Consider the following 57671-nt stretch of genomic DNA (forward strand, 5'->3'; position numbering starts at 1 on the left):
GCGAACATGCCGACCCCGAACAGCACCAGCAGCCACGGCACCGTGCTGGTGGCGAAGCCGCTGACCTCGGTCAGCGTGAAGGCGATGTAGGTGAACGCGCCGAACATGCCGCCGTAGGACAGCACGGTGATCGCCGCCGAGACCCAGACCTGGGGACGGCGGAACACCCCGAGCTCACCACGGACGCTGGTCCGGGCGACGGCCTCCGGCTGCGGCACCAGGACCCAGATGCCGATCATGGTGATGACACCGATGACCGTGATCGCCCAGAACGTCGAACGCCAGCCGAGCTGCTGGCCGAGCAGGGTGCCGAGCGGCACGCCGAGCACGTTGGCCACGGTCAGGCCACCGAACATCAGCGCGATGGCGCTGGCCTTCTTGTTTTCCGCGACCATCTCCGCGGCGACCACCGCGCCGACGCTGAAGAACGCGCCGTGGCACAGCGCCGCGATGATCCGGCCGAGCAGCATCACCGAATAGACCGGCGCGACGGCCGAGATCAGGTTGCCCGCGATGAACAGCACCATCAGCCCGAGCAGCACTTTCTTGCGGTCGAACCTGGTGATCGCCAGGGTGAGCGCGATGGCGCCGACCGCGACACTGAGCGCGTAACCCGAGACCAGGTATCCGGCCACCGGTTCGGTGACCCCGAAATCCGCCGCCACCTGGGGCAACAGACCCACGATCCCGAATTCGGTCAGCCCGATGCCGAAGCCTCCCAGCGCCAAGGCGAGAAGCCCGATAGGCATGACTCTACCCTCCATCCCATTTGCTCACTGCACAAACCTCGTGGGTGAATGACCTCATCAACAATCACCGTCCAGCGTAGGCGCACTGCCGAAACGGGCGCCGCCATCGTAGGTGGAATCATCACTACGACCTTCGTGACATCGCGAAAACCTTGGTGACACGCCCGGCCTGCCTCATCGGCTTCTCCGGCACCGAATCGCTTGAGCGCGGTGCCCGGCGCTCATACCGTCGATATCGAACACACATCACGTGCGCCATCGAACAGACATCGCCTGCGACGTCGTCACGCGCGACGCCGGGCCGGCGAGATACGGGGCAAACAGTCAGAGTTCCCCGTTTCCGCCATGGACAAACCCGGGAGACACCATGAGGTTGGTTCGTTCCTGTTCACGCTCGACCCCGGACCCGCGCGGAAACCACCCGCGGCCCGGGGTTCCGGGGCGCGTCGCGGGCGTCTTCCCCGGTCTCGGCAGCCGCGCCGCGTACCGGGATCTCGGCCGTCACCTGCTGGACTCCGGGAGCCCTGAGGTGCTCGGGATCTACCGGCAGGCCGCGCGGGCACTGGGTTTTCCCGACCGGCCGGACAAGCTCCTGCCGATTCCGGAGAACCTGCCGGCGGGAAAGCTGGCCCAGCAGGCCTTCATCGGAAGCGCGATCCTGGTGCACAGCCTGGCCCTGGAAGCCCACCTGCGGAACACGGCGGCCCGGAACGGGATCCACCTCGATTTCGTGGCTTACACCGGGGAAAGCTTCGGGATCATCACCTCCGCCGTGGCGAGCGGGGCGCTGTCCGTCGGTGACGGCGTCCAGATCGCGCGGGCTTTCACGCCGCTGATGCTGGTGGCCGCCGAGGGCGAGGTGCCCGACGAGCCGGTCGCCCGCGAAGTCGCCGTCCACCTCCCCGATTCGCTGCGCGGCCGCGGGCTGGTCCCCGAGCCGTTCCACGTCATCGCCCTGAACGGGGCCACCGAAGACCTCGTCGACGCGCTCGACGAGCTCGGCAGAAAGTTCCCGAAAGCGGATGTCGAGATCCACAAGCACTATTCGGACCGGCAGGCGAACGTCTACGTGCGGTCCGGCGTCAAGGCGGATTTCGACGCGTTCACCGCGGGACGGCCGGGAATCCGGTCGGAAGAGCTGAAGAAACCGACGAAATTCCTCGCCCACTCCGAGCGGATGAGCGGCGTGCGCGAGGCGCTCGACGGTTTCATGGCCGCGAACGGCATCGTGTTCGCCGACCCCGGCGTCCCGGTGGTCTCGAACCACGGTCCCGGCCTGCTCGGCACCGCCGAGGAGGTCCGGAACGGCATCCTCGCGATCACCGACGAGGTCATGGCGTCGCGGGAGACCGTGGCCACGCTCGGCGGCCTCCGGCCGGACCTGGTGGTCGAGCTGGGGCCGGGTGACAAGTCCGTGCGGCTGCTGCACGACAACGGCACCGCGGACCCCGTGACCGCCTACACCGGGACCGCGGGTGCGGCCGACCCGGTGCTCCGCGTGCTGAAGCTGGTGGACGACCTGCTGGCCGAGCTGGGCCGGCTGCGCGGCTCGGGGGACCGCCTGGCCGACCGGCAGCTCGGCACGCTGCGTGAGCTCTTCCGGCTGGCCTCGGCGGACTCCTTCGGCGAGCGGTACCTCCTGCGGGTCATGCGGCGCGTCATCACCGACGAGATGCTCCGCCCCGAGCGGGCCGCCGCACCGGCGTTCTACGAGCTCCTGGAGGTCTTCCAGCACACCTACCGGCATCGCGGCGACGTCGACACCGGCCGTGGCGAGCTGGTCCTGCGGGCGCGGCAGAAGAAGCAGCTCACCGGCGACCACCCGGGCCGGGTCCGCACCGAGCTCAGGATCGTCGACCGGACGGGTGACGTCGTCGACCGGGATGCCGGCACGGCCGGGCAGCCCGAGGTCGTGGTCGTCCACTTCGACGGGGGCACGGACCACGACCAGGCGGCCGTCGAGCGACGGCACACCCTGTTCCGGGCGCTCCGGCACGACCGGCCGGCGCTGTTCCGCCAGAACGACTGCTACCTCGAAGGCAGCGACCTCGCCGGCTGGCTGGCGGCGCTGGCGGCCGCCGGCGCGGCGCCGGTGGCCGACGTCGTGGCCCTCCACGAGCTGGCGCTGAGCGCGGACCCCGGGCTGGAAGCCGCGCTGGACGGGCTGGTCTCCTCGCTCGACCGCCCCGAGCTGCCCCTCGTCTCGCCGGAGGGCGTCCCGCTGTGGTCGGCGAAGGACCTCGCCGCTGCCACGCGTGCCGTCGTCCTCGACGGCGCTCTCGACGCCGGAGTCCGGCGGATCCGCCTCGACGGGAACTGCCTGATCCTCTCGCTCGGGTCCGCGCTCGACCCCGCCGGCTTGGACCTGGGGCCGCACCGCGCCGATGTCATCGGTGTGTCCTCGCCGTCCGGCAGCCCGGCGCTCGACGAGTTCGAGGACCAGTGCGTCCTGTCCATGACCGTGGAGAACGAGAAGGTGCTGCGCTACGCCCAGGGCCGCCGGGTGCTGACCGGCACGGTCAACGCCTACGTCGGCATCGGGGAACGCGTCCTGGGCTTCGGTGCCGGCGGCAGCGAGTCCATGACGATCTTCCTGCGGAAGGACGGCGAGGACCGGACCACCGTCCGCAAGATCCTGAGCGAGGCGCTGACCACGGTCGGCTGGAACCCGGACGGCCAGGGCGTGATGCTGCCGCCGTTCACCAAGGCGAAGAAGCAGGCGGAGTACCTGCAGGCCCTGCCCGAGCCGGTGCGCCGGTACTTCCCCGAGGTGTACGACATCGCCGAGCGGGTGATCCCGGCTCCGCGGGGGGACGGCACGGCCACCTGCAAGGAAGTCGTCTACGAGATGAGCTACGTCCCGGGCGTGGAGATCAGCCGGTTCGTCGAACGGAACTCGCCGCCCCCGGCCGTGGTCGCCCGCCTCTACGAGCAGGTCTTCCGGGTGCTGAACCGGAACGTGCACACCGTGAACCGCGTCCCCGCCCCGGGCGAGACCCTGGACATCTCCTACTTCCGCAAGATCGAGGACCGCCTGGCACTCTGCCGTCGCACGGCACCGCGCACCTTCTCCCCGGAGCTGCTCGACACCGAACGGATCGTCATCGACGGCGTCACCTACCTCAACGTGCCGGCGCTCCTGGCCCGGTTCCGGGCGCACCCGGAGTACCTCCGGATCCTGGAACCGCGGTTCCACTCCCTGGTGATGGGCGACACGAACACCGAGAACATCAAGATCGAGGACCCCGCGCCGCTGCTGCACGCCCAGCGGCTGATCGAAACGGGCGCCCCGCGCCGGGAGATCGACGCGGCGCTGGCGGCGATCACGGCGGAGTCGGTCGGGATCAAGTTCCTGGACCCGCGGGCCATCGGCTTCAAGAGCGACGGCGGCGACACCCGTGACGACGCCATGTACGACAACAAGCCCTGGCACAACTCCCTCGGCCACTACGACGAAATCCACTACGAGCAGTTCGCCCTGCGGGTCCGGACCGGCCCCGGACGGACGCCCCGGGTCGACATCGACTTCGCGGCGGAGAACCCGTACCGGAAGTCCTACCGGGTCCGGGACGTCGTGGCCAAGGGCGAAGCGGTCGACCCGGCGCAGCCGCGCGGGCTGGAGGACTACTTCGACTCCGTGATGACGGCCGTGCAGCGGGACGACCCGGAGTCCCAGCACCTCAAGGACCCCCACTGGGTCATCCGGCTCGTCTTCGTGATGGGCACCCATTTCGCGGCCATGCCGCCGTTCCACTTCCAGGCCGAGCTGGACGGGACGCTGACCGACACCCACCAGGTGCAGCGCCGGCCGGTGGCCATCTACTGCGAGGGCGTCAAGTGGCTGAACTGGGCGCTGGAAATGCTCACCGGGGACCGGACGGAGTTCCTCGGGGCGGCGGTGCCGGCGCCGGCCCACCTGGACCACACCCGGCGGCACCCGGGGCAGACCCCGCACCGCCGCGCGGTTCCCGGCCACCACACCCCGCGCACCCCGCAGCCGAGCACGCGGCCGGCGGCGGGTCCTCGGCACACCACCCGGCTGTCGCACACCCGAGAAAAGGAGAGCTGACCCATGGACAGTGCATCGCCGGTGCTGCCGGTGACCGGACTGGACGAGCTGACCACCGAGTCACGCATGATCGCGACGCCGTGGAGCCGCATGGTGCGCGGCATCGGGCTCGGCCAGTACCCCATCGACCACGACCCCGTCGCCGCCGAGCGGATCCGGCGCACGTTCGACCTGCTGGCGGTGAAGGTGCCGCCGACGCATTCGTACACGCGGTTCTCGCGGCTGCTGGCGGACCTGATCCTGAACGTGACGGACCCGGCCGTCGACTTCACCCGCGTCGACGTCGGTTCGGCGGCCGGCGACGTCGTGGACGCCGTGCGGTCGGAGGGGAACGCCTACTACCGCGTCACAGCGGGCTGCATCCTCATGGCCGCGTTCGCGAAACTCGGCCTGGACCGCAAGCTGCTGGTCAACGAGTGGCTGGACTTCCCCGCGGAGATCCTCGCCGCGACCGACCGGATCCGGCCGGACGGGATCAAGGACGAGAACAGCGGCCGGCACGGCGACTACGAGCGGCTTTCCGCCTACACCGCGGTGTTCCTCGCCTTCGGCCAGCTGGGCCTGGCGGACCGGCTGGTCACCGGCGAGCGCAACCACGTCCGCGAAGCGCTGGACCTCCTGGAGCGGATCCCCGCGCCCTTCTTCCGCGGGCGTGGCGGGTCCATGCTGCTCTCGGCGGTTTCGCTGCTGGGCTTCGACCAACACGTCTTCGATGGGCCGCGGGACTACCTGAAGGAGACGCTGGACCACCTCGACCGCGCCGACGAACTGGCCGTCCCGCCCGCCTTCCCGCAGCCGATGACCGCGGACTTCGGGAAGATCTACCCGCTGGTGACGATGCTGAACGCCATCGCGATGGCCGGCCGCCCCGAGTACCTGACCTACCGGAAGGACCGGCTGGCCGAGGCGAAGGACCTGCTGGGCCGGATCGACCCGGTGGAGCGGACCCACATGGCGCTGTACTACCTCGTGGCCCTGCACAACCTCGGCCGGCTGTCCGGCGAGGTGCCGGACCTGGACGCCTTCGTGGAAGACGTGCTGGGACAGTGGGACGAAGCCGATCCCGGCGCGAACTTCTTCCGCAACGGGATCGCCTACCCGTACATGATCGAAACGGCCATGCTGGCCGGGCGGCCCGACCTGATCACCGGCGAGGGCCTGGACCGGCTGGTGGGCTCCTACCCCGACCTGGACCGGACCGAACTGGACCGGGTCAACCGCCCCTACCCGTTCAGCTACGCGCTGAACATGCTGGGCGAGATCGGCGAAGCGGGACGGCTCTACGCGCCGTCGGCCCGGTACGGCGGCCGATCGGCCGTGGCCTGGGTCACGAGCCGGCTGTCCGAGGGTGGCCGCGCGGAAGGGAACCGGCTGTACATGCTGGACCACGCGCTGGTCAGCTACGCCCTCCGCCTGCGCGGCCGCCACAGCCCCGAGCCGGAGGTCTTCCGCAACTTCCGGTTCCGGCTCTCGAAGTGAGACACCGGAAGAGAATCCCCGGCCTCCTGTGGTGGCCGGGGATTCCGCGTACCTGGAGCGTCGGTCACCGGTGTATACCGGCGAAGGCGACTGAGTGCGCCAGTGGTGCGGGCGCCCGCTCGCACTCGGGGCGCCAGGTGCCCACGTGCACCCACTGCCGCCGCCACTGCAGCGTGGCCAGCACCGTCGACCGCGAACACCGCGGGCACGGCTGGGGCGTCGAATCGACCCACATCTCCGCCACGGGAAACCTCCAGTGCTATCGCTGGTTCTCGATACCTGGAGGATTCCGGCCCGGCGCTACGCCGCGGTTACGTGTCCGTCCTCAATGGACTTCCCGGTCAGTGGTCGATGGCTTCGATGAAGCCGGCCTGGACCGCCTTGTTGATCGCGTCGACCCGGGAGGCCGCGCCCAGCTTCCCGTAGATGTTGGTGAGGTGCCGTTTCACGGTGCCCTCGCTGATGAACAGGCGCGAGGCGACCTGGGCGTTGCTCATCGCCGCGGCGACCAGCCGGAGGACCTCCAGCTCCCGTTCGGACAACAGCGTTCGCTGCGCCTGCCGGCGCTCCAGCGACTCCATCGTCGCGCGCGGAACCGACAGCAGCACGTTGTCCTTGGAGCGGCTCACCGACCGGATCGCGGAGATGAGCTCGTCGCGGGCGATGCTCTTCACCAGGTACGCCGCCGCGCCGCTGTCCAGGAGGTCACGCACGACCGCGGGTGCGTCGTGCATGGTCAGGATGACCACGGCGGTGTCCGGGGACATCCGCCCGACCCGCTCGATCACCACCTTCGCGCTCGGGCCGGGCATTTCGACGTCGAGCAGCAGGATGTTCGGGCGGTGCCGCTGCACCAGCGTGACGGCCTCGTCCCCGTCGGCCGCCTCGCCGGTCACGGCGAACTCCGGGTCCGTGGTCAGCAGTTCGCACAGCCCCTGGCGGAACAGGGTGTGGTCGTCGGCGACGATGATGGTGACCTTCGGTTCGCGCGCCACGGTCATCGCCCGGCTCCGAGGTGCGCGACGGCGATGGAGATCGTGGTCCCGGTGTCCGGTGACGCGGTGATCGTGAACGTCCCGCCGAGGAGCTCGAGGCGCTCGCGCATGGAGGAGAGCCCGACACCCGACCGGGCGACCAGCGCGGCGGCGAGGTCGAACCCCTGCCCGTCGTCCCGCACCGAAGCGTGCACTTCCGCGTCGGTCACCGTCACGGTCACCTCCAGCGTGCGCGCGCTCGAATGCAGGACGGCGTTCCGGATGGCCTCGCGGAGCACGAGGTACAGCTCCTCGCACGCGTCGTCCGGCAGTTGCTCGTCACCGGTCACCGACACGGTCGTGTGAATGCTCGACGGGACCCGGGCGGCGACGTAGTCGTCGAGCGCCTTCGCGAGACCGCCGACCTCCACCGCGGATTCCCGCAGTTCCGTGGCGAGCCCCCGGATCAGGTCGAGGGCTTCGCGCAACGCGGTGCGGGCGGTGACGATCCGCGTCATCGCGCGCGCCGGGTCCGTGGCGGCATAGACCTCGTACAGGTCGAGGTCCTGCAGCACCACGCCGACCGAATGCGCCGCGCGGTCGTGCAGTTCCCGGCCGATCCGGCGCCGTTCGTCGCGGTGGGCGTGGTTCATCTTTTCGAGGAGGAAGCTCGCGTAGGACACCGCGCCGATCCCGACGCGGAGCATGATCGACTCCTGCAGCACACCGGCGGCGGTGCGCAGCCCGGTCTCCGGGTCGCCGTCGGCCCGGGTCCGGTCCAGGACGATCGGGAGGAGGACCTGGTACATCGTCACGGCAGCGTGCGCCGACTCGATCGGGTGAACTCCCCGGACGGCACGGCTGGCGCCGATCTCCACGCTGAGCCGCTCCCCCTCGCCCTGGGGCGGCACGGAACCGCCGAGCGCGGTCTCGATGTCGTCGAGCACGGATTCGGCCTGGCGCAGCAGCTGGGCGGTGGCTTCCGGGATATCGGCCAGCCGATTACCCGCCGCCTGCAGGTGGTCGCGGAACGAGAGCACCGCCGCGTGCCGGAGCTCGGCGGGAAACATCAAATTCTCTTCGGCCACGCGGGGATTGTCTCACAGCAGCGAAGCAACCCCAAGGCAGCCGAACAAAACGATGTGCGCGCAGTATTGCGTCACCATGAACACCCGATAAGGACGGCGTTCCGCGGACCGGGCACCGCGGCTCAACGGCGCGAGCACCGTGACAGAAAGCGCTACCGAACCGGCGAAGACGACCGCCGCGGCAGGAAGCACGCCGATCGCCTTGACGGCACAAAGAATGACGAACGTCCAGCCGACCGAGCTCGCCGCAATCGCCATCACCACACGGGCACGGCGACCACCGAGGAGGACCGGCAAGGTCCTTCGGCCCGCCAGCCGATCACCCTTGGCGTCGGCGAGATCCTTCGTCGAACCCCCCAGTCCCATCCAGAGGGACATCATGAGACCGAAGAGGAACATCGGCTCGCTGAGCGGTCCACCGCCGGCCGCCGACCAACCGGCCAGATAGGTCAGCATGCCCAGCGCGGTCACCGCCGCGACGAACCCGGCCAGGTTCGCCTTCAGCGGCCACGGCCCCAGCGAGTAGGCCCAGCCGACGCCGAGCATCGCCGCGGTCAGCAGCACCTGAAGCGGGGACACGACCGCCGCCAGGGCCAGCCCGGCCGCGGCCAGGCCCGCCACGATCCCGGTGGCCGACCGCTGGGGCAGGTCGCCGCGCGCGATCGGGCGCGCCGTGCCGTTGGCGCGGTCCTCGACGACGTCCGCCACCCCGTTCACCAGGTAGATCGCCCAGGTCGTGGCGAGCCAGCCGAGCCCGGCCGCCACGAGTTCGAGCCGGCCGGCCGCGCCGTGCGCACCGCCCGCCCCGCCGAGGGCCGCGCCCGCGGCGAACCGGAGCAGGAAAATGGCCTGGACCACCGGCCGCGCCTCCTGCCACCCGAGCCGCCACCGGCCGCGGAGCCGCCGCAGCCGGGACACCGGCGCGGACCGGGCCGGGTCGGCCCGGGGATCAATGTGGACCGGACTGCGCGAAAACACCGTTGTCGACATCGGTCACCTCCACCGGCCAGATGACCGGCAAAAAGCGCAGCCAACCGGAGATTGCGCTTTCTGCGCCACAACGGGCAGTGTGGGCATTGCCGGAGGTGGCGAAGCAATACGACGTTGGTGATACTCCACATCGACCATCGTCCTGAAACGGATCTCCCATGGTGCTTCGGTTCTTGAGCGGCCGATGACGAACGGCTAACGTCCGGACGGTGAGTTCGATTTGTTGTTCGCGTGCATTTGATCTACGTATGTGATCCATGATTTGATCGGGGCTGACGTCATGCGAGGAGACACGGGTTCAGGAGTTCCGGAAGTCCGGGGCGATCACGGTGATCACGGTCCGGCAGTCGCGGTCCGCTGCTTCGGCGCCTTCGAGGTGTACCTGGCCGGCGAGCCGGTGGTGTCCTGGAGCGCGGGCAAGGCCCGCAGCCTCTTCCAGTACCTGCTCGTGAACCGCGGCCGGGTGGTGCGGCGGGAAAAGCTCTTCGAGACGTTGTGGCCCGCTGCCGCGTGGTCGTCGGCGGCGAGCTCGCTGCGGGTGGCGGTGCACGCCGTCCGCCGGGCCCTCGAACCGGCGACCAGCGGCCGTCCGGTCGAGATCGGCAACCTCGCGCACGGTTACCGGCTCACCGCCACGGATCTGTGGCTGGACGTCGACGAGTTCGACAGCGCCCTGCGCGAAGCCCACGCCGCCGAGGCACGGGGTTCGCGAGCACGGGCCGTGGCCTGGTACCGGCGAGCCGCCCGCTTGTACACCGGCGACTTCCTGGCCGGGGAGACCGGGGACTGGGTCGTCGAGCAGCGGGAGTACTACCGCGCTCTGGCCCTCCACGCACTGGCCTCCCTGCGCGCCGACGCGCTGCGCCGGGACGACCACGCCGAGGTCGTCGGCCTGTGCCGCCGGATCCTGGACATCGACCCGTACCAGGAGGAGACGTACCAGACGCTGATGGTCCTGCACGCCCGGCGCGGCGAACTCGGCCAGGTGCGCAACTGGCACCGGATGTGCGTCCGGCGCCTGCGCGACGACCTGGACGTGCGGCCGACCGAGACCACGCGGCGCATCTTCGCCAGGGGTGTCCGGGGCGAGCTCCGCGCTTCCGCCCCCGCCACGGCCCGGACCGGCCGCGCGCGCCCCGGCACGGCACCGCGGCCGAGAAGCCGCCCCGGCGCACGGCCCGCGTCCTGGACCGCGGGACCACGTCGATGAACGGCTCCCGGCGGGTCAGCGGGCCAGCAGCGCGCTGATCCGCAGGAACCCCTTCGCCGTCATCGTCACCCGCACCTCCGTGGTGCCGACCGGATCGAAGGCGAACGACGTCGGGTCGTTCGCACCGGTCCCCCACGTGATCCGCAGGTTCCGCACCGGCTCGAAGCCACGAGCGGTGCGGTACGCGACTTCGGCCGCGACCGGCAGCGCCAGTTTCGCGTCCACGACGAAGTTCGCGGTCACGGCGCTGATCCGCTGGGCCGACGGCCAGGCCAGCGACACCCAGTCTTCGGCGCGCGGCCTGCTCACCGCGTTCAGCGTCGAAGTCGCCGGCTTGAGGTAGTAGTTGGACCAGCCGGTGGCCGGGTTCCCGTCCAGCATCGCCGACGGCAGCGTGTCCGGCGCGCCCGAGTAGCTCGCGTCCGCGGTCGAGACGACCGGGACCGCGGCCACCTCGGCCGCCCGCGCGCCCGGGCCGTTGCGCTGCCCGGAAGACGTGCCGGGCAAGGTGAGTTCGCCCGGTGCCAGGCCAGGAGCGCTCGCCGTGACGGTGATCGGCCCGCGGCCGCCGGTCGCGGCGATCACGGCGACGGCCAGCCCCTTGAACGCCGGGATCGTCGGCTGCTGGTAGCCCTGGGCGAGTTCCTGCCGTCCATTGTCGACACCGGCGACCCGGCCGGGCCCGGTGGCGGTGAACCGCAGCACCGGCCCGTCGGCGGGCACGACGACACCGTGGGCGTCCACGACGGACGCCGTCACGAACGTCATCGCCCCGGCCACCACACCGCCGCCGGGGGCATCGACGCTCAGCTTGACCGCGCGCGGCGGCCCGGCCGTGACGAGCTCGTCGCGCGCCACCTCGCGGCCGCCGGCCCGGGCGATCGCGGTCAGCGTGCCGGGTGCGAAGGGCACGGTCCAGGTCAGGTGCAGCTTGCCGGTGCCGCCGTTCGGGCTGGTGTAGCTGCCGGAGGGGGCGTGCTTGTCGTCGCCGGACGGCTCGCTCGTCTCCAGGTACGGCCGTCCGTCCACTGTGGTCTTGTGGTCGAACTTCTTCACCCCGAGGGACTTCCCGTTCAGCACCAGTTCGACGGTGTCCACAGTGGAGTAGACCCAGACCGCGACGGGCTCGCCGGGCCGGTGGTTCGTCCAGTCCATCGGGGTCAGGTGCACCATCGGCGCGGTCGTCCACTGGCTGCGGAACAGGTGGAAGGCGTCCTTGGGCAGGCCGGCGCTGTCGACCGCGCCGAAGAAGGACGTCTTGACCGGGAAGACGTCGTACGGTGTCGGCTCGCCGAGGTAGTCCTGCCCGGCCCAGAGGAACTGACCCTGGCAGTACTTCCGGTCGCGATCCTTCTTCAGCGAGTACTCGCCGCTGAGCGTCCACGACGCCAGGTTGTTGTCGTAGGACGACGTCGCCCGCTTGCCCGGGGTGTGGTTCTCGCCGGTGTTGAGCAGCTCCGGTTCCTGGTAGCACCCGCGCGTCGAGGTTTCCGACGACGTCTCCGACTCGAAGAAGAACTTGTCCGGGTACTGCCGGTGCAGCCCGTCGACGGACTCGGCGTTGTTGTAGTTGACGCCGAGGCCGTCGAGCTGCTTCAGGATGAGGTCCTGCGGCGAGCCCGGCGCGGGCACGCTGCGGTAGCGGTCGGTGCCCATGACGATCGGCCGGGTCGGATCGATCGCCCGGACGGCGGCGATCAGGCCCGCCGCGATCTCCGGGCCGCCCGCCATCGACGCGTCCGGCACCTCGTTGCCGATCGACCACAGCACGACCGCGGGCGAGTTCTTGGCCGCGTGCACCATTTCGGCGATGTCGCGGCCGCTCCACTCGTCGAAGTCGCGGTGGTAGTCGTACTCGAGCTTGCCGGTCCGCCAGCAGTCGAACGCCTCGACCATCATGACGATCCCGAGCCGTTCGCACACCGTCACCAGCTGCGGGTCCGGCGGGTTGTGCGCGGTCCGCAGCGCGTTCACGCCCATCGCGAGCATCAGCCGCATCTGGTGCTCCAGCGCGGCCGGGTCGATCACCGCGCCGAGCGCGCCCTGGCTGGCGTGCAGGTTGACCCCGCGCAGTTTCATCGGCACGCCGTTGAGCGAGAACCCGTTGTCCGGGTGGAATTCGGTGTGGCGGAAGCCGAAGTCCACAGTGGTCGTGTCGAGTACGCGCCCGGCCACGACGACGTCGGTGCGCAGCCGGTACAGCTTCGGTGCGCCGGTCGACCACAGCTGGGGACGCTCGACCTGCAGCCCGGACAACGTGGTCGCGGTCCGCCCGGCCGCGACCGCCGCGGCGACCGAGCCGGTCGCCACCACGCGGCCCGCCGGATCGGTGACCGTGGTGCGCACCTGCGCCGTCACCGCGGCACCGGACTCGTTCGCGACGTCCGTGGCGACCCGGACCGTGCCCCCGCCGGCGGCGATGTCCGGCGTGGTGACGAACGTGCCGTGCCGGGCCACGTGCACCGGCTCGGTCACCACCAGGCGGACCCGGCGGAAGATCCCGCTGCCGGAGTACCACCGGCTGCTGGGCAGGGGGTTGGTCGCGCGCACGGCGACGACGTTCGGCGTGCGCCCGTCGGTGTGCAGCCGCCCGGTGAGGTCGAAGGCGAACCCGGTGTAGGCGTACGGGTGGTGGCCGAGGAGTTCGCCGTTCAGGTACACGTGGGCGTCCGAGTAGACGCCGTCGAACTCCACCGACACGCGCTTGCCGTCGAGCGACGGCGGCAGCGTGAAGCTCTTGCGGTACCAGCCGAGGCCGCCGCGGAAGAAGCCGGAGCCGCTGTTCGTGCCCTGGTCCGTCGGCGGGAGCTCGATGCTCCAGTCGTGCGGGACGTCGACGAGCTGCCACGCCGAGTCGTCGAAGCCGGGCTTCGGCGCGTCGGCGAAGCGGCCGCCGGGATCGGTGACGCCGTCGGGGTTGGCCAGTGCGAACCGCCAGCCGGTCGTGAAATCGCTTTCCCGCGCCGCGGCCGGCTGCGTGAGCGCTTCAGCGGCCCGGGCGACCGGCGCGACCGCCGACACGGCGACCGCGGCGCCGGCACCGCCCAGGACGACCCGTCTGCGGAGACCACTCGGTTGTTCCGGCATCGGGCGAGCCCCTTCCAGCGCGGCGATGTGCGGGCGGAAAGCACTATGGCACAGAGGTTTCCGGACAATCAAAGGGTTCGATAATTTCGAACTCCGGACTCGACTTCAGCCCAAGCAACCGCTTAGTATGGAGCGGACCCCGAGGAGGCGGCGATGTCCACTGTGGATGGTGTGCGGTACGGGACGGACGGCGCGGTCGCGACGTGCACGTTCGACAAGCCGGACCGCAGCAACGCGATGGACGTCCCGATGCAGGCCCGCTACGGCGCCCTGCTGCGGCAGGCGGACGCGGACCCGGACGTCCGCGCGGTCGTCGTCACCGGGGCGGGCCGGGCCTTCTGCCCCGGCGCCGACCTGGGCCTGCTGGACACCATCGCGGCGGGTCCGCCGGTCGAGGGCGGCGAGAACTTCCGGGACGTGCTGGCGGCGGCGTCGGCAGGCGTCCCGGTGGTCGCGGCGATCAACGGCGGCTGCGCCGGCCTGGGGTTCGTCATCGCCTGTTCGGCCGACGTCCGGTTCGCGGCCGCGGGCGCGAAGTTCACCACCGCGTTCGCCCGGCGCGGCCTGATCGCCGAGTACGGCATCGCGAAGCTGCTCCCCGAGCTCGTCGGCCAGGGCCGGGCCCGGGACCTGCTGCTCTCCGGCCGGACGTTCACCGCGGAGCAGGCCCTGGACTACGGCCTGGTCCAGGAGGTCGTCCCGGCCGGTGAGCTGCAGCTGCGCGCGCACGCCTACGCGACGGAGCTGGCGACCCACAGCGCACCGCGGTCGATGGCGGTGATGAAGGAGCAGTTCGCGCGGGAGGCGTTGCTGCCGCTCGCCGAGGCGGCCCGCTCCGCCACGGAGCTGATGCTCGAGTCGTTCGGCCGCCCTGAGCTGGCCGAGGGCCTGGCCAGCTGGAACGAGCGCCGTCCGCCGAGGTTCCCGCCGCACCGATGAGTTTTCGCCGTCCCGGCCGTCGGTACCGGCATGGCCAAACTGCTCTACGCGTTCAGCTGCTCGATCGACGGTTTCATCGCCGGCCCGGGCGGAGACATGTCCTGGTTGACGCCCCACCTGCACCCCGACCCGGTGGTCGACGCCCTGATCCCCCGCATCGGCGCCCTGCTGGTGGGCCGCCGCACCTACGACGGCGACGACCCGCACCGCGGCGGCCCCGGCGAAGGCCAGGCGTTCGGGGGCGGCTGGGAGGGGCCGCAGTTCGTGCTCACCCACCGGGCGGCTCCGGCGGTTCCCGGCGTGAGCTTCGCCGGCGACCTGGCTTCGGCGGTGGCCGCGGCCAAGGCGGCCGCCGGGGACAAGTACGTCAACGTCCTCGGTGCCGACGTGGCCCGGCAGTGCCTGGACGCGGGTCTGCTCGACGAGATCCTCGCGCTGCCGGTCCCGGTGCTCCTCGGCGGCGGGGTCCGGATGTTCGACCGGCCGGGCCCGGCCGTCGAGCTCGAACCCCTCGCGGCGCACTGGTACCGCGTGCTCGGGTAGCCGGTGCGCGCCGCCGTCGCCGCGACGGCGGCGCGCACCCGGGCTCACAGCTCGCCGACGGCCTCTTCGACCTTGCGCTGCAGCTTGTTCATCCCGCCGAGCCAGCGGTCGGTTTCGGTGGCGCGCGCGGCGTAGTAGCCCGCGACCTCCGGGTGCGGCAGCACCAGGAACCGCTTCTCCTCGATCGCCTCGAACAGCGCGTCCGCGACCTGCTCCGGCTCGATCGCCGAGGCGCCCATCAGCAGCTGGCCGGCGGTGCCGGTGCTCTCCAGCATCGCCGTGCGCACGCCCTGCGGGCAGATCGCCTGCACCGTGATGCCGCGGTGGCGGTAGGTCGCGGACAGCCATTCCGCGAACGCCAGCGCGCCGTGCTTGGTCACCGAGTACGGCGCCGACCCGAGGCTGGTCAGCAGCCCGGCGGCGGACACCGTCGCGACGAAGTGCCCCTTGCCGCGCTCGAGCCACGCCGGCAGCAGCAGGTTGGCCGCGCGGACGTGGGACATGACGTTGACGTCCCAGGTGCGCGCCCACACCTCCTCGCCGCTCTCCGCGCCGCCGAAGGGCGCGATGCCCGCGTTCGCGCAGAAGACGTCGATCTCGCCGAGCGCCGAGCGGGCGCTGTCGATCAGCTTCGTGACGCCGTCCAGGCTCGCGACGTCGCCGGCGAACGCCGTCCCGCCGACTTCGGCGGCCACCTCCGCGGCCCGGTCGCCGTCGAGGTCGGCCACGACCACCCGGGCCCCGCCGGCGGCGAAGCGGCGGGCCAGCGCGGCCCCGATGCCGCCGCCACCCCCGGTGACGACGACGCCGGTCACAGGCCACCGCCCAGGGTCACGCCGCCGTCGAGGACGACCGTCTGGCCGGTGATCCAGCCCGCGTCGTCCGACAGCAGGAACGCCACGGCGCCCGCGATGTCGGACGGCACGCCGAGCCGCTTCATCGGGTACGCCGCGGCGACCTCCTCCTCGCGGCCCTCGTACAGCGCGGTCGCGAACTTCGTCTTGACCACGGCCGGGGCGACGGCGTTGACGCGGATCTTCGGCCCGAGCTCGGCGCCGAGCTCGACGGTCAGCCGGATCAGCGCGGCCTTGCTGACGCCGTACATGCCGATGCCCGGCGAAGCGCCGAGGCCGGCGACGGAGGCGACGTTGACGACGGCACCGCCGTGCTCCCCCATCCACGCGTCGCGGGCGCGCTTGGTCCAGCCCAGCGGCGCGAGCACGTTGACGGCGAGGATCTTCGCCGCGGCGGCGGGGTCGATGTCCAGGGCAGGGCCGTAGGCGGGGTTGATGCCGGTGTTGTTGACCAGGTAGTCCAGCCGCCCGAAGGTCTCGATCGTCTTGGCGACCGTCTCGTCCTGGTGGTCGGTGTCGTCGGCCTTGCCGGCCACGAACATGGCGACGTCGGGGCCCCCGAGCGAGCCGACCGCCTCCTCCAGCGCCTCCGGCTTGCGCGCGGTGAGGCACACCTTGGCGCCCCGCTCGACGAGCGTCTTCGCGATCCCGAGGCCGATGCCCCGGCTGGCCCCGGTGACGATCGCGACGCGATCCTTGAACGAGTTCACGGGTCTCCTTCGGCTGTGGTGCCCGGCACATACCAAGCAGTCGGTCAGGGGCCATTATGCGCGATGCGCCCCGGGTCTCAAGGCGGACACACGTCACACCCGCCGCCGGGATGATGTCCGGAACGTGACCTTTCCCCGATACCTTCCCCGGATCACGACACCGAGGGGGCCCCGTGCGCAGGACCGGCTTGTCGATCGCCACGGCCGCGCTGGTCCTGGCCGCCTGCGACCCCGGACCCGGCGGCACCCCGCCGACGGCCCCCGCGACGCTCACGGCTCCGGTCACCGACATCGCCCAGCTCGTCGCGGCCGCGCGCGCCGGCATCGCCGAAGCGCCGTCCGCCACCTTCGGCATGGCTGCCGTGCTCGGCACGGACACCAAGGAGTCCACCGGCTCGCTGAGCTTCGACGGCCGCACCAGCAGCCTCACGATGGTGGTCGACGGCAGCGAAGTCCGCGTGATCGGCCGGAAGACGTTCACCCACACGGCGTCCCTGCCCGGGAAGGAGTGGATCGGCACCGACCCGGACAGCACCGACCCGATCCTCCGGGCGGCCGGCGCCGCGGTCCCAGTGATCGTGAAGCTGCCCGACCTCGGCCGGGCCCTCGAGGAGATCGAACGGACCGGACGGCTCGTGTCGGCGGACCAGACGCGGCTCGAGGCCGGGCCGGTCAACCACTACGTCCTGGAGCTCGACGCCGCCAAGGCGCCCGAGCTGTTCCCCGAGTTCGCCGAGCCGCCGGTGGACGGCAAGCCGGCCAAGATCACCACCGCCAAGCTGCCCGCCGAACTGTGGCTGGACGCGGCGCGGCGGCCGGTGCGGTTCGCCGTCGACCTCACCGCCGGGGCCCCGGCCGGCGCGCACGGGGATCCCACGCTGCGGGCCACGACCGACTACCGCGACTGGGGCAAGCCGGTGGACATCCAGCCGCCGCCCGCCGACCAGGTCGTGGACCTCGGCGAGCTGATGAAGAAGATGGGGACCTGAGCGGCTTCACCGCACGCGGAGCACGAGCTTCCCGGTGGTCGAGCCCGATTCGAGGCGGTGGTGCGCCGTCACCGCGTCCGCCAGCGGCAGGGATTCGACGTCGACGCGCAGGGTGCCGTCCGCGACGGCCGCGACGGCGCGCCGCAGGGCCCGGCCCACGGTTTCCGGGGCGACGGCGGACAGCGCGGCGAGGTTGAAGCCGGCCACGGTCTTGTTCGTGAACCACAGCTCGTTGGCGGAGATGCCGGCGTCTTCGGCGCCCGAGGCGTTGCCCATGACCACCAGGCGGCCCATCGGCGCCAGCCGGTCGAGGCTCGCGCGCCGCGCCGCGCCGCCGACCATGTCCACCACGACGTCGAACTCGCCGGTGCGGCCGACCTCGTCGCGCAGCACGACGTCGTCGTAGCCGTACGCCCGCGCCGCGTCGATCTTCGCCTCGCTGCCGACGGTGCCGACCACCCGGCCGGCCCCGAGCAGCCGGGCGACCTGCCCGAGCTGGCTGCCCACCCCGCCGGCCGCGGCGTGCACCAGCACGCGCTCGCCGCGCTTCAGCCCGGCCACCAGCTCCAGCACGAGGAAGGCGGTGGTGCTGTTGGACGGCACCGCGGCCGCCACCGCGGGGTCGATCCCGCCCAGCGGGGCGACGAGGCCGGCGGCGGTGGTGACGACCTCGGCGTAGCCGCCGCTCGCCACGATCGTCAGCGCGGCCACCGGCTCCCCCACGGCCAGGCCGGTCACGCCTTCGCCCAGCGCGCGGACCCGCCCGGAGACCTCGATGCCGGGGACGAACGGGAGCGGGACGTCCACCACGCCCTGCCGGTAGAGGATTTCGGCGAAGTTGGCGCCGGCGTGGCCGACGTCGATCGAGACCTCGCCCGGTCCGGGCTCGGGGACCGCCACGGACGCGAGCCGCAGGACCTCGGCCGGCCCGAACTCGGGGATGGTCACGGCCTTCATGCTGTTCGTCATGCGGCCAGCCTGCGGCGGCCGCGGGGGCCGGACCAGGCCCGGCCCGGCCTGGGTCTGCCAGGACCAGGCTCGGCGCGGCACCACGAACGGCCCCGCGGGAAACAACGGCCGCCCCGCCACGTTGTACCCGGTGATGACCGCACCACTCCGGCTCTGCATCCTCGGCGACTCGCTGGCGGCGGGTGTCGGCAGCACCCGCGAGGCCGACACCCTCGGCCCCCGGCTCGCCCGGCGCCTGCGCGACGCGGGCCACGCCCTCCACCTCCGGGTCCACGGCGTGCCCGGAGCCCGCTCGGCCGATCTGGACCGCCAGGTCGGCGTGGCCCTCGGCGGCGGCGTGGACCTGGCGCTGATCGTGATCGGCGCGAACGACCTGGCCGGGTTCGTCTCGCCCGCGGTCGGCGCCCGGCAGCTGCACGACGCCGTGGCGCGGCTCGTCCGGGCGGGCGCCCGGGTCATCGTGGTGCCGGCACCCGACCTGGGGATCGTCGCCCGGGTACCCGGGCCCTACCGGCAGCTGGTCTCGGCGGCCAGCGGCCACTACGCCCAGGCCCAGGCCGAAGCGGCCATCCGGGCCGGCGGCGCGGTGGCCGCGGCGGGCCCCGAACTCGCGGCCCGCTTCGCCGCGGAACCGGCGCTGTTCTCCGCCGACCGCTTCCACCCGTCGTCCGCCGGGTACGGCGTGATCGCCGACGGGCTGGCGCCGCACGTGCTGGCCGCGGCCGCGCAGCTCGCCGCCTGAGCCGTCAGCGGCGCGCGGACAGCTCCGCCGGGTGCAGCTCGTACAGCGCGTACGCCTTGCGGATCACCGGCTGGGCCACGTTCCGCACCCGCACCCCGCCCGGCGTCACGCCCTGCTCGCAGCCGAAGTGCGCGTGGCCGTGCAGCGCCAGGTCCGCGCCCACCTCGTCGATCGGCTCGCACAGCAGGTACGACCCCAGGAACGGGTGGATCTCCGGCGGCTCGCCGTGCAGCGTCCCGGGGATCGGCGCGTAGTGCGTCAACGCGACGACGACGTCCGTGTCCAGGCTTTGCAACGCTTTCCGCAACGCATCCGCCGACGCCATCGTGTGTTCGACGAAGTCCTTCATCTCGCGCTCGCCGAACCGGCTGGCGCACTTGCCCGCGAAGCCGCCGCCGAAGCCCTTGACGCCCGCGACGCCCAGGGAGCCGTCCGGCAGGTCGAACCGGACCGCGTCGCCCTCGAGCACCGCGACGCCCGTCTCGCGGAGCAGGTTCGCGATCGGCTCGGCGGCGTCGCTGTGGTGGTCGTGGTTGCCGAGCACCGCGGCGACCGGCACGCCGAGCCCGGCGATCTCCTCCGCCACCACGCGGGCTTCGTCGAGGGTGCCGTGCCGGGTGAGGTCTCCGGCCAGCAGCAGGACGTCGGCGGTGCCGGCGAGGTGTTCCAGGGCCGGCCGGAGCAGGCCACGGGAGTCTTCGCCCAGGTGCACGTCCCCGACCGCGGCGATCCTCATCGGCCGATCTCCTCCGCGCTCGCCGGTTCACGGACGTCCGCCACCCGGACGTCGTTGTGCACCAGCTCTCCGGTCAGGTACTCGCCGACCACGGCGTCCACCTCCGCCTTCCGCGCCGGGCAGGTGACTTCGCCGGTCAGGTGGACGTGCTCGCCCCGCACGGTCACGTGCACGCCGAGCTCGGCGGTGCGGGGGTCTTCGGCGAGGGCCCGGCTGAGCCGGGCGACGAGGTACTGCGGTGCTTCGGGCACGAGAGCCTCCTTCGGGTCGATCACGGCCAGGTCGCCGAGCAGCGCCAGGAACGCCCGGGCGTAGGGCGACGCCGACACCTGCACGGCGACGTCGGTCCAGTCGACCTGTTCGCGCAGGTCGCGGGCGATCCGCAGGAGCGGGGCGAAGTCGCAGCGGTGCGCGCTCAGCACGAGCAGCTTGTCCACCAGCAGGTCGGTACCGGAGACGACCGGCGCCGCGGTGGACCCGACCCGCATCAGCGCGGCCCGGTCGAGCAGTTCGTCGGTCACCGGGCGGTGGTTGGGGCCGTGGATCAGGTCCACGAGGATGTCGCCGTCGTAGACCTTCGTCAGCCAGTCCTCCGGCGGGTGCACGCGGCGCAGGCCGGCGGCGGTGAGCACCTCCGCGGCCCGGTCCGCGTCGCCGGGTTTGAGGAACAGGTCGACGTCGTGGTCGGACGGCGGGCCGCCCCTGGCGTACACGGCCAGTCCGCCGGCGACGGCGAACCGGATGCCCGTGCCGTCCAGCGCGGTCACGACGCGGGTCAGGCTCTGCAGCAGCGCCTCCGCTTCCATGGCCGGGGGTTACCCGCCCGCGGGGCGGCCCTAACCGCGGTTCACGCGGCCCGCTCCCGGATCCACGCGCGGGCGCCGTCGATCGTCCGGTGCAGCGCCAGCGTCTCGTCCAGCTGGGTGATCTGCAGGGCGCGCAGCACCGGGCGGCCGGCGGCGACCACCGCGAACGGCAGGCCCGCGGCCTCGGCGGCGGCCACGACCTCGGCGATGACCTGCAGGCCGGCGGAGCCGCAGAAGGTGACTCCGCCCAGGTCCACGATGAGCGCACCGGGTTCCCCGGCCAGCGCCGCCCGCGCGCCCGAGCGCAGCACCGGCGCGGTGCCGAGGTCCAGGTCGCCCTCCGCCGCGACGACGGCGGCTTCGGGCACGGTGCGAAGGTGCACCGTCAGCACGGGCGCCGGGTCGTCGGGCACGATGCCTCCTCTTCGTCGGATGCCCCCGACCCTAGAACGGTTGCATCGTTTTGTCATCGATTCGCCGGGTAACCGGGGAACGGACGATCCGACCCCGAGGAAAGGACAGGCCGCGATGAGCACCGTCACCGAATCCGTCGACGTCGAGACCGACGTCACCACCGCCTACAACCAGTGGACGCAGTTCGAGTCGTTCCCGCGGTTCATGGAGGGCGTCGACGAGATCCGGCAGCTCGACGACACCCACACCCACTGGAAGATCAGCGTGGGCGGGCAGACCCGGGAGTTCGACGCCACGATCACCGAGCAGCACCCGGACGAGCGCGTCGCCTGGAAGTCGGACTCCGGGCCGACGCACGCGGGCGTCGTCACGTTCCACCGCCTCGACGACCGGCACACCCGGGTCACCGCGCAGCTCGACATCGACCCGGACGGCTTCGTCGAGAACGCCGCCGACAAGCTGGGCATCCTCGACCGCCGCGTCAAGGGCGACCTCGGCCGGTTCAAGACGTTCATCGAGGAGCGCGGTGGCCAGGAGACCGGCGCCTGGCGCGGGAACGTCGACCGCCCCGGGAACTGACAGCCGGTGGACCGGCCCGCACCCGCCCCCGCCGGCACCTGGACGGCGGGGGCGGTCGCGCGGATGCTGGGCCTGCCCGCGTCCACGCTGCGGGCGTGGCACCGCCGGTACGGCCTCCCGCTGTCCGCGCCGCAGCCGGGCAGCCACCGCCGCTACGGGCGGGCGGACGTCGACGCGCTGCTGCGCATGAAGCACCTGATCGAGCAGGGGTTCAGCGCGGAAACCGCGGCCGCGCGGGCGTTCCACCCGGACAGCGGCACGGACGTGGGCACGCTGCTGACCGCCGTCCGGCGGCTGAAGCTCGACACCGCCGTGGCGCTCCTCGACGCGCACCTGCCCGCCCGCGGGGTCACCGGCACCTGGGACGGCCTCTGCCGCCCGGCGCTCGACGCCCTCTGCGGCCCGGACGCCGGGTGCATCGACCTGGTGCACGGGCTGTCCTGGGCGATCGCCGCGGCCCTGCACCGCATCCCGGCCCCGGCCGGGACGGCGCCGCCGGTGCTGCTGTCCTGTGTGGACGGTGAGCGGCACACGCTTCCCCTCGAAGCCCTGCGCGCGGCGTTGGCCGAGGAGGGCCGCGCGGCCCTGTTCCTCGGCGCTTCGGTACCGGAAATCGCGCTCCGGCACGCGATCGACCGGGTCCGGCCCGATGCCGTCGTGCTGTGGAGCACGCACCCGGCAGCTCCGCCGAGCGGGCTTCGGACGCGCCGGCTCGTCGTCGCCGGGCCCGGACGGCCGCCGGACAGCCTTCGCGAAGCCGTTTCGCTGCTGACCGCTGCGGACTGAGCCGCCGCTCGGCCTCGATCGCCGCGGTTCCGGACGCGGCTTTCCGGCCTCCGGTGGGGATTTTTCCGGATACACCCGGGCGGAGCAGCCGGCCTGGCCCGCGTTCACCGGGCGTCCGGCGGCCCGGACCCGATCGGGCGGCCCGGCACGCGCGGCCCTCCGCCGTTCAGGAACCGTTCAGTCCGGCTCCGTGCCGGAACCCGCTGTGCCGCAGGGGTTTCCGGAGATCACGGGGTGGCCGGTGCCGGGCGCCGCCACGTATGGTCGTCCGGCACGACCCCGGGAGCGCTCCCCGATCGGCCCCGACGAAGGAGGACAACGTGGTTCCCCGCACACCATTGCTCTCCCTGGTGGTCACGGCGGTGATCGCCGTGCTGCTGGGCGGCGTGCTCACCGGCGTCGCCGCCGCGCACGGGTCCGCCACCGACCCGCCGTCGCGCAACTACGGCTGCTGGAACCGCTGGGGCAGCGACTTCCAGAACCCCGCGATGGCGACCAAGGACCCGATGTGCTGGCAGGCGTGGCAGGCCGACCCGAACGCGATGTGGAACTGGAACGGGCTCTACCGCGAAGGCGTCAAGGGCAACCACCAGGGCGCGATCCCGGACGGCACGCTGTGCAGCGGCGGCCGCACCCAGGCGCCCCGCTACAACGCTCTCGACACGGTCGGCGCGTGGCAGACGGCGAACAAGGACAACCGGTTCACCCTCACCGTCACCGACCAGGCCCACCACGGCGCCGACTACCTGCTGGTGTACCTCACCAAGCAGGGCTTCGACCCCGCGACCCGGCCGCTGGGCTGGGGCAACCTGGAACTGGTCGCCCGGACGGGCCGCTACGCGCCCGCGGGGCAGTACCAGGTCGCGGTCGACGCGGGCACCCGGACCGGGCGGCACGTCGTCTACACCATCTGGCAGGCGAGCCACCTCGACCAGTCGTACTACTTCTGCAGCGACGTGACCTTCTCCGGCCGCTGACCGCGCGCACGGCGGTGCCCGCACCCGTGATCACCTCGGGTGCGGGCACCGGGACCCGGGCTAGTGGGCCTTGTGCTGACCGCGGCCCGCCGGGGCGCGGCCGTTCGCGCCGTCGGTCTTGGCCGCCTGCGTGGCCTTCTCGCCGGCCGCCGGGGGCTTCGGGGCCGCCGGCTTCTCCCCCGGCTTCGGCGCGAGCGTCTCGGCCGTCGCCGGCTTCGCGGCCGGCTTTTCCGACGGCAGCGGCGCCGCGGTCTCCGCCGGCTGCGTGGCCGGCTTCGGCGTGACCTCGTTCTCCGCCAACGGGTTCGACCGGCGGACCTTGGCCACCGCCACGACCGCCGCCGCCAGCGCGCCCAGCGCCAGCAGCCACGGCCAGCGCGTCCGCTTGGTGCGCTCGCCGCGGGCCACGCTCTTGGCTTCCTGCAGCGCCACCGCGAGGTCGCGCTTCGCCGTCGCCACCGTCTTGCGGCGGCGGCGGCCGGACTCGCCGGCCGAGCTCATCACCGTCGCGACCGCCTGCGCCGCCTTGCGACCGGGGTCGCGCAGCTTCGCCGCCCGGGCCAGCACCTCGTCGCGGGCCGCACCGGAGTGGGCCAGCACGTCGCGGCGGGACGACCGGGTGCTCTTGTCGAGGTCCTTGGTCGCCGCGCGGCCGACCTTCGCGAGTTCGTCCTTGCTCTCGGTCAGCTTCCGGTCGGTGATTTCGACCGCCCGCGCGGCCGCGGCCGCCCCCACCCGCGCGGCCTCCGCGGCGAGGTCCCGTACGCCGGCCGCCGCCGTCTTCACCGATCGCCCGACCGGGGCGTCGCCCTGGCTCATGTGATCACCTCTCACTCGTCCAGCAGGCATGGCCTGCTCAGCTCACACCTCTGGGCTACCCAGCGGCGGGCCGTCCGGAACCTCGGCCACCCATCGGCGTCACGAACCACCGCTGCGGCGCCGCCGGTAGTCCGCCGACTTGGCCTTCGTCCCGCAGGCGGTCATGTCGCACCACCGGCGCCGTCCGGCGTGGGAGGCGTCGAGGAACAACCGGCTGCAGTCCGGGTGGGCGCACTCGCGGATCCGCGCGGCGTGCGGGCCGGCGAGCAGGTCGATGGCGTCTCTCGCGAGGGTGGCCAGCGCCTGCCCGAGGTCACCGCGGTACTCGACCGTCGCGCCCGTCCAGTGCGGCACCAGCGGCGGCCGCGCGGCGAAGGCGTTCAGCTCCGCCCGGTCGGTGTCACGCCCGGTTTTCCGGCACAGGCGGTCGACGGTTTCGCGCAGGGTGACGGTCCGGCGGAGCCCGTCCTCGTCGACGGCGATGCCCGGCCCGAAGCCGGCCTCGGCCAGCCAGCGCGTGACGTCGGCAGGGGTTTTCAGCAGCTCACGCGGGTGCTCGCGGTGCCGGACCTGCAGCGTGGTGGTCAGGTCGAGACAGGGGCGGCCGCCGAGGAAGGAGAACACGTCACCATATTGACCGGTGACGCGGTCGCCTGCCAAGCTGGCGTCACCGGACAGTGGGGTGACGGAGGTGCGATGGCGGGGCTGGCGCGGTACCTGACGGCGGCGGTCCTGGTCCGCGGCGCGGACAGCGGAGCCACGGTGGGGCTCCTCCTCCTGGCCGCGGACCGCCACCAGCCCGCGGCGGCCGGCGGGCTGCTGGTGGCGGCGCTCAACGCACCGCACCTGGCGGGCCCGTGGCTGGCCGCTCAGCTGGACCGGGCACGCGACCGCCGCCACCTGCTCGCGGCGGCGTACGTGGGGTACGGGGTGGCGCTGGCGGCGGGCGCACTGGCGCTCGGAAAGCTGCCGACGGTGGTGCCGATCGCGGCGGTGGCCCTCGCGGGAGCCTGCGGGCCGCTGCTGACGGGCGGGTTGAGCAGCGTCCTGGGCGATCTGGCCTCGACGCGGGACGCACCTGCACCGGCCGCCAGCGGGGCAACGAGGACCTTGGCCAGCGGTCCGGGCGGCGGCCGGGCAACGGGCGCGGCGGAACCCGCTCCGAGCCGCCGAGGCCGGACCGCATCCCGCGATCCCGGCCCCAGCCGCGCACTCACCCGCACCGGCGGCGCAACCAGGACACTGGTTCGCGGCCGCAGCACCCACGCAAGCGGCACCGCCGACAGCACGGCCGGCCGCCGGAGCCGGGGGTGGGATGCGCTCACCTACGGCGTCGGCAACACCGCCGGCCCCGCCGCCGCTGCGAGCCTCACCGCGCTCGCCGGCCCGCTCCACGCCGTCCTCGTCCTGGCCGTTGCCGCGCTCGCCGGTGGGGTCCTCGTCCTCACCCTTCCACTCCGCGGCCGCGCCACCACCGCCTCCGCCGTCAGCCTCCGGGCCGGGCTTGCCGTTCTGGTCCGGCGGGCGCCGCTCCGGCGGGTCACTGTCCTCACCCTGCTCGGTGCCGTCGAACTCGGTGCCCTGCCCGTCATCGCCGTGCGGTTCGGGGCCGAACTCCACGGCACTGCCGCCGCCGGGGCCGCCCTCACCGTCGCCTACGGCGGCGGGAGCCTCCTCGGCTCCGCCCTCGTCACCGTGTGGCCGCTCAACGGCGAACCCGAAGTGCTCACTGCGCGGCTCTTCGCCGCCATGGCCGCCGCCACCGCCCTGTGTGCGCTCGCTCCCGGTTACGGCGTGGCCCTCGCCGGGTTCGGGGTGCTCGGCCTGCTGAACGCCACCTCCTTCACCGCGACCCTCGCCGCCCGCGGGGCCTACGCCCCGGCCGGGGCCCAGGCGCAGGTGTTCGTCACCAGTGCCGGGCTCAAGGTCGCCATGGCGGCCGCCGGGGCCGCGCTCGCCGGGGCCGCCGGCCAGCGCGGCCCCGTCCTGCTGCTCGCCGCCGCCGCGACCACCGGTCTCGCGGTGGTCGCGGCCCGGCTCGACGCCCTGATCAGGCCGGCCGGACGTCCAGCGGCAGGTGACGCACGCTGACGATCACCGACGGGTTCTGGAACACCACCGGGGCGTCCGTCGCGACCGCCAGGTCCCGGTACCGCTCGAACAGCACCTCGAACGCGATCCGGCCCTCCAGCCGGGCCAGGGGCGCGCCGAAGCAGAAGTGGATGCCGTGGCCGAACGTCTGGTGCGGGTTCGGGGTGCGGGCCGGGTCGAACGCGTCCGGGCGGGTGAACACCGCCGGGTCGCGGTTGGCCGCCGCCAGGTCCGCCATCAGGATCGCGTTCTCCGGGATCCGGTGGCCGCCCAGCTCGACCTCCGCCGTCGTGCGGCGGCCCAGCTCCGGGAACGGCGGCAGCAGCCGCAGCACCTCCTCCAGCGCCGGCGGCAGGCCGGCCGGGGACGAGCGCAGCGCCGCCGCGATCACCGGGTTGCGGTCGAACGTCACCACCGCGTTGCCCAGCAGCGCCGTCGTGGTGATGTGGCCGGCGATCAGCAGCAGCGCCACGAACCCGACGATCTCCTGGTCCTCGAGCCGCTCGCCGTTGAACTCCGCCTCGACCAGCCGGCTCGTCAGGCCCGGGCCGGGGTGGGCGCGGTGGTGGCGGATGTGGTCGAGGATGTAGGCGTTCATCTCGCGGATCGTCGGGGCGATCGCGTCCAGCGCCCGCTGGATGTCTGCCATGTCGGCCGACTCACCCAGCTGGTCGCCGCTGAACAGCACCTGGGCCCAGCGGGTGAACAGCGGGCGGTCCGCCACCGGGACGCCGAGCAGCTCCGCGATCACGATGATCGGCAGCGGGTACGCGAGCGCGTCCACCATGTCGAAGCGGTCCTGCCCGGCGACCTCGTCCAGCAGTTCGCCGGCGATGACGCGGATCCGGGGGGCCAGGCCGGCCACCACGCGCGGGGTGAACGCCTGGCTGACCAGGGTGCGCAGCTTGCGGTGGTCCGGCGGGTCCATCCCGACGAAATTGCCCTTTCGGAACGTCTCGAAGTCCTCCTGGACCGGGGTCAGCCCGCTGAAGTCGGACGAGAACGTGGCCGGGTCGGACAGCACCCGCGAGACGGACGCGTGGTCGAGCACCCGCCACAGGCCGCGCTCCTCGTCGTGGTGCACCGGGCCGCGTGCACGCAGCTCGGCCGCCCGCGCGAGCAGCTCCTCGAAGGCGAAGGAGAGGCCGGATTCCTGGGTTGTCATGGGGTTTTCTCCTCGGTCGTCGTGGGCTCGGGTGCGGGGACGAGGGTGTCGGCGCGGGGGAACCGGCGCAGGGTGGGGCTGACCGTGACGACCAGCGTCACCAGCGCGATCCCGGCGGCGCACAGCAGGACGGCGTCGGTGCCGGGGAACGCCTGCACCACCAGGCCGCCGAACGCGGGCCCGGTCGCCGCGGACACCCCGCCGATCACGCCCATCACGCTGGTCAGCCGGCCCCGCAGCCGGTCGGGGGTGAGCAACAGCTGGTACGTGCCGATCGTCGTGTTCGCGGTCGGCGGGAGCAGGGCCATCGCCACGAACAGCGCCCCCAGCAGGTAGCCGTCGTGGATCGCGGCCGCCAGCGGGGTCAGCAGGGTCAGCACCCAGAACACGCTGACGATCGAGACGTACGGCCGCAGGCGCCGCTGCAGGGCGGGCGCGATGAGCGACCCGAGCACGCCGCCGACGCCGAGCATCGCGGCCATCACGCCGATCTCGCCCGACGTGACGCCGCGTTCCTTGGCCAGCACGATGATGACGATGTAGTAGGCGCTGAAGAAGAAGTTCAGGCTCACCGCGCACGCCACCGTGACCCGCACGTGCCGCTCACTCCACACCCAGCGCAGCCCCTCGGCCATCTCCCGGCCCAGGTGGCCGCCGCCGGCCGGCGCCGCCGCGGGCTGCGGCGCCCGGACGAACAGCAGCGCGACCAGCGAAACGAGGTGGACGAACACGTCGAAGGCGAACGGGACGGCCCGCCCGAGCCCGTAGAGGAACCCGCCGGTGGCGGTCCCCGACAGCTGGCCGAGCGCGCCGCGCGCGGAGTTCATCGCCACCGCCGTGGGCAGCTGGGCCGCCGGGACGACCCCGGCCAGCATCGCGCCTTCGGCCGGCCCGAACAGCGACCGGCAGCAGCCCATCACCGCCGCCACCGCGACGAGCTGGGGCACGCCCACCACGTCCCACCAGATCGCCGCCGCCAGGCTCCCCACCGCGAGCGCGTAGACCGCCTCGCAGCCGAGCAGGATCTTCTTGCGGTCCCAGCGGTCGGCCAGCGCGCCCGCGGGCAGCCCCGCGACCAGCTGGGCCATCGCGTCGACGCCGAGCACCAGCCCGGACAGCGCCGGCGAGCCGGTCACCGTCAGCACCAGCAGCGGCAACGCGATCATCGACGCGCTGAACCCGGCTTCCGACAGCGCCTGGCTGCCCCACAGCAGCTGGTAGTTCCGGTTCCGCGAAAGGCGCGTGGTCACCGCCGCTCCTTCCGGCGGGCCGGGGCCTGGCTGTCGGCCGCGATCCGCCGCAGGGCGGTGGCGAAGTCGCCGGCCACCGCCTCGACGGTCCGCCGGTCGTGGCGGCCGGGCTGGTAGATCAGGGAGAACACCAGCTCGCCGTCCTGGACCGCGCCGACCAGGTCGAGCAGGTGCGGGTGGTGCTCGGCCGGGTCGTGGTCGCGGCCGAGCGACCCGCGGACGGCGGCGTACAGGCTGTCGGACGCCGACGCGGCGGCCCCGGAGCCGTCCCACTGCCCGAGGTAGTTGAACGAGATCTGCGGCTGGGCTCCGGCGAGCCGCTCCCGCACCTCCGGGGCGCCGAGGTGGCGCAGGGCGCCGAAGCCGAACCCGTTGCCGGGCACGGCCCGCAGCTGCTTGCGGACGGACTTGACCAGTGTCCGCCAGTCCGGCTCCTCGGTGTCCGCTATGGACAGTGCCACCGGGAACAGCGTGGTGAACCAGCCGACCGTCCGGTTGAGGTCGACGCCGTCGAGGACGTCTTCGCGGCCGTGGCCCTCCAGCGCGATCGCCACGTCTTCGCGCCCGGTCCACCGGGCCAAAGCCCAGGCCAGCGCGGTGAGCAGGACGTCGTTGACGCGCGTGCGGTAGGCCGCGGGCGCCGAGCGCAGCAGGGCGTTCGTGTCGGCGGCGCCGAGCGTCACGACGACCTCCGCGGTGCCGGTGACCGCCGTGTCGTGGTCCACCGGCAGCTCGCCGGCGGGTGGCAGGCCGGTCCAGTACGCCAGTTCGCCGTCGAACCCGCCGGCGCGGACGTGGTCGCGCAGCCGGTGCGCCCAGTCCCGGAACGACGTGGTCCGCGGGCCGAGGTCGGCGGGGACGTCCCGGACGGCCTGCCGGTAGGCGGTGTCGAGGTCGTCGAGCAGGATGCGCCAGGACACGGCGTCGACCACGACGTGGTGCGCGGCCAGGAACAGCCGCGGCCGCCACGCCGGATCGGCCGTCACCAGGACGGCGGCCAGCAGCGGGCCGTCGGCGAGGTCGAACCCGGCGTGGACGGCGTCGGCGATCCGCTCCAGCGCGGCCGGCCGCCCGGCCTCGGGCACCCCGGTCAGGTCCTCGTGGCGCAGCCGTGGCCCCGGCTCGACGTCGGCGTTGTGCTGCTGCCAGCCCGTTTCGGTGCGGGTGAACCGCATGCGGAGGGCGTCGTGGTGGGTCCACACCGCGGCCAGCGCCCGCTCGAGCGCACCGGCGTCGAAGCCGTCGGCGAGCTCGACGAGCATCGACTGGTTGAAGTGGTGCGGGTTCACGGTGTGGGTGGCGAAGAACCAGTCCTGGATCGGGGTCAGCGGCACGTCGCCGACGACCGGCCCCTCCGCCGACGCCTCCTCGGTCACCGCGCCGGCTTCGGGCGCCAGTGCGGCGACGGTCTGGTGCAGGAAGATGTCCTTTGTGGACACCCGAAGCCCGGCCTGCCGGGCCCGGGACACGACCTGCATGCTGAGGATGGAATCCCCGCCCAGCTCGAAGAAGTTGTCGTGCGTGCCGACCCGGTCCAGGCCGAGGACCTGGGCCCAGATCTCGCACAGGGTCCGCTCGGCCGGGGTCACCGGCTCGACGTGGCCGGTGGCGGGCTCGGCAGCGGCGGCGACCACGGGCAGGGCACGGCGGTCGACCTTGCCGCTCGGGCCGAGCGGCAGCGCCGGCAGCTCCGTGAGCGCCGAGGGCACCAGGTGCCCGGGCAGCGACCGGCCCAGGAATTCGCGCAGGCCGGCGGCGCCGACCGGGTCCGCGCCCGGTTCGGTGACGAAGCAGGCGACCAGGCGCTTGTGCCCCGAGGAGTCCTGCTGGACCGCGGCGACGGCGGCGGCCACGCCCGGGTGCCGGGTCAGTGCCGCTTCGACTTCGCCGAGTTCGATCCGGAAGCCGCGGACCTTGACCTGGTCGTCGGCCCGGCCGGTGAACTCCAGCTGCCCGGCCGCGGTCCACCGGACGACGTCGCCGGTGCGGTACATCCGCTCCCCCGGCGCGCCGAACGGGTTGGCGGTGAACCGGCCGGCGGTGAGGCCGGGCCGGTCGAGGTAGCCGCGGGCCAGGCTCGGCCCGGCGACGTACAGCTCGCCCGCCACCCCGATCGGCACCGGCTGGAGCGCGGCGTCGAGGACGTAGGCGCGGGTGTTGGGGATCGGCCGGCCGATCGGGGGCGGGGTGCCCGGGACCAGCGGGCCGCTCCAGGTCGCGACGACGGTCGACTCGGTGGGGCCGTACGCGTTGATCATCCGCCGTCCCGGGGCCCAGCGGTCGACCAGCTCGGGCGGGCAGGCGTCGCCGCCGACGACGAGCGTGCGCAGGTCCGGCAGGCCGGCCGCCGGCACGGTGGCCAGCGCCGCGGGCGGGATCAGGGTGTGGCTGATCCGGTGGGCGGCGAGGAACTCGGCGAGGGGTTCGCCGAGCAGCGGCTCGGGCGGCACGACGACGAGCGCGGCACCGGACGCCCACGCCAGGCAGAGCTCCAGGATGGCCGCGTCGAAGCTCGGCGAGGAGTAGGCCAGGACGCGGTCGCCTTCGGCAACCCGGAGGTGTTCGGCTTCGGCGGCGGCGAACCCGGCCAGCCCGGCGTGGGTGACGACCACGCCCTTCGGACGGCCGGTGGAGCCGGAGGTGTAGATGACGTACGCGGGGTGCTCCGGGCGGACGGGGACCGCCGGGGCGGGCTCGCCGTCGAACAGCCCCGGGTCGTCCAGGGTCAGCACGTCCACGCCGTCGGGCACCGGGGGCGCCAGGCCGTCCAGGGTCAGGACCAGCGCCGGGCGGGCGTCGGCGAGCATGAACGTGATGCGCTCGATCGGGTAGGTCGGGTCGACCGGGACGAACGCCCCGCCTGCCTTCCACACCGCCAGCTGCGCCACCACGATCTCCGCCGACCGCGGCAGCGCCAAGGCCACGATCCGCTCCGGGCCGATGCCGCGCGCCACAAGCACCCGCGCCAGCCGGGCGGCACGGGCGTCCAGCTCGGCGTAGGTCAGGGATTCGCCCGCGATGACCGCCATCGCGTCCGGCGTCCGGCGGGCCCGGGCCGCGACCAGCTCGGGCAGCGTCTCCGGTTCCACGAACCGCGCCGTTTCGTTCCAGGCGCCCACAACCAGGTCCCGCTCGGCCGGGCCGATCAGGGGCAGCCGGGACAGCGGCCGGTCCGGGTCGTCGGCGACCCCCGCGAGCAGCACGCCCAGGTGCGTGGCCAGGCGGTCGATCGTGGCCGCGTCGAACAGGTCCGTGTTGTAGGTCAGCGCCGCCCGCAGCACGCCGTCGTCCGGCTGGAACTCCAGTGTGAGGTCGAAGTTCGCCGCCGTCGCGGGCTGCGGGAGTTCCTCCGTCTCCAGGCCCGGCAGGCGGGTCGCTTCGCGGGGGCTGTTCTGCAGCACCACCATCACCTGGAACAGCGGCGTGCGGCTCGGGTCGCGGCCCGGCTGGACCGCGTCGACGACCCGGTCGAACGGCAGGTCCTGGTGGTCGAAGGCGGCCCGGACGCCCGCGGCGACCTCGTCGAGGAACGCCGTGAAGGCCAGGTCCGGCCGGACCCGCGACCGCAGCACCAGCGTGTTGACGAAGAACCCGACCAGGCCCTCGAGTTCCGGCCGCTCCCGGCCGGAGGTGACCGTGCCGACCGCCACGTCGTCCTGGTTCGCCCAGCGGCCGAGCAGCACCTGGCACGCGGCGACGAGCGTGGTGAACAGGGTCGTCTCGCGCTGCCGGCTCACCTGCTCGAGCCGCGCGGTCACCGCCGCCGGGACGGCGATCTCGTGCGTCGCGCCGCGGGTGGTGCGCACCGGCGGGCGGGGCCGGTCGGTGGGCAGTTCCAGCGGGGTGAGGTCGCGCAGGCGCTCGGTCCAGTACTCGGTCTGGCCGGCCAGCACGCGCTCGGCGAGCCGGCCGCGTTGCCAGGCCGCGAAGTCCGCGTACTGCACCGGCAGCGGCGGCAGGTCCGCCTGCTCGCCGCGCAACGCCGCCGCGTAGCACGCGCCGACCTCTTCGGCGATGAGCCCGTTCGACCAGCCGTCGGTGACGATGTGGTGCACCGCGACCGTGAGCACGTGCTCCTGCGGCGCGAGCCGGATCAGCTTCGCCCGCAGCAGCGGCCCTTCGCTCAGGTCGAAGGGTTGCTCGCCGTCGGCGCGCAGGATGTCCGCGAGGTCCTCCTCGCGGGCGTCGACGACCGGCAGCGGCACCGGCGCGGGCGGGTGCACGACCTGGACGCCGTGGCCGTCGGCGGAGCCGAACGTGGTGCGCAGCGGTTCGTGCCGGGCGACCAGGGCGGTGAACGCCCCGGCGAGCGCTTCGACGTCCAGTTCGCCGCGCAGGCGCACGGCGGAGCTGGTCACGTACTCGGTGCCGCCGGGCTCGAACTCGTCGAGGAACCACAGCCGCTTCTGGGCGAAGGACTGCGGCAGCTCGCCGTCGCGCGGCACCGCCGGGATCGGGTCCTGAACCGTGGCGCCGACCGTTTCGATGGCCGCGGCGAGCCGCGACACCGTCGGGTGGGCGAACACCGCCCGCGGCGACAGCGACACGCCGCATTCGGCCAGCAGCCGGGACACCAGCCGGATGCTGAGGATCGAATCACCGCCGAGTTCGAAGAAGTTGTCCTGCGCGCCGACCCGCTCGACGCCGAGCAGCCGCTGCCAGATCCCGGCGACGGCGCGCTGGGTCGGGGTGGCCGGCTCGGCGTAGGGCCGCTGCGACGGCACCGGGCCGTCCGGGACCGGCAGGGCGCGGCGGTCGACCTTCCCGTTGCGGTTCAACGGGAGTTCGGGCAGGACCAGGACGACGGCCGGGACCATGTATTCGGGCAGCGCCGCCGCGGCGTGCGCCCGCAGCTCGGCCGGGTCCGCATCGCGCTCGAGGACGACGTGGGCGAGCAACCGCCGGGTGCCGGCGGCATCGGTGTACACGGTGGCGACCGACTGCGCGACCGCCGGGTGGGCGGCCAGCACGGCCTCGACCTCGGCGAGCTCGATCCGGAACCCGCGCAGCTTGACCTGGTCGTCGGAGCGGCCGAGGAAGACGAGGTCCCCGCCGGGCTCGCGCCGGACGACGTCGCCGGTGCGGTACATCCGGTCGCCCGGCGCGCCGAACGGGTCGGCGACGAACCGCTCGGCGGTCAGGCCGGGCCGGCCGAGGTAGCCGCGGGCCAGGCCCGCGCCGGCCAGGCACAGCTCGCCGGGCGCCCCGGCGGGCAGCGGCCGCAGGTCCGCGTCCAGCACGTACGCGCGCATGCCGTCGAGCGGGCGGCCGATCGGCACGGGCTCGGGCACGCCGGTCTCGCCGGGGATCCGGAAGGAGGTGGCGAAGGTGGTGGTTTCGGTGGGGCCGTAGCCGTCGACCACGACCAGGCCGGGGCAGGCGGCCTGGACCGCGCGCACCACGGCGGGCGGGACGACGTCGCCGCCGGTCCACACCTCGCGCAGGCCGCGCAGGCAGTCCGGGGCGTCCTGGGCGAGCAGCCGGAAGAGCCCGGCGGTCAGCCACGCCGAGGTCACGCCGTGCGCGGAAACCGCGCGCCGCAACGACTCCACGGTCAGGTCGGGGCCGTCGGGCAGGACCGCCGAGCCGCCGTTGAGCAGCGGCACCCACAGTTCGTAGGTGGAGGCGTCGAAGGCCAGCGGCGAGTGGGCCAGCACCCGCGTGTGCGCGCCGCCGGCGAAGCGGCCGTCCTGGGCCAGCGCGGTGATGTCGCGGTGGCGCACGGCGACGCCCTTGGGGACGCCGGTGGAGCCGGACGTGTACATCACGTAGGCGAGGTTTTCGGGCCCGGCCGTCGATTCCGGCGCCGTGGCGGACCGCTGCTCCCCCACGGTCAGCACCGGTCCGCTGTGGACGGCTTCGGCGGTCGCCACCCAGGTGTCCCCGGCCACGACGACCGATACCCCGGCTTCGGCGAGCACGGCCCGCAGCCGCTCGTGCGGCGCCCGGGTGTCCAGTGGCACGTAGGCCGCGCCCGCCTTGAGCACGGCGAGTTCGGCGACGACGTGGTCCACCGACGGTTCGAGCAGCAGCCCGATCCGGTCCTCCGCACCCGCGCCGAGCCCGGCCAGCCGGTGCGCCAGGTGGTTCGCGCGCTCGTCGAGCCCGGCGTAGGTCAGGACCTGGTCGCCGGCCAGCACGGCGGGATCGTCCGGCCGGCGCCGCACCCGGTCGGCGAACAACGCGGGCACGGTGGACGGCGTCCCGGCGGCGCTGCGGCCGTGGGCGTCGGCGAGCACCCGGGCGCGTTCGGCCGCGCCGGTCCACGGCACCCGCGCCAGCAGCCGTCCGGGGTCGGCGGTGAGGGCGTCGAGCAGCAGCACCAGGCGGTCGGTCATGGCCGTGACGGTGGCGGCGTCGAACAGCGCCGGGTCGTAGGCGAGGTCGAGGGCCAGGCTTTCCTCCAGGGAGGCGCGCAGGCACAGCGGGAAGTTCGTGGCGTCGGCCGAGGCGACCTCGACGACCCGCGGCGCGCCCGCGGTGGCGGGTTCGCTGATCGGGTAGTTCTCGAACACGACCATGCTGGCGAACAGGTTCTGCCCCGCGGCGACGTCGCTGAGCGGGCGCAGCCGGGCCAGCGACACGAAGTCGTGGTCGCGGGCTTCGCTCTGGACCGCCTGCAGCTGCCCGAGCCACCGCGCGACCGGCTGGGTGCCGTCGATGCGGACGCGGGTGGGGATGGTGTTGATGAACAGCCCGAGCATGGTCTCGACGCCGGCCAGATCGGCCGGGCGGCCGGAGACGGTGGTGCCGAAAACGACGTCACGGTCGCCGGAGAGCATCGCCAGCAGCAGCGCCCAGCCGCCCTGCACCACGGTGTTCACGGTGAGGCCGTGCGTCCTGGCGAACTCCCGCAGCCGCAGCGTCGCGGCCGGGGCCAGTTCGATCCGGACCGAATCGGTGGACCGCGACTGGTGGGCTTCGGCCGGCTGGCGGTCGTAGGGCAACGCCGTCGGGGCCTCGAAGCCGGCCAGGGTGTCCCGCCAGAACGCGTCGGCCGCGGCCTGGTCGCGCTCGGCCAGCCAGCCGAGGTAGTCCCGGTAGGGGCGCCGGGTGACGAGGGCGGGCCGGACGCCGGCGGTCGCGGCGGCGTACTGCTCGCAGGCTTCGGCGAAGACCTGCGCGGAGCTCCAGCCGTCGAACAGGACGTGGTGGGAGGTCCAGACCAGGTCGACCTCGTCGCCGGGGAGGGCGGCGATGGTCAGCCGGGTCAGCGGCGCCCGGGTCAGGTCGAACGGGACGGCCCGGTCGGCCGCCAGGACTTCCTGCAGCGCGGTTTCGCGGTCCGCCGGGCTCAGGTCGCGCCAGTCGTGGTGACCGACCGGCAGGGTCGCGGCGCGGTCCACCACCTGGACCGGTTCTTCGACACCCGTCCAGACGAGACGGGTGCGCAGCACCGGGGTCCGGTCGACGACCCGCTGCCAGGCCGCGGCGAGCGCGGCGGGGTCGGCGACCCCGGCGAGCCGGATGCGGACCTGCTCGAAATAGGCCGGGGAGCCGTCGTCGAGCAAGGTGTGGAACACCATCCCGGCCTGCAGCGGCGTGAGCGGGTAGACGTCCTCGACCGCGCGGCCGTCGCCGATCAGCCGGTCTACTGTGGACTGATCGAGCCGGGCCAGCGGGAAGTCCGACGGCGTGCGGCCGCCGGCGCCCGGCGTGGCGCAGTGCTCGACGATTTCGCGCAGCGCCGCGAGGACCTGCTCGGCGAGCCCGCGGACGGTGTCTTCGCGGTGGATGCCGGGGGCGTAGGTCCAGGCGAGTTCGAGCTGCCCGCCGTCGACGATGCCCACCACGTCGAGCAGCGCCGTGCGCGGCCGCCGCGGGTCGACGTCGTCGCCGAGGTCGCCGCCCCAGCCGCGGTACAGCCCGTCGGTGTCACCGCCGGTGGTCCACTGGCCGTGGTAGTTCAGGGATATCTGCGGCACGGGCCCATCGCGCAGCGGCGAGTCCGGTGCCAGCCACCGCAGGGCGCCGTAGCCGAGGCCCTTGCCGGGGATGGCCCGCAGCTGCTCCTTGACGGATTTCAGCGTCGTGCCCCAGTCCCCGGCCGCGCCGACGGTGAGCGCGACCGGGAATTCGGCGGTGAACCAGCCGACCGTGCGGGAGAGGTCGAGGTCGGCGAAGATCTCTTCGCGGCCGTGGCCCTCCAGGGAGACCAGGACGCGCTCGCGGCCGGTCCAGCGGGCCAGCACGCGGCCGAGCGCGCTGAGCAGCACGTCGTTGATCTGCGTGCGGTAGACCTCGGGGACCTGGCGCAGCAGGGCGTCGGTGGTGCCGGGGTCCAGGCGGACGGTGATCGTGCGGGCGCTCCCGGCGGTGTTCTCCCCCTCCGCGTCCACCGGCAGCGCCGGGTCGACGCCGTCGAGCACTTCCGTCCAGTAGGGCAGTTCGGCGTCGAACGCGTGCCCCGCGAGGCGGTCCGCCCAGCGGAGGTAGCTGACCGGCGCCGGGCCGAGGTCGATCGGCTGCCCGGAAACCACCTGGCGGTAGGCGGTTTCCAGGTCTTCCAGCAGGATCCGCCACGACACGCCGTCGACCACCAGGTGGTGCACCACCAGCAGCAACCGCGGCGGCTCTCCGGGGGACGTGATCAGCACGGGCGCGACGAGCGGGCCGTCCCCGGCCTTCAGCGTGGCGCGGGCTTCGGCCGCGACCGTGCGCGTGTCCACATAGGACACTCGACGCAGGGCCGGGATTCCGGCGCCGGGGTCGAACTCCTGCCGCCGGCCGTCGCCGGTGAACCGGGTGCGCAGGGCGTCGTGGCGGGCCAGCACCGCGCCCAGCGCGGTTTCGAGGGCCGGGAGGTCCACGTCCGGGTCGAGTTCGGCGAGCGTCGACATGGTGAAGTGGTCGTGGTGGCCGGTTTCGAAGAACCACCGCTGGATCGGCGTGAGGGGCGCCGAGCCGGTGAAGGCGGCTTCGGGCTCGGCGGCCGGTTCGGCGGCGACGAGCGCGAGCTCGGCGATGGTCTGGTGCCGGAAGACGTCCCGGGAGGTCAGCCGCAGGCCGTGCCGCCGGGCCCGGGACACGACCTGGATGCTGAGGATGGAATCCCCGCCCAGCGCGAAGAAGTTGCCGTCCACCCCCGGCTCCGCGATCCCGAGGACGTCGGCCCAGATCCGGGCGAGCAGCCGTTCGGTGTCCGTGCGCGGGGCGGTCCGGCCCTCGGCAGGCGCCGGGTGGACGGCGGGCGCGGGCAGCGCCCGGCGGTCGACCTTGCCGCTGGTGGCCAGCGGCAGCCGGTCCAGGGGGACGAACACCGACGGCACCAGGTGGTCGGGCAGGGTCTCCTTCAGCGCCGCCCGCAGCCGTACCGGATCCGCCGCGGAGCCCGGGACGACGTAGGCGACCAACCGGCCGTCACGGGCGGCGACCACCGTGTCCGCGACCTCGGGCAGGGCGCGCAGGGCCGCCTCCACCTCGCCCGGCTCGATCCGGAAACCGCGGATCTTCACCTGGTCGTCGACCCGGCCGAGGTACTCCAGGTGTCCCTCGGCGGTCCAGCGGGCGCGGTCACCGGTGGCGTACCTCCGGCTGCCCGGCGGCCCGAACGGGTTGGCGCGGAAGCGGTCCGCGGTCAGCCCCGGCCGGCCGAGGTAGCCGCGGGCCAGCTGGACCCCGGCCAGGTGCAGCTCGCCGGGCACGCCGATCGGCGCCGGACGGCCGCGGTCGTCGAGGACGTAGGCCTGCACGTTCCCGAGCGGGCGGCCGATCACTTCGCGCGCGGTCTCGCCGATCCGGCTCAGGGTGGCGTCCACCGTGCACTCGGTCGGGCCGTAGAGGTTGAACGCCGTGACGCCGTCGAGGTCGCCCAGCTCGCGCCACAGCGCCTCGCCGACGGCTTCCCCGCCGATCAGCAGCACCGGCGGCCGGTGCCCGTCGAACCCGGTGTCCAGGAGGTGGCGGACGAACGACGGCGTCGAGTTGACCAGGTCGATCCGGTGCCCGGCGACGTACCGGGCGAGCAGGGCCGGGTCGAGCCGGGTGTCGCCGTCGATCACGTGCAGCTCGTGCCCGGCCGTGAGCATCAGCAGCACGGCTTCCCAGGACGCGTCGAAGGAGAACGCGGCGGTCAGCGCCACCCGCAGCCGGTCCTTCCCGGCGGCGGCGGTGAACTCCGCCGCGTGGTCGACGGCGAAGTTGGCCAGGGCGCGGTGGGTGACGAGGACGCCCTTCGGCGTGCCGGTGGAGCCGGAGGTGTAGATCGCGTAGGCGGCGTGGTCCGGGGTGAGCGGCGCGAGCCGGTCGGCGTCGGTGAGGTCCGCGGCCGGTTCCTCCGCGGCCACCGGTTCGGTGATCACCAGCACCGGCCGGGCGTCGGCCAGCAGCGCCTCCCGGCGCCGGGCGGGCAGCTCCGGGTCCAGGGGCAGGTGGACGGCACCGGCCTTGAGGACGGCGAGGACGGTGACCACGAAGTCCGCGGACCGGGGCAGGGCGACGGCGACGAGCCGCTCGGGCCCGGCCCCCCGGGCGACGAGCACCCGCGCGATCCGGTTGGCCCGGGCGTTCACCTCCGCGAAGGTCAGCGTCGTGTCGCCGCAGACCAGCGCGGTCGCGTGCGGGGTACGGGCGGCCAGCGCCTCGAACAGCCCGGCGACGGTCGTGTCCGGCACCGGCCGTCCGGTCGCGTTCCACGTCTCGACGACCAGGGCCGCTTCGGCCGCGGGCAGCAGCGGCAGGGTGTCGACGGGCCGGTCCGGGTCGGCGACGACCGCGGTGAGCAGGACCGTGAGGTGCTCGGCGAAGCGCGCCATCGTCGCCGCGTCGAACAGGTCGGTGTTGTAGTTCAGCAGGCCACGCAGGCCGTCGGGCCGTTCCTCGAATTCGACGCTCAGGTCGAACCCGGCGGTGGTCATGGGCAGGGCCAGCTCGCTCGCCGTGAGCCCGGCGAGGGCGGGCAGGCGGTTGCCCGCGTTCTGCAGGGTGACCAGGACCTCGAACAGCGGGGTGCGGCTGGGGTCGCGGTACGGGGCGAGCTCGTCGACGATCCGCTCGAACGGGACGTCCTGGTGCGCGAAGGCGTCCAGGACGGTCCGGCGGACGGTGCCGAGCAGTTCGCCGAAGCTGCGTCGTCCATCCACATTGGACCGGAGCACGACGGTGTTGACGAAGAGGCCGACCAGGTCCTGGACCTCCGGGTGGTCGCGGCCGGAGGTGACCGTGCCGACGGCGACGTCGTCCTGGCCGGACCAGCGCCGCAGCACCAGCTGGCAGGCGGCGGCCAGCGCCGTGAACAGGGTCGTGTCGCGGTCGTGGCTCAGCCGGCGCAGCCCGGCGAGGGCTCCGGCGTCCAGGGTGAACTCGTGCTCGGCGCCGTTCGAGGTCCGGGTCGCCGGGCGCGGGCGGTCGGTCGGCAGATCCAGGGGACGGAGGCCGTCGAGCTCGTCGCGCCAGAAGCCCAGCTGCTCGGCGAGGAAGTCGCCGGTGAGGCGTTCGCGCTGCCACGCGGCGAAGTCCGCGTACTGGACCGGCAACGGCGGGAGTTCGGCCCGCTCGTCGCCGTAGAGGGTGGCCAGCTCGCCGACGAGGACACCCATCGACCAGCCGTCGGTGATGATGTGGTGCAGCGCCAGGACGAGGGCGTGGTCGCCGGCGGCCAGCCGGACCAGCCGGGCCCGCAGCAGCGGGCCGCGGGCGAGGTCGAACGGCCGGGCGAGGTCCTCGGCCAGCAGCCGCCGCAGGTGCTCCGGGCCGCTCACGTCGGTGACCGGCAGCGCGAGCTGCCACGGCTCCCCCACTTCCTGGCGGGGCCGTCCGTCGGTGGCGGGGAACGTGGTGCGCAGCGACTCGTGCCGGGCGATCAGCGCGGTGAGCGCGCGGGCGAGCGCGTCCGGCCGCAGGTCGCCGCGCAGCCGCACGCCGAACACCGTGACGTGGTCGGTGCTGCCGGGGGCGAAGTCGTCGAGGAACCACAGGCGCTGCTGGGCGAACGACAGCGGCAGCTCGCCGTCGCGGGCGACCGGCGTGATCGCCGCCGTGACCGGGGCGGCGGACGCGGCGGGGAGGGCCGCCGCCAGCGCTTCCACCGTCGGGTGGTCGAACACGGTCCGCGGCGACACGTCGACGCCGAACGCTTCGCGCAGGGCGGAGCTGAACCGGATGCTGAGGATGGAATCCCCGCCCAGCTCGAAGAAGTTGCTGCTCGCCCCGACGCGGTCCAGGCCCAGCGTGGCGGCCAGGACGGCCGCGACCGTGCGTTCGGAGTCCGTCCGCGGTTCGACGAACTCGCCGCTTTCCGCCGCGGCCGCGGCGGGTGCCGGGAGCGCCCGCTGGTCGAGCTTCCCGTTGCGGGTCAACGGGAGTCCGTCGAGGGTGACGAACGCGGACGGCACCATGTAGTCCGGCAGGGAGCGGCTCAGGTGCTCGCGCAGCCGGGCCGCGCTCGGCGGGGCGTCCGGGGCCGCCGGGACGACGTAGGCGACCAGCCGCTTGCGGCCGGGTTCGTCCTCGCGGGCCAGCACCGCCGCCGAGCCGACGTCCGGCAGGGCCAGCAGGGTGGCCTCGATCTCGCCCGGTTCGATGCGGAAGCCGCGGATCTTCACCTGCTGGTCGGCGCGGCCGTGGTAGCGCAGGGCGCCGTCACGGGTGCGGGACACCCGGTCGCCGGACCGGTACATCCGGGAGCCGGGCGCGCCGGACGGGTCGGCGACGAACCGGGCGGCGGTCAGGCCCGGGCGGCCGAGGTAGCCGCGGGCCAGGCCGTCGCCGGCCACGTACAGCTCGCCGGGCACCCCGGCCGGAACCGGGTTCAGGTCCGCGTCGAGCACGTACCCGCGCAGGTCGGGCAGCGCGGTGCCGATGATCCCCGGGGTGTCCACATCGGACACGAGGTCGTGGTGGGTGACGTGCACGGTGGTCTCGGTGATGCCGTACATGTTCACCAGCCGCGGCGCGCGGTCGCCGTGGCGGGCGAACCAGCCCGCCAGCCGGCGGGTGTCCAGTGCCTCGCCGCCGAAGATCACGTACCGCAGCGAAAGCCGGGTGCCGGGGTCGTCTTCGTCGGCGCGGACGAGCTGGTAGAACGCCGACGGCGTCTGGTTGAGCACGGTGACGCCCTCGGCGGCCAGCAGGCGCAGGAACTCCCGCGGCGACCGGGACACGACGTGCGGCACGACGACGAGCCGGCCGCCGTGCAGCAGCGGACCCCAGATCTCCCACACCGAGAAGTCGAACGCGTAGGAGTGGAACAGCGTCCAGACGTCGTCGGCGCCGAACCCGAACCGGGCTTCGGTCGCGGCGAACAGGCGCGTGACGTTCCGGTGCGGGATCACCACGCCCTTGGGCAGCCCGGTCGAGCCGGAGGTGTAGATGACGTAGGCGGGGTGGTCCGGCGTGCCGCGCGGCGGCGGGTCGGTGTCCGGGCCCGCCTCGACGTCGACGTCTTCGGGCGTGAGGACGGCGACGGGCTCGGTGTCGGCGAGCATCCGCTCGACGCGTTCGGCCGGGGTGGCCGGGTCGATCGGCAGGTACGCGGCCCCGGCCTTGAGCACGGCGAGGATCGCCACGACCTGCGCCGCCGACCGCGGCAGGCGCAGCGCGACGAACCGTTCCGGGCCGGCGCCGAGCGCGATCAGCCGGTGCGCCAGCCGGTTGGCCCGCGCGTTGAGCTCGGCGTAGGTGAACCGGGTGCCGTCGCCGGTGAGCGCGACGGCGTCCGGCCGGGCCGCGACCTGGGCGGCGAAGAGTTCCGTGATGGTCGGCGCGGGCAGCGACGGCGGCTGGTCTTCGACCAGGCGGGCGCGGTCGCCGTCCGACAGCCACGGCAGCCGCGCGATCGGCCGGTCCGGGTTCTCGGCCATGCCGAGCAGCAGGGTCTCCAGCCGGGCCGCCAGTGCGGCGGCGGTTTCGTCGTCGAACAGCGCCGGGTCGGTGGCGAGCTCGAAGCCGAGTTGCCGGTCGGCGTAGGCGCGCAGGGTGACCGGGAACGTCGTGGCGTCGAGCGCGGTCACCTCCCGCAGCGTGACGCCCGCCTGCGCGGCGGCGTTCTCGTCGAAGGGGTAGTTCTCGAACGCGACCATGCTGTCGAACAGGTTCTCGCCCGAGGGGACGTCGCTGAGGGCGCGCAGCTTCCCGAGGGCGAGGAAGTCGTAGCGGCGGGCCTGGTTCTGCTCGTCCTGCAGCCGCTGCAGCCAGGCCAGTACCTGCTCGCCGCTGTCGATCCGCGTCCGCGTCGGGACGGTGTTGATGAACATCCCGATCATGTTCTCGACGCCCGGCAGGTCGTCGGGACGGCCGGAGACGGTGGTGCCGAACACGACGTCGGATTCGCCGCTGGAGTGGGCCAGCAGCAACGCCCACACGCCCTGCACGAGCGTGTTGACGGTCAGGCCGTGACGCCGGGCCACGTCCCGCAGCCGGGCAGTGTCCTCTGTGGACAAGGACACCCGGTTCGTGCGCGACGAACGGGTGCGGTGGGCCTGGGCCGGGGGCCGGTCCCAGGGCAGCGGGGTCGGGGCGGCGAACCCGGACAGCACCGTGCGCCAGTGGTTCTCGGCCGCCGTGCCGTCCTGGGCGGCGAGCCAGCCGAGGTAGTCGCGGAACGGCCGGTGCGCGGGCACGCGCGGGATCCGGTGCTCGGTAAGGGCGGCGTACTGCTCGCACACCTCGGTGAAGATCTGGGCGAGGCTCCAGCCGTCGAGCACGATGTGGTGCGAGGTCCACATCAGCAGGACGCGGTCGTGGGTCAGGGCGACGACGGCCAGGCGCATCAGCGGCGCGCTGGTGAGATCGAGCCCGGTGGCGGCGTCTTCGGCCGAAAGCCGGTCCAGCTGCTCGGCCTGCTCGGCCTCGGACAGGCCGCGCCAGTCGTGGCGGGTGATCGGGACGACCGCCCGGCGCCGCACGACCTGCAGGGGCTCCTCGACGCCGTCCCAGACCAGTTCCGTGCGCAGCACCGGGGTGCGGTCGGCGACCTGCTGCCAGGCCTGGGCGAACGCGTCGGGTTCGCGGACGCCGTCCAGGAGCATCCGGGCCTGGTCGACGTAGGCGTCGGCGGCGGGGTCGAGCAGGCTGTGGAACAGCATGCCCGCCTGCAGCGGGGTGAGCGGGTAGACGTCGTCGACCTCGCGGCCGTCGCCGACCAGGCGGTCCACTGTGGATTGATCAAGGCGGGCGAGGGGGAAGTCCGACGGCGTGCGGCCGCCGCTGCCGGGCCGGGCGCAGTGGGCGACGATCTCGCGCAGCCCGGCGAGCATCGCCTCGGCCAGGTCGCGGACGGTGGCTTCGTCGTTGACCTGGTCGGAGTAGGACCAGGTCAACGACAGCTCGCCGGACTCGACGACACCGGTCACGTCGAGCTGGTAGGTGCTCGCCTCGTCGGGGGCGATGTCCGGGCCCGGGCTGTCGTGCCGGCCGCGGAAGAGCCCGTGGTCACCGGCCTTGGCGTCCCAGCGGCCGTGGTAGTTGAAGCAGATCTGCGGCAGCGGGAACGCCTGCAGGGCGTGCCCCGGCGCACCGGCGCCACCGAGGTAGCGCAGCGCCTCGTAGCTCAGGCCGCGGCGCGGGACGGCCCGCAGCTGCTCCTTGACCGCCTTGAGCGTGGCGCCCCAGTCCCCCGACGGCGGCAGGTCGAGCGCCACCGGGAACTGCGTGGTGAACCAGCCGGCCGTGCGGGACAGGTCGACGCCGTCGAGGACGTCCTCGCGGCCGTGGCCCTCCAGGGCGATCAGGACGCCGTCGTCGCCCGTCCGCCCGGCCAGTGCCCGGCCGAGTGCGCTCAGCAGGACGTCGTTGACCTGGGTCCGGTAGGTCGCGGGCACCTGGTGCAGCAGCGCGTCGGTGTCTTCCGCGCCGAGGGTGACGGTCAGCGTGCGGGTCGAGCCGGTGGTGCCCGCGCCCGCGTGGTCGGCGGGCAGCGCCGCCGGGACCCGGCTCGCCACCCGCGTCCAGTGCCCGAGGTCGTCGTCGAACCCGCCGGCCCGCACGTGCTGCTCCAGCAGGTGCGCCCACTGGGTGAACGGCGTGGCCGTGGCCGCGAGCCGGACCGGTGCCCCGGCGGCGACCTGGCCGTAGGCGGTTTCGAGGTCGCCGAGCAGCAGCCGCAGCGTCACGCCGTCGGCCACCAGGTGGTGCACGGCCAGGAACAGCAGCGGCGGCCGGGTGCCGCGGGCGAGCAGCGCCGCGCCGGCGAGGACGCCGGTGGCGAGGTCGAGGCCGGCCCTCACCTGCGCGGCCGCGGCCTCGATGCCGGCGCGCTGCCCGGCGTCGCCGAGCGAGGCCAGGTCCCGGATCCGCAGGATCCCGGTGGGCGGCGACGGCACGACCTCCTGCCGCCACTGGCCGTCGACGGTGAAGAACCGGGTCCGCAGGGCCTCGTGGTGGGCGACGACCGCGTCGAGGGCGGTCCGCAGCGCCTGCTGGTCGACGTCGGCGGGCAGCTCCAGCAGCTGCGACATGGTGAAGTGGGCCAGCGGGCCGTGGGTGGCGAAGAACCAGTGCTGGATCGGGGTCAGCGGGGCCGGGCCGGCGACCGGGGCGGCCGCCGGGGTGGCCGCCGTGGTGGCCTGCACCGCGGTCGCGAGCCCGGCGATGGTCTGGTGCAGGAAGATGTCGCGCGAGGTGAGCCGCAGGCCGGCCTGCCGGGCCTGCGCGACCACCTGGATGCTGAGGATCGAGTCGCCGCCGAGGCCGAAGAAGTTGTCCTCGACGCCGATGCGGTCGTTGCCGAGCACCTCGGACCAGATCGCCACCAGCTGGTGCTCGACGGCGGTCCGGGCCGGCACGTAGGTCCCGCCGCCGTCCGCCGGTGCGTCGGGGGCCGGGAGCGCCCGGCGGTCGACTTTGCCCTGCGGGGTCAGCGGAATCGCGTCGATCGGGACGAACGCCGACGGCACCAGGTAGTCGGGCAGCGTGGCCCGCAGGGCGGTGCGCAGGCCGTCCGGCGTGACCTCGCGGGTGCCGGCGACGTAGGCGACCAGCCGGGCGTGCCCGCCGTCCGGCCGGTGGGCCACGACGACGGCGGCCGCGACGCCGGGCAGGCGCACCAGCGCGGCCTCGACCTCGCCCGGTTCGACGCGGAACCCGCGGATCTTCACCTGGTCGTCGAGGCGGCCCAGGTACTCGAGCTGCCCGTCGGCGGTCCAGCGGACGCGGTCGCCGGTGCGGTACATGCGCTCGCCGGGCGCCCCGAAGGGGTTCGCGACGAAGCTGCCGGCCGTCCGGCCCGGGCGGCCGAGGTAGCCGCGGGCCAGCTGCGCCCCGGCGAGGCAGAGTTCGCCGGGCACCCCGGCGGGCACCGGCCGCAGGTCCTGGTCGAGGACGTAGGCGCGGGTGTTGGCCAGTGGCCGGCCCAGGACGGGACGCGGTGTTCCGCCGACCCGGCACGAGACGGCGTCCACTGTGTACTCGGTCGGGCCGTAGAAGTTGTGCGCCACGGTGACTTCGGCGGTGGCGAGCTCGCGCCAGAGCGTGTCGTCGAGGGCTTCGCCGCCGAGCATGAGGATCTTCGGCCGGTGACGCGGGTCGGTCAGCAGCCCGGCGGGGATCAGCCGGCGCAGGTAGGTCGGGGTGAGGTCGAGGAAGTCGATCCGGCGCTCGGCGATGTAGCCCACCAGCGCGTCCGCGTCGAGGCGGGCGTCGTCGCCGATCAGGTGCAGCTCGTGGCCGTCGGCCATGAGCAGCGGGCCCTCCAGGGACGTGTCGAACGACAGCGTGGCGGTCAGCGCGACCCGCAGCCGCCGCCCGGGAACGGCGAAGTCGTTGCGGTGGTTGAAGAGCAGGTTCGTCAGGTTGCGGTGCGGGACGGCCACACCCTTCGGCCGGCCGGTCGACCCGGACGTGTAGATGACGTAGGCGGTGTTGTCCGGCCGCAGCGGCGCGACGCGGTCGGCGTCGGTGAGGTCGGTGGCGGGGTGGTCCAGGTCCGCGGCGGCGATTTCCGCCGGTCCGAGGAGCAGCTCGGCACCGGAGTCGCGCAGCAGCAGCTCCTTGCGGTCGGCGGGCAGCGCCGGGTCGATCGGCAGGTACACCGCACCGGCCTTGAGCACGGCGAGGAAGGCGACGATCGCGTCGGCGGTGCGCGGGAGGGCGAGGGCCACGACCCGCTCGGGGCCGGCGCCCAGCGTGACGAGGTGGCGGGCCAGGCGGTTGGCCATCGCGTTGAGTTCGGCGAAGCTGAGGGCGACGTCCCCGGCGACGAGCGCGGTCTCGTCCGGGCTGCGCTGGGCCTGCGACTCGAACAGCTCGGTGACGGTCGCCTCGGGCACGTCCAGCGCGGTGTCGTTCCACTCGGTGCGCAGCCGGTCTTCCTCGGCGGCGGTGAGCAGCGGCAGCTCGCCGACCGGGCGCCGCGCGTCGGCGGCGATCGCGGTCAGCAGCACGGTGAGGTGCTCGCCCAGCGCGACGGCGGTCCGCTCGTCGAACAGGTCGGTGTTGTACTCCAGCGACCCTTCGAGCGCGTCGGCGGACGGCTGGAACTCGACGGTGAGGTCGAAGTTGGCGGCCCGGCGGGCCACCTCGACCGGCTCGGCGGTCACCCCGGCGAAGTCCACCGGGCCGGACTGGCTCCCGTGCAGCAGCACCATCGCGTCGAACAGCGGGGTGCGGCTGGGATCGCGGTCCAGGCGCAGCGCTTCGACGAGCTTTTCGAACGGTGCTTCGGCGTGCTCGAACGACTCCAGGACCGTCGTGCGGACGGCGTCGAGCAACTCGCCGAACGGCGCCTTCGTGTCCACAGTGGACCGGATGACGACGGTGTCGACGAAGAACCCCACCGTGTGCTGCAGCTCGGGCCGGTTCCGGCCGGACACCACGGTGCCCACGGCGATGTCGGTCCGCCCGGTGTAGCGGGCGAAGAGCACCTGGCAGGCCGCGACCAGCACGGTGTAGAGCGTGGTGTCGTGGGCCCGGGCCAGCTCGGCCAGCCCGGTGGCCACCCCGGCCGGGACGCGGAAGTGGTGGATGGCCCCCGCGGTCGTGCGCACCGCGGGCCGCGGCCGGTCGGACGGCAGGTCGAGCGGTTCGACGCCGGCGAGCTGCGTCGTCCAGTAGGCGAGGTGCCGGTCGAGCGCGGGCCCGGCCAGCCGGTTCCGCTGCCACACGGCGAAATCGGCGTACTGGACCGCCGGCTCGGGCAGGTCCGCGGGCTCGCCGCGGACGGCGGCCGCGTAGAGCGTTGCGAGCTCGCCGACGAGGATGCCCATCGATTCGCCGTCGGTGACGACGTGGTGGGCGGTGACGAGCAGGACGTGGTGCTGCGGCCCGGCGCGCACCAGCAGCAGCCGCACCAGCGGCCCGCGGCGGAGGTCGAACGACCGGCTGTATTCGGTCTCCAGTACCTCGTCCAGGTCGGCGGGCCGCAGCGCGGGATCGGTGGTGAGGTCGACCATCCGCACCGGGATCTCCGGCTCGGCGTGGATGACCTGCACCGGGGTGCCGCCGGTGTCGTCGACGGTGGTGCGCAGGGCCTCGTGCCGGGCCACCAGCTGCGCGAGCGCACCGGTGAGCGCACCCGTGTCGAGCGGCCCGGTCAGCCGCAGCGCGACGGCGCTGTTGTATTCGGCGTCCCCCGGGCGGAACTCGTCGAGGAACCACAGCCGCTGCTGCGCGAACGACAGCGGCAGGGCGTTCTCCCGCGGCGCCCGGCCGATGACGTCGGACCGCTCCGCCCGGCCGGCCAGCCGGCGCTTGAGCGCCTCCCGCAGCTCCGCGGGCAGCGCATCGATGCGGCTCTTCCTCGAGGTGGTCATCGCTTTCGTTTCCTCACAACACGAGTCGGGGTGGTTCGGGGTGGCTCCGGGCTCCGGCCAAGGTCGCGAATGACTCATTCGGGACGTCGGAGGTCCCGAATGAGTCATTCGCGACCTTCCGGCGCGCTGCCGGTGCCCTCGTCCGGGGCGGTGCTCAGGAGGCGCGGCGGCGGCGCCGGGCGACGCGGCCGCCGGCCTGCATCGCGCTGACGGTTCCGGTGGCCGGGTCGGTCAGGAAGCGGCCGCCGATGATGCGGCGGCCCGTGCCCGGTTCGCGGACCGAGAACGACCCGTCGCGCAGCAGGGCCAGCTCCGGGTAGACCTCGCCGTCGACGACCAGCACCGCGTCGCCGTCCGCGCGGACGTCCACCTGGTACTCGAGGTCGCCGTTGGTGTAGTGCCCCGTCAGGTCGGCGGCCGGGCGGGCGGCCCGGTCGAGGTCGCGGGGCAGCTCGTAGTCGCCCACCGGCAGGCCCTCGGCCCGCAGCGCCGCGACCAGGTCCGTCCACAGTGCCGCGCCCGTGTTCCCGTTGGTGGTCAGCGCGACGACCCGGCCGTGCGCGGCGTCGACCCGCAGGTGGCAGGACGTGCCGTCGGCGGTGCCGTCGTGGCCGGTCCAGTCCGCGTCCGCGCCGCGGTAGCCGGCCAGCCCGAGCCCCCAGCTGTCGGCCAGGCCGAACGGTTCCGCCCCCGGCACCGGCCGGCGCATCAGCTCGGCCAGGTCGGCCGGCAGCGGGCCGTCGCCGCCGCCGAACATGCCGCCGAACGCCGCCAGGTCCTCGGCGCTCAGCGCGAGCGCCCCGGCCGCGGCCTCGGCGGCGGTCAGGGTTTGCGCGACCGGCCGGGCCCGGCCGGTCGCCGCGTGCACGGCGTGCCCGCTGACGTGCGCGCCGGCCCGGCGCCGCGCACCCGGCTCGACGACGAACGCGGCGTCGATCCCGAGCTCGTCGAGCAGCAGCGTCTCCACCGCCTCCCACCAGCTCATCCCGGTGATGGCCTCGACCACGTACCCGGTCAGCACGTAGCCGACGTTGGAGTAGGAGAAGCCCACCCCGGGCGGCTGGACGAGCCCGGCGTCGCGGCACGCCCGCAGGTAGCGGCGGGCCGAACCGCCGTCGGCGGCGGCGCCGAGCGCGGCCGGCAGCCCGCCGGTGTGGCTGAGCACCTGCCCGACGGCCGGTCTGCCGACCTGCGGGCCGAGCCCGTCCAGGTGCTCGCCGAGCGGGTCGTCCGGGTCGAGGTCGCCGTCGGCCACGAGCAGCATCGCCAGCGCCGCGGTGAACGCCTTGGTGATGGACCCCACCGGGAACTTCGCCTCGGCGGTGACCGCACCGGCGGTGACGGAGTCCGTCCGGCCGCCGTCGGTGACGACCAGCTGGGCGGCCGGTACGCCGTGCTTGTGGGCCAGGCCGGCGAGCAGCCGCTGCAGCCGCCCGCCGGCCGCGGGTCCGGGGACCCGCAGGGTGGACTGGGTGAGCGTTGTGGGAGTGGGCATGGGGTGGGGACCTTCCGCGTCAGGACAAGGGGAACCCGGGTCGTGAGTGGTAAGGCGGGTTAGAACCCGCCTTACCACTCACGACGGGCGTGGTGGGCTCAGGCGTCGGCGGCCATCTGCCGCTGCAGGCTCAGCGGCCGCATGTCGGTCCACACCTCGTCGACGTGGTCCATGCACTCCTGGCGGCCGCCGCGGAAGCCGTCGGCGCGCCAGCCCGCGGGTACCTCGTTCGCCACCGGCCACAGCGAGTACTGGCCCTCGTCGTTGACCAGTACCTGGAACTCGGCGTCGTCCTGCATCGGTTTCACCTTTCCTGTAAGGGTTTTTCGGTCAGTTCTCGTGGCCGGCGGCGAGCCGCTCGAGGTCGGCCAGCACCCGCTCTTCGACGAGCTCGGCCAGCGCCAGCACGGTGCCGGCGGTGAGCACGTCCTTCGGGGTCAGCTCGACGTCGAAGGCGGACTTCGTCATCGAGGTGATCCGCAGGCTGCGCAGCGAATCGCCGCCGAGGGCGTAGAAGTTGTCTTCGACGCCGACGCGGTCGAGGCCGAGCGCCTCGGCCCAGATCGCGGCGAGGACCTCTTCGGTCTCGGTTTCCGGCGCGGCGTACCCCGCGCTCTCCTCCGGCGCTTCCGGGGCCGGCAGCGCCCGCCGGTCGAGTTTCCCGTTGGCGGTCAACGGAAGCGCGTCGAGGCGGACGAACGCGGCGGGCACGAAGTGGGCCGGCAGGGTCGCGGCGACGTGCTCCCGCAGGCCGGACGCGGTGCCCGGATCGGCCACCACGTAGGCGATCAGCCGCTGGTCGGCCGCGACGACAGCGGCGTCGCGGACGTCCGGGTGCTTGCGCAGCACCGCCACGATCTCGCCGGGCTCGATCCGGAACCCGCGGATCTTGACCTGGTCGTCGGCGCGGCCGAGGAACTCCACTGTCCCGTCGGCGCGCCACCGCACCAGGTCGCCGGTGCGGTACATCCGCGCCCCCGGCGCCCCGAACGGGTCGGCGAGGAACCGGGTGGCGGTCAGCCCCGGCCGGTCGAGGTAGCCGCGGGCGAGGCCGGCGCCGGAGACGTACAGCTCCCCCGCGACCCCGATCGGCACCGGCCGGAGCGCGGTGTCGAGGACGCGGACGCGGGTGTTGCGGATCGGGCGGCCGATCGGCGGGGTGGTCCCGGGTTCGAGGGGGTCGCTCCAGGTCGCCACCACCGTCGTTTCGGTGGGCCCGTAGGCGTTGATCATCCGGCGGCCCGGCGCCCAGCGGGCCACCAGGTCGGCCGGGCACGCTTCGCCGCCGACCACCAGGGTGCGGAACGCGGGCAGCTCGACGTCGGGCACGCTCGCCATGGCCACCGGCGGGATCAGCGCGTGGGTGACGCGTTCGTCGCGCAGCACGGCGGCCAGGTGGTCGCCGAGCAGCGGCCCGGGCGGCGGCACGACCAGCGCGGCCCCCGCCGGGAGCGCCATGCACAGCTCCAGCACCGACGCGTCGAAGCTCGGCGAGGAGAACTGCAGCACGCGGTCGCCCGGCCGGACGTCGAAGTGCGCGATCTCGGCGCCCGAGAAGCTCGCCAGGCCGGCGTGGGTGACGACGACGCCCTTGGGCGTGCCGGTGGAGCCCGAGGTGTAGATGACGTACGCGGGCGCGGTCAGGGCCACCGTCCGCCCGAGCGGGTCCGCCGGGCCGTGCGCCTCGGAGCCGTCGAGGACCAGCGGGTCGGCCACCGGCAGCGGCGTCCCCGGCTGGGTCACCACGACGACGGGGTGCGCGTCGGCGAGCATGAACGCGATCCGCTCGGCCGGGTAGTCCGGGTCGACCGGCAAGTAGGCGGCGCCGGTTTTCAGCACGGCCAGCTGCGCGACGACGATCTCCACCGAGCGCGGCAGGGCGAGCGCGACGATCCGCTCGGGTCCGGCCCCGCGCGCGGCCAGCAGCCGGGCCAGCCGGTCGGCGCGGGCGTCGAGTTCGGCGAAGGTGAGCTGCTCCTCGCGCGAGATCACGGCGACGGCGTTGGGCGTGCGGGCCGCCTGGGCCTCGATCAGCTCGGTGAGGGTGACCGGCGGGACCTCGTGGGCGGTGTCGTTGAACGCGTCCAGGACCTGGTCGCGTTCGGCGGCGGTGAGGACGTCGAAGGCCCGCAGCGGCCGGGCCGGGCCGGCGGCGATCGCGTCGAGGAGGTGTTCGAGCTGTCCGGCCAGCCGCTCGATCGTCGGCTCGTCGAACAGCGCCGGGTCGTAGCCCAGGCCGAGCGACAGCCGCGGGCCGGGGGCGGCCACGACGCTGAGCGGGTAGTTGGTCGTCTCCATCGCCTGCAGGTCGCGCAGCCGCACGCCGCCGGCGGCAGCGTCATCGGCGGTGACCGGGTAGTTCTCGAACACGACGAGGCTGTCGAACAGGTTCCGGCCGCCGCCGACCCCACTCCACGCCTGCACCGCGGTCAGCGGGACGTGCTCGAACCGGCGTGATTCCGCTTGCGCGGCCTGCAGGTCCCGCAGCCAGCCGGCGACCGGGGCCGCCGGGTCGGCGGTGACCCGCACCGGCAGGGTGTTGATGAAGATGCCGGTGATGTCGTCGACACCGGCCAGCCCGGCCGGGCGGCCGGACACGGTGGCGCCGAAGCAGACGTCGGCCTCGCCGCTGTGCCGGGCCAGCAGCAGCGCCCAGGCACCCTGCACGACGGCGTTCAGGGTGAGCCGCTCGCGCCGGGCGAACGCCGCCAGCCGGCCGGTCGCCGCCTCGCCGAGGTCGCGGCTGACCCACGTCGACGAGCTCGATTCGTGCGCCCCCACGGGAATCCGGTCGTAGGGCAGCGGCGTCGGCTCGGTGACGTCGCCGAGCTCGCGGCGCCAGTACTCCTCGGCGCCTTCGGCACTCTGGTTGCTCAGCCACGTCACGTAGTCGGCGAACGGGCGGCGGTGCGGCAGCGCGGGTGCGGTGCCGTCGCGCAGGGCCGCGTAGGCGGTGCAGACGTCGGCGAGCACCTGGAAGACGCTCCAGCCGTCCAGCAGGACGTGGTGGAAGGTCCAGAGCAGCTGGACGGCGTCGCCGGGCAGCCGGGCCAGGGTGACCCGCAGCAGCGGCGCGGCCGTCAGGTCGAACGGCACGTCGTGATCGCGGGCGAGCAGCTCGCGCAGGGCCTCCTCGCGGTCGCGGTGCCGCCAGTCGAGCTCGGTGACCGGCACCCGTGCCTCGCGGTGGACCACGAGCAGCGGCTCGGGGACGTCCTCCCAGACGACGCTGCCGCGCAGCACCGGCGTCCGGTCCACGACGTGCTGCCAGGCTTCGGCCAGCAGCCGCGGCTCGGCGACGCCGTCCAGGACGGCGGTGACCTGTTCGAAGTAGACGCCCTGGGCTTCCTGGGACAGGCCGTGGAAGACCATCCCGGCCTGCATCGGGGTCAGCGGGTGGACCTCGGTGACCCCGCGGCCGTCGCCGGCGATCCGGTCGACCTGCCGCTGGTCCAGCCCGGCCAGCGGGAAGTCGCTCGGGGTGCGGCCGCCCGCGCCCGGCGCCGCGCAGTGGGCGACGGCTTCGCCCAGGGCGGCCACCAGGTCCGCGGCCAGCTTTTCGACCGTGGCGGCGGTGTGCGTGTCGCGGTAGTAGGACCAGGTGAGTTCCAGGGAGTCCCGGTCCACCCGGCCGACGACGTCGAGCAGGTGCGCCCGGCCCGCGCCCTCGCCGACCGCCGAGTCCAGGCTGCCGGCCGCGCCGTCGAGCCGGCCCAGGTAGTTGAAGCTGATCTGCGGCGCGAGCGCGGGTGCGGTCCCGGCCAGGTACCGCAGCGCGCCGTAGCCGACGCCGCGGCGGGGCACCGCGCGCAGCTGTTCCTTCACCGACTTGAGCAGGGCGCCCCAGTCGCCGCCGATGCGCAGCGCGACCGGGTACAGCGAGGTGAACCAGCCGACCGTGCGGGACAGGTCGACGTCGTCGAACAGGTCCTCGCGGCCGTGGCCCTCCAGGTCGACCAGGACGCCGTCGCGGCCGGTCCAGCGGGCCAGCACCCGGCCCAGCGCGGCCAGGAGCACGTCGTTGGCCTGCGTCCGGTAGCCGCCGGGCACGTCCTGCAGCAGCGCCCGGGTCAGCTCGGGATCGAGCCGCGTGGTGACGGTGGCGGCGCCGGTGCCGGTGGCGCCGCCGTCGACCGGCAGGGTCGCGTCGACCGCGAGGGCTTCGCGCCAGTACGGCAGTTCGCCGTCGAACCCGCCCGCGCCGGCGTGCGCGGCGAGGCGGTTGGCCCAGTCGCGGAACGCCGTCGTCTTCGGCGGCAGCGGGCCGCCGCGGTAGGCGGTTTCCAGGTCCTCCAGCAGGATCCGCCACGAAACGCCGTCGACGACGAGGTGGTGGACCGTCAGCTGCAGCACCGTGGGTTCCAGGAGTTCGGCGGTCAGCAGCGGCCCGCTCGCGATGTCGATGTCCGCGCCGAAGAGCTCGGCCGGTTCGGCGGCGGCGTTTTCCTGGCCGCCGCCGGTGAACCGCATCCGCAGGGCGTCGTGGTGCTCGGTCAGGGTGGCCAGGGCCGCGCGCAGGGACTCGACGTCGAACGGCTCCGCGCGCTCGATCCGGACCGACTGCGTGAACCCGTCCGGGTCGCCGAAGTCCCCGGCGAAGAACCAGTGCTGGATCGGCGTCAGGGCGGCGGGACCGGTGACCGGGCCCTGCTCGGCCACGGTCACCGCGGCCGAGCCCGCCGCGACGGCCAGCGCGGCGACGGTCTGGTGGGCGAACAGGTCCCGCGGGGTGAGCGCGAGGCCGTGGCGCCGGGCCCGGGAGACGACCTGGATGCTGAGGATCGAGTCGCCGCCCAGCTCGAAGAAGTTGTCCTCGACGCCGACACCCGGCACGCCGAGCACATCGGCCCAGACCTCGGCGAGCGCGCGTTCGGTGTCCGTGCGCGGCGGCACGTACCCGGCCATCGGTTCCGCGGCGGGCTCCGGGAGCGCCTTGCGGTCGACCTTCCCGTTGGCGCTCAACGGAAGCGCGTCGAGCGTCACGAAGGACGACGGCACCATGTAGTCGGGCAGGTCCTGCTGCAGCCACGCGCGCAGGTCCGGCTTCCCCGCCGTGACGACGTAGGCAACCAGCCGCCGGTCCCGGGCGACGACCACGGCTTCGGTGACGTCCGGGTGGGCGGCCAGTGCGGTCTCGATCTCGCCCAGCTCGATCCGGAAGCCGCGGATCTTCACCTGGTCGTCGGCGCGGCCGACGAACTCCAGCACGCCGTCGCCGGTCCAGCGGACGACGTCGCCGGTGCGGTACACCCGCTCCCCCGGCGCGCCGAACGGGTTGGCCACGAACCGTTCCGCGGTCAGCCCCGGGCGGCCGAGGTAGCCGCGGGTCACGCCGGTACCGGCGATGAACAGCTCGCCCGTCACGCCCGGCGGGACCGGCCGCAGCCCCTCGTCCAGGACGTAGGCGGCCATGTTGTCCAGGGGCCGGCCGATCGGCATCGCGTCCGGCACGGCGGCTTCGGGCGCCAGGAAGTACCGGCTGGCGAACGTGGTCGTCTCGGTGGGGCCGTAGCCATCGACGACGGTCAGCCCGGGGCAGGCGGCCCGCACCTGGCGGACGGCGGCGGCCGGCACGACGTCGCCGCCGGTCCACACCTCGCCCACGCCACGCAGGCACGCGGGATCCTCCTGCGCCAGCAGCCGGAACAGCCCGGCGGTCAGCCACAGCGCCGTGACCCCGTGCCGGGTGACGACGTCCCGCAGCACCTCGGCGTCCACGTCGCCGGGCGGGGCGACGACCACCCGGCCGCCGGTCAGCAGCGGCACCCACACCTCGTAGGTGGAGGCGTCGAACGCCTGCGGCGAGTGCAGCAGCACGGTCCGGTGCGCTTCACCGGCGAACGAGCGGTCCGAGGCCAGGCCCACGATGTCGCGGTGGGTCACCGCGACCCCCTTCGGCTTGCCCGTCGACCCGGACGTGTACATCACGTAGGCCAGGTTCCCGGGCCGCACGGGGACCTCCGGCACCCCCGCCGAACCGGTCTCGTCCACCCGGACCACCGGTCCACTGTGGACGTCCTGATAGGACTCCTGGGCGATGACCACGGACACGTCCGCTTCGGCCAGGACCAGGCGCATCCGGCTCGCCGGGGCGCGGAGGTCGACCGGGACGTAGGCGGCACCGGCCTTGAGCACGGCCAGCTCGGCGACGACGAGCTCGGGCGAGCGTTCCAGCAGCAGCCCGACCCGGTCCTCCGCCCCGACCCCCAGTTCGACCAACCGCGACGCGAGCCGGTCGGCGCGGGTGTCGAGCTCCGCGTAGGTCAGGTCGCCGACCGCCGTCGCGTCCGGGGTCCGGCGGACCTGGTCGGCGAACCGGCTCACGACGGTGGCTTCGGGCACCGGGTGGGCCGTGTCGTTGAACGTCCGCAGGACGAGCTCGCGGTCGGCGCCGGTGAGCAGGTCGAGTTCGCCGACCCGGCCGCCGGGATCGGCGGCGATGCGCGCCAAGGCCAGCGCCAGGTGGGCGGCGAGCCGGTCGATCGTGGCCCGGTCGAACAGGTCCGGGTCGTGGTCGAACGCCACCGACAGCCGCTCGCCCGGCGTGACGACCACGCTGAGCGGGTAGTTGGTCGGCTGCAGGTCGCCTTCTTCGTGCAGGCCGATCCCGTGCCCGGCCAGGGCGTCGGCGTCGAACGGGTAGTTCTCGAACACCAGGATGCTGTCGAACAGCGTGCTGCCGCCCGCCCAGCCCTGCAGCTGGGCCAGCGACACGAAGTCGAACCGGCGGGACCGGGCCTGCGCGGCCTGCAGCTCCCGCAGCCAGTCCGAAACAGTCAGTCCATCGTGGACGGACACCGGGGCGGGCAGGGTGTTGATGAACAGCCCGACCATCGACTCGACGCCGGGCAGGTCGGCCGGCCGCCCGGACACCGTGGTGCCGAAGACGACGTCGGATTCGCCGCTGTGCCGGGAAAGCACGAGCCCCCAGGCGCCCTGCACGATCGTGTTGAGCGTGAGACCGGCGCGCCGCGCCAGCTCGCGCAGCCCGTCGGCGGGCACCGACACGTGCACCGAAGCGGCGGACCGGGCGCGGTGCGCCTCCACCGGACGGCGGTCGTAGGGCAGCGGCGTCGGCGTCCGCAGCCCGGAAAGCTGCTCGCGCCAATGGGTTTCGGCGGCCGTGGTGTCCTGGTCGCCGAGCCAGCGCAGGTACTCGCGGAACGGCGGGCGGTGCCCCGGCGCGCTGGAGCCCGCGTACCGGGCGCAGACCTCGCCGAACACCTGCGCGGCGCTCCAGCCGTCGAGCAGCACGTGGTGGAACGTCCACACGACCAGCACGTCCCCGCCGGGCAGGCGGGCGAACGCCAGCCGCATCAGCGGCGCGGCCGCCAGGTCGAACCCCTGGGCGCGGTCCGCGTCGAGGAACCGCTCCTGCTCGCGTTCGCGCTCGTCGCCGCCGAGCGCGGTCCAGTCGAGGTGGACGACGGGGACACCGGCGGTGCGGTCGACGACCTGCAGCGGTTCGTCGAGGCC

The 57671-nt window shown here is 73.8% G+C and carries 30 protein-coding genes and 1 pseudogene (2 of these 31 running past the window's edge); 11 read left to right on the top strand and 20 right to left on the bottom strand.

All coding sequences use genetic code 11. The annotated features are described in order from the left end of the window. A pseudogene (locus OO60_RS32445) lies at positions 1 to 749 on the bottom strand (MFS transporter) (its annotated part extends 424 nt beyond the left edge of the window); the annotation flags it as partial. A 367-nt stretch (positions 750 to 1116) separates the two neighbouring features. Between OO60_RS32445 and OO60_RS32450 the strand changes: the two are divergent. Continuing rightward, positions 1117 to 4818: an ACP S-malonyltransferase gene (locus OO60_RS32450; RefSeq protein ID WP_033262773.1), complete on the top strand. Its 3702-nt coding sequence runs from the start codon at positions 1117 to 1119 to the stop codon at positions 4816 to 4818. 3 nt (positions 4819 to 4821) lie between these two features. Next, a complete protein-coding gene (locus OO60_RS32455; protein ID WP_004563138.1) occupies positions 4822 to 6297 on the top strand; it encodes a hypothetical protein in 1476 nt (491 codons plus the stop codon). A gap of 64 nt (positions 6298 to 6361) precedes the next feature. Here OO60_RS32455 and OO60_RS46675 read toward each other — a convergent pair whose 3' ends face one another. The 4 genes from OO60_RS46675 to OO60_RS32470 form a co-directional block, all read right to left on the bottom strand. Next, positions 6362 to 6541: a hypothetical protein gene (locus OO60_RS46675; RefSeq protein ID WP_155849084.1), complete on the bottom strand. Its 180-nt coding sequence runs from the start codon at positions 6539 to 6541 to the stop codon at positions 6362 to 6364. A 97-nt stretch (positions 6542 to 6638) separates the two neighbouring features. After that, positions 6639 to 7298 carry a response regulator gene (locus OO60_RS32460; protein ID WP_004563139.1) on the bottom strand — a complete coding sequence of 220 codons (660 nt, stop codon included), beginning with the start codon at positions 7296 to 7298 and terminating at the stop codon, positions 6639 to 6641. Next, positions 7295 to 8359 (bottom strand): sensor histidine kinase, encoded by a 1065-nt coding sequence (locus OO60_RS32465; RefSeq protein WP_033262774.1) that lies wholly within the window; start codon positions 8357 to 8359, stop codon positions 7295 to 7297. Before OO60_RS32465 ends, OO60_RS32460 begins: the two co-directional genes overlap by 4 nt. Positions 8360 to 8371: 12 nt before the next feature. Then, positions 8372 to 9349 carry a UbiA family prenyltransferase gene (locus tag OO60_RS32470; protein WP_081911288.1) on the bottom strand — a complete coding sequence of 326 codons (978 nt, stop codon included), beginning with the start codon at positions 9347 to 9349 and terminating at the stop codon, positions 8372 to 8374. A gap of 280 nt (positions 9350 to 9629) precedes the next feature. Between OO60_RS32470 and OO60_RS32475 the strand changes: the two genes are divergently transcribed. Beyond that, entirely contained in the window at positions 9630 to 10559 is a 930-nt protein-coding gene (locus OO60_RS32475; RefSeq protein WP_081655978.1) for an AfsR/SARP family transcriptional regulator, read from the top strand. Positions 10560 to 10574: 15 nt separating this feature from the next. Here the strand turns inward: OO60_RS32475 and OO60_RS32480 are convergent, their stop codons facing one another. Continuing rightward, a complete protein-coding gene (locus OO60_RS32480; RefSeq protein WP_004558461.1) occupies positions 10575 to 13646 on the bottom strand; it encodes a glycoside hydrolase family 2 TIM barrel-domain containing protein in 3072 nt (1023 codons plus the stop codon). 153 nt (positions 13647 to 13799) lie between these two features. Between OO60_RS32480 and OO60_RS32485 the strand changes: the two genes are divergently transcribed. Continuing rightward, positions 13800 to 14585 (top strand): enoyl-CoA hydratase-related protein, encoded by a 786-nt coding sequence (locus OO60_RS32485; protein ID WP_033262775.1) that lies wholly within the window; start codon positions 13800 to 13802, stop codon positions 14583 to 14585. A gap of 30 nt (positions 14586 to 14615) precedes the next feature. Next, positions 14616 to 15128, top strand: coding sequence for a dihydrofolate reductase family protein (locus OO60_RS32490; protein ID WP_004558463.1), 513 nt, complete (start codon positions 14616 to 14618; stop codon positions 15126 to 15128). 44 nt (positions 15129 to 15172) lie between these two features. Here OO60_RS32490 and OO60_RS32495 read toward each other — a convergent pair whose 3' ends face one another. Both OO60_RS32495 and OO60_RS32500 read right to left on the bottom strand, forming a co-directional pair. Beyond that, on the bottom strand, positions 15173 to 15943 hold the full coding sequence (locus OO60_RS32495; protein WP_004558464.1) for an SDR family oxidoreductase: 771 nt from the start codon (positions 15941 to 15943) through the stop codon (positions 15173 to 15175). Beyond that, entirely contained in the window at positions 15940 to 16692 is a 753-nt protein-coding gene (locus tag OO60_RS32500) for an SDR family oxidoreductase (RefSeq protein WP_004558465.1), read from the bottom strand. The genes OO60_RS32495 and OO60_RS32500 overlap by 4 nt, the downstream gene beginning before the upstream one ends. A gap of 173 nt (positions 16693 to 16865) precedes the next feature. Here OO60_RS32500 and OO60_RS32505 point away from each other — a divergent pair, with 173 nt between their 5' ends. Continuing rightward, the gene (locus OO60_RS32505) at positions 16866 to 17681 is read left to right on the top strand and encodes an SCO4651 family lipoprotein (protein WP_155848990.1); all 816 of its coding nucleotides are present in this window, start codon (positions 16866 to 16868) and stop codon (positions 17679 to 17681) included. A 6-nt stretch (positions 17682 to 17687) separates the two neighbouring features. Here the strand turns inward: OO60_RS32505 and OO60_RS32510 are convergent, their stop codons facing one another. Further along, positions 17688 to 18650, bottom strand: coding sequence for a quinone oxidoreductase family protein (locus tag OO60_RS32510; RefSeq protein ID WP_033262776.1), 963 nt, complete (start codon positions 18648 to 18650; stop codon positions 17688 to 17690). A gap of 133 nt (positions 18651 to 18783) precedes the next feature. Here OO60_RS32510 and OO60_RS32515 point away from each other — a divergent pair, with 133 nt between their 5' ends. Continuing rightward, entirely contained in the window at positions 18784 to 19392 is a 609-nt protein-coding gene (locus OO60_RS32515; RefSeq protein ID WP_244885623.1) for an SGNH/GDSL hydrolase family protein, read from the top strand. A 4-nt stretch (positions 19393 to 19396) separates the two neighbouring features. Here OO60_RS32515 and OO60_RS32520 read toward each other — a convergent pair whose 3' ends face one another. The 3 genes from OO60_RS32520 to OO60_RS32530 are packed head-to-tail and all read right to left on the bottom strand — an operon-like array spanning position 19397 to position 21347. Then, complete coding sequence (locus OO60_RS32520; protein WP_003067422.1) at positions 19397 to 20128, bottom strand: metallophosphoesterase family protein; 732 nt, start codon at positions 20126 to 20128, stop codon at positions 19397 to 19399. Further along, on the bottom strand, positions 20125 to 20934 hold the full coding sequence (locus OO60_RS32525) for a nucleotidyltransferase family protein (protein WP_003067419.1): 810 nt from the start codon (positions 20932 to 20934) through the stop codon (positions 20125 to 20127). Before OO60_RS32525 ends, OO60_RS32520 begins: the two co-directional genes overlap by 4 nt. Before the next feature lie 41 nt (positions 20935 to 20975). Further along, positions 20976 to 21347 (bottom strand): STAS domain-containing protein, encoded by a 372-nt coding sequence (locus OO60_RS32530; RefSeq protein WP_003067416.1) that lies wholly within the window; start codon positions 21345 to 21347, stop codon positions 20976 to 20978. A gap of 115 nt (positions 21348 to 21462) precedes the next feature. On the opposite strand from OO60_RS32530, the gene OO60_RS32535 reads away from it, so the two are divergent. From OO60_RS32535 to OO60_RS32545, 3 genes are all read left to right on the top strand, one after another. Next, positions 21463 to 21927: an SRPBCC family protein gene (locus tag OO60_RS32535; RefSeq protein ID WP_003067410.1), complete on the top strand. Its 465-nt coding sequence runs from the start codon at positions 21463 to 21465 to the stop codon at positions 21925 to 21927. A 6-nt stretch (positions 21928 to 21933) separates the two neighbouring features. Beyond that, entirely contained in the window at positions 21934 to 22713 is a 780-nt protein-coding gene (locus tag OO60_RS32540) for a MerR family transcriptional regulator (protein WP_003067408.1), read from the top strand. A gap of 320 nt (positions 22714 to 23033) precedes the next feature. Then, on the top strand, positions 23034 to 23690 hold the full coding sequence (locus OO60_RS32545; protein WP_033262846.1) for a lytic polysaccharide monooxygenase auxiliary activity family 9 protein: 657 nt from the start codon (positions 23034 to 23036) through the stop codon (positions 23688 to 23690). A 60-nt stretch (positions 23691 to 23750) separates the two neighbouring features. On the opposite strand, the gene OO60_RS32550 is transcribed toward OO60_RS32545, so the two are convergent. Together OO60_RS32550 and OO60_RS32555 are read right to left on the bottom strand one after the other, a co-directional pair. Continuing rightward, entirely contained in the window at positions 23751 to 24509 is a 759-nt protein-coding gene (locus OO60_RS32550) for a hypothetical protein (RefSeq protein WP_003067403.1), read from the bottom strand. Between the two features lie 99 nt (positions 24510 to 24608). Next, the gene (locus OO60_RS32555; RefSeq protein WP_003067401.1) at positions 24609 to 25133 is read right to left on the bottom strand and encodes a CGNR zinc finger domain-containing protein; all 525 of its coding nucleotides are present in this window, start codon (positions 25131 to 25133) and stop codon (positions 24609 to 24611) included. 72 nt (positions 25134 to 25205) lie between these two features. On the opposite strand from OO60_RS32555, the gene OO60_RS32560 reads away from it, so the two are divergent. Continuing rightward, positions 25206 to 26600: a hypothetical protein gene (locus OO60_RS32560; RefSeq protein ID WP_033262777.1), complete on the top strand. Its 1395-nt coding sequence runs from the start codon at positions 25206 to 25208 to the stop codon at positions 26598 to 26600. On the opposite strand, the gene OO60_RS32565 is transcribed toward OO60_RS32560, so the two are convergent. From OO60_RS32565 to OO60_RS32590, 6 genes are all read right to left on the bottom strand, one after another. Beyond that, positions 26560 to 27765 carry a cytochrome P450 gene (locus OO60_RS32565; RefSeq protein WP_003067397.1) on the bottom strand — a complete coding sequence of 402 codons (1206 nt, stop codon included), beginning with the start codon at positions 27763 to 27765 and terminating at the stop codon, positions 26560 to 26562. The two genes, OO60_RS32560 and OO60_RS32565, sit on opposite strands and share 41 nt — an antisense overlap. Then, complete coding sequence (locus OO60_RS32570) at positions 27762 to 29015, bottom strand: MFS transporter (protein WP_033262778.1); 1254 nt, start codon at positions 29013 to 29015, stop codon at positions 27762 to 27764. The genes OO60_RS32565 and OO60_RS32570 overlap by 4 nt, the downstream gene beginning before the upstream one ends. Then, positions 29012 to 48700 (bottom strand): non-ribosomal peptide synthase/polyketide synthase, encoded by a 19689-nt coding sequence (locus tag OO60_RS32575; protein WP_033262779.1) that lies wholly within the window; start codon positions 48698 to 48700, stop codon positions 29012 to 29014. Before OO60_RS32575 ends, OO60_RS32570 begins: the two co-directional genes overlap by 4 nt. A 154-nt stretch (positions 48701 to 48854) precedes the next feature. Further along, on the bottom strand, positions 48855 to 50195 hold the full coding sequence (locus OO60_RS32580; protein ID WP_051767832.1) for a serine hydrolase domain-containing protein: 1341 nt from the start codon (positions 50193 to 50195) through the stop codon (positions 48855 to 48857). A gap of 98 nt (positions 50196 to 50293) precedes the next feature. Next, positions 50294 to 50494, bottom strand: coding sequence for an MbtH family protein (locus OO60_RS32585; RefSeq protein ID WP_033262780.1), 201 nt, complete (start codon positions 50492 to 50494; stop codon positions 50294 to 50296). Positions 50495 to 50525: 31 nt separating this feature from the next. After that, positions 50526 to 57671: the 3' end of a non-ribosomal peptide synthetase gene (locus OO60_RS32590; RefSeq protein ID WP_033262781.1), read on the bottom strand. Its footprint extends 10497 nt past the window's final position; only the last 7146 of its 17643 coding nucleotides appear in the window; the start codon falls outside the window, past its right edge — the gene reads right to left on this strand; the stop codon is at positions 50526 to 50528.

Origin of the sequence: Amycolatopsis vancoresmycina (assembly GCF_000716785.1) — a bacterium.
Taxonomy (GTDB): Bacteria; Actinomycetota; Actinomycetes; order Mycobacteriales; family Pseudonocardiaceae; genus Amycolatopsis; species Amycolatopsis vancoresmycina.

Bases quoted from the DNA above. Each gene is read 5' to 3' on its own strand.
- OO60_RS32450 (WP_033262773.1), top strand. From the start codon at position 1,117: ATGAGGTTGGTTCGTTCCTGTTCACGCTCGACCCCGGACCCGCGCGGA.
- OO60_RS32455 (WP_004563138.1), top strand. From the start codon at position 4,822: ATGGACAGTGCATCGCCGGTGCTGCCGGTGACCGGACTGGACGAGCTG.
- OO60_RS32460 (WP_004563139.1), bottom strand. From the start codon at position 7,298: ATGACCGTGGCGCGCGAACCGAAGGTCACCATCATCGTCGCCGACGAC.
- OO60_RS32470 (WP_081911288.1), bottom strand. From the start codon at position 9,349: ATGTCGACAACGGTGTTTTCGCGCAGTCCGGTCCACATTGATCCCCGG.
- OO60_RS32475 (WP_081655978.1), top strand. From the start codon at position 9,630: ATGCGAGGAGACACGGGTTCAGGAGTTCCGGAAGTCCGGGGCGATCAC.
- OO60_RS32480 (WP_004558461.1), bottom strand. From the start codon at position 13,646: ATGCCGGAACAACCGAGTGGTCTCCGCAGACGGGTCGTCCTGGGCGGT.
- OO60_RS32485 (WP_033262775.1), top strand. From the start codon at position 13,800: ATGTCCACTGTGGATGGTGTGCGGTACGGGACGGACGGCGCGGTCGCG.
- OO60_RS32490 (WP_004558463.1), top strand. From the start codon at position 14,616: ATGGCCAAACTGCTCTACGCGTTCAGCTGCTCGATCGACGGTTTCATC.
- OO60_RS32510 (WP_033262776.1), bottom strand. From the start codon at position 18,650: ATGACGAACAGCATGAAGGCCGTGACCATCCCCGAGTTCGGGCCGGCC.
- OO60_RS32515 (WP_244885623.1), top strand. From the start codon at position 18,784: ATGACCGCACCACTCCGGCTCTGCATCCTCGGCGACTCGCTGGCGGCG.
- OO60_RS32520 (WP_003067422.1), bottom strand. From the start codon at position 20,128: ATGAGGATCGCCGCGGTCGGGGACGTGCACCTGGGCGAAGACTCCCGT.
- OO60_RS32525 (WP_003067419.1), bottom strand. From the start codon at position 20,934: ATGGAAGCGGAGGCGCTGCTGCAGAGCCTGACCCGCGTCGTGACCGCG.
- OO60_RS32535 (WP_003067410.1), top strand. From the start codon at position 21,463: ATGAGCACCGTCACCGAATCCGTCGACGTCGAGACCGACGTCACCACC.
- OO60_RS32550 (WP_003067403.1), bottom strand. From the start codon at position 24,509: ATGAGCCAGGGCGACGCCCCGGTCGGGCGATCGGTGAAGACGGCGGCG.
- OO60_RS32560 (WP_033262777.1), top strand. From the start codon at position 25,206: ATGGCGGGGCTGGCGCGGTACCTGACGGCGGCGGTCCTGGTCCGCGGC.
- OO60_RS32565 (WP_003067397.1), bottom strand. From the start codon at position 27,765: ATGACAACCCAGGAATCCGGCCTCTCCTTCGCCTTCGAGGAGCTGCTC.
- OO60_RS32575 (WP_033262779.1), bottom strand. From the start codon at position 48,700: ATGACCACCTCGAGGAAGAGCCGCATCGATGCGCTGCCCGCGGAGCTG.
- OO60_RS32580 (WP_051767832.1), bottom strand. From the start codon at position 50,195: ATGCCCACTCCCACAACGCTCACCCAGTCCACCCTGCGGGTCCCCGGA.
- OO60_RS32585 (WP_033262780.1), bottom strand. From the start codon at position 50,494: ATGCAGGACGACGCCGAGTTCCAGGTACTGGTCAACGACGAGGGCCAG.